Origin of the sequence: Ructibacterium gallinarum (assembly GCF_014982785.1) — a bacterium.
GTDB classification, from domain to species: domain Bacteria; phylum Bacillota; class Clostridia; order Monoglobales; family Monoglobaceae; genus Ructibacterium; species Ructibacterium gallinarum.
In genome coordinates this window covers 57,672-100,530 of the sequence record NZ_JADCKB010000011.1, presented here as the reverse complement: position 1 = coordinate 100,530, position 42,859 = coordinate 57,672, and the positions used below count along the sequence as shown (strand labels likewise).

The 42,859-nt window shown below is 39.6% G+C and carries 47 protein-coding genes and 2 pseudogenes (1 of these 49 running past the window's edge); 14 read left to right on the top strand and 35 right to left on the bottom strand.

Annotated elements, in window-relative coordinates; translation table 11 throughout:
- Positions 1–157 precede the first annotated feature (157 nt).
- Positions 158–1,429 carry an HlyC/CorC family transporter gene (locus INF28_RS06795; RefSeq protein WP_226392706.1) on the bottom strand — a complete coding sequence of 424 codons (1,272 nt, stop codon included), beginning with the start codon at positions 1,427–1,429 and terminating at the stop codon, positions 158–160.
- A 101-nt stretch (positions 1,430–1,530) separates the two neighbouring features.
- On the bottom strand, positions 1,531–1,887 hold the full coding sequence (locus INF28_RS06790) for a DUF4186 domain-containing protein (RefSeq protein ID WP_226392712.1): 357 nt from the start codon (positions 1,885–1,887) through the stop codon (positions 1,531–1,533).
- A gap of 401 nt (positions 1,888–2,288) precedes the next feature.
- Between INF28_RS06790 and murA the strand changes: the two genes are divergently transcribed.
- Positions 2,289–3,548, top strand: coding sequence for a UDP-N-acetylglucosamine 1-carboxyvinyltransferase (gene murA, locus INF28_RS06785; protein ID WP_226392705.1), 1,260 nt, complete (start codon positions 2,289–2,291; stop codon positions 3,546–3,548).
- Positions 3,549–3,558: 10 nt separating this feature from the next.
- Here murA and sigE read toward each other — a convergent pair whose 3' ends face one another.
- The 3 genes and pseudogenes from sigE to INF28_RS06770 all read right to left on the bottom strand — a co-directional run bounded on the left by sigE (position 3,559) and on the right by INF28_RS06770 (position 6,006).
- The gene (gene sigE / locus INF28_RS06780; RefSeq protein WP_264175715.1) at positions 3,559–4,299 is read right to left on the bottom strand and encodes an RNA polymerase sporulation sigma factor SigE; all 741 of its coding nucleotides are present in this window, start codon (positions 4,297–4,299) and stop codon (positions 3,559–3,561) included.
- A 49-nt stretch (positions 4,300–4,348) separates the two neighbouring features.
- Positions 4,349–5,143: pseudogene (locus INF28_RS06775) on the bottom strand (sigma-E processing peptidase SpoIIGA); the annotation flags it as partial.
- 104 nt (positions 5,144–5,247) lie between these two features.
- Positions 5,248–6,006, bottom strand: a complete 759-nt coding sequence (locus INF28_RS06770; protein ID WP_226392704.1) for a DeoR/GlpR family DNA-binding transcription regulator — start codon at positions 6,004–6,006, stop codon at positions 5,248–5,250.
- A gap of 142 nt (positions 6,007–6,148) precedes the next feature.
- Between INF28_RS06770 and rhaD the strand changes: the two genes are divergently transcribed.
- Entirely contained in the window at positions 6,149–6,961 is an 813-nt protein-coding gene (rhaD, locus tag INF28_RS06765; protein WP_226392703.1) for a rhamnulose-1-phosphate aldolase, read from the top strand.
- 134 nt (positions 6,962–7,095) lie between these two features.
- Here rhaD and INF28_RS06760 read toward each other — a convergent pair whose 3' ends face one another.
- The 5 genes from INF28_RS06760 to INF28_RS06740 are packed head-to-tail and all read right to left on the bottom strand — an operon-like array spanning position 7,096 to position 14,236.
- Entirely contained in the window at positions 7,096–9,012 is a 1,917-nt protein-coding gene (locus INF28_RS06760; RefSeq protein ID WP_226392702.1) for a hypothetical protein, read from the bottom strand.
- Positions 8,957–10,861, bottom strand: a complete 1,905-nt coding sequence (locus tag INF28_RS06755; RefSeq protein ID WP_226392701.1) for a glycosyltransferase family 2 protein — start codon at positions 10,859–10,861, stop codon at positions 8,957–8,959. The genes INF28_RS06760 and INF28_RS06755 overlap by 56 nt, the downstream gene beginning before the upstream one ends.
- Positions 10,858–11,937 carry a glycosyltransferase gene (locus INF28_RS06750; RefSeq protein ID WP_226392700.1) on the bottom strand — a complete coding sequence of 360 codons (1,080 nt, stop codon included), beginning with the start codon at positions 11,935–11,937 and terminating at the stop codon, positions 10,858–10,860. Before INF28_RS06750 ends, INF28_RS06755 begins: the two co-directional genes overlap by 4 nt.
- Before the next feature lie 3 nt (positions 11,938–11,940).
- Positions 11,941–13,470: a GGDEF domain-containing protein gene (locus INF28_RS06745; protein ID WP_226392699.1), complete on the bottom strand. Its 1,530-nt coding sequence runs from the start codon at positions 13,468–13,470 to the stop codon at positions 11,941–11,943.
- Between the two features lie 16 nt (positions 13,471–13,486).
- Positions 13,487–14,236: an EAL domain-containing protein gene (locus tag INF28_RS06740; RefSeq protein ID WP_226392698.1), complete on the bottom strand. Its 750-nt coding sequence runs from the start codon at positions 14,234–14,236 to the stop codon at positions 13,487–13,489.
- A gap of 142 nt (positions 14,237–14,378) precedes the next feature.
- On the opposite strand from INF28_RS06740, the gene INF28_RS06735 reads away from it, so the two are divergent.
- Positions 14,379–14,834 (top strand): MarR family winged helix-turn-helix transcriptional regulator, encoded by a 456-nt coding sequence (locus INF28_RS06735; RefSeq protein WP_226392697.1) that lies wholly within the window; start codon positions 14,379–14,381, stop codon positions 14,832–14,834.
- A 73-nt stretch (positions 14,835–14,907) separates the two neighbouring features.
- Positions 14,908–16,206, top strand: coding sequence for an MATE family efflux transporter (locus INF28_RS06730; RefSeq protein WP_404815152.1), 1,299 nt, complete (start codon positions 14,908–14,910; stop codon positions 16,204–16,206).
- Here INF28_RS06730 and INF28_RS06725 read toward each other — a convergent pair.
- From INF28_RS06725 to INF28_RS06715, 3 genes are all read right to left on the bottom strand, one after another.
- The gene (locus INF28_RS06725) at positions 16,197–16,766 is read right to left on the bottom strand and encodes a biotin transporter BioY (RefSeq protein WP_226392695.1); all 570 of its coding nucleotides are present in this window, start codon (positions 16,764–16,766) and stop codon (positions 16,197–16,199) included. The two genes, INF28_RS06730 and INF28_RS06725, sit on opposite strands and share 10 nt — an antisense overlap.
- Before the next feature lie 263 nt (positions 16,767–17,029).
- A complete protein-coding gene (locus INF28_RS06720) occupies positions 17,030–18,532 on the bottom strand; it encodes a DUF1846 domain-containing protein (protein WP_226392694.1) in 1,503 nt (500 codons plus the stop codon).
- Positions 18,533–18,651: 119 nt separating this feature from the next.
- Positions 18,652–18,993 carry a helix-turn-helix transcriptional regulator gene (locus INF28_RS06715; RefSeq protein WP_226392693.1) on the bottom strand — a complete coding sequence of 114 codons (342 nt, stop codon included), beginning with the start codon at positions 18,991–18,993 and terminating at the stop codon, positions 18,652–18,654.
- Positions 18,994–19,051: 58 nt separating this feature from the next.
- Between INF28_RS06715 and INF28_RS06710 the strand changes: the two genes are divergently transcribed.
- Positions 19,052–19,486 (top strand): UxaA family hydrolase, encoded by a 435-nt coding sequence (locus INF28_RS06710; RefSeq protein ID WP_226392710.1) that lies wholly within the window; start codon positions 19,052–19,054, stop codon positions 19,484–19,486.
- On the opposite strand, the gene INF28_RS06705 is transcribed toward INF28_RS06710, so the two are convergent.
- From INF28_RS06705 to INF28_RS06690, 4 genes and pseudogenes are all read right to left on the bottom strand, one after another.
- Positions 19,481–21,550 carry a vWA domain-containing protein gene (locus tag INF28_RS06705; RefSeq protein ID WP_226392692.1) on the bottom strand — a complete coding sequence of 690 codons (2,070 nt, stop codon included), beginning with the start codon at positions 21,548–21,550 and terminating at the stop codon, positions 19,481–19,483. The genes INF28_RS06710 and INF28_RS06705 overlap by 6 nt on opposite strands.
- An 82-nt stretch (positions 21,551–21,632) precedes the next feature.
- Entirely contained in the window at positions 21,633–21,989 is a 357-nt protein-coding gene (locus INF28_RS06700) for a sigma-70 family RNA polymerase sigma factor (RefSeq protein WP_226392709.1), read from the bottom strand.
- Between the two features lie 7 nt (positions 21,990–21,996).
- Positions 21,997–23,706, bottom strand: coding sequence for a recombinase family protein (locus INF28_RS06695; RefSeq protein WP_226392691.1), 1,710 nt, complete (start codon positions 23,704–23,706; stop codon positions 21,997–21,999).
- A gap of 212 nt (positions 23,707–23,918) precedes the next feature.
- Positions 23,919–24,344, bottom strand: a pseudogene (locus INF28_RS06690) (cupin domain-containing protein); the annotation flags it as partial.
- A 152-nt stretch (positions 24,345–24,496) separates the two neighbouring features.
- Here INF28_RS06690 and INF28_RS06685 point away from each other — a divergent pair.
- Positions 24,497–25,042 carry a DUF6512 family protein gene (locus INF28_RS06685; RefSeq protein ID WP_226392690.1) on the top strand — a complete coding sequence of 182 codons (546 nt, stop codon included), beginning with the start codon at positions 24,497–24,499 and terminating at the stop codon, positions 25,040–25,042.
- 93 nt (positions 25,043–25,135) lie between these two features.
- Here INF28_RS06685 and INF28_RS06680 read toward each other — a convergent pair whose 3' ends face one another.
- The 5 genes from INF28_RS06680 to INF28_RS06660 all read right to left on the bottom strand — a co-directional run bounded on the left by INF28_RS06680 (position 25,136) and on the right by INF28_RS06660 (position 27,529).
- Complete coding sequence (locus INF28_RS06680) at positions 25,136–25,336, bottom strand: hypothetical protein (protein ID WP_226392689.1); 201 nt, start codon at positions 25,334–25,336, stop codon at positions 25,136–25,138.
- Complete coding sequence (locus INF28_RS06675; protein ID WP_226392688.1) at positions 25,320–25,577, bottom strand: hypothetical protein; 258 nt, start codon at positions 25,575–25,577, stop codon at positions 25,320–25,322. The genes INF28_RS06680 and INF28_RS06675 overlap by 17 nt, the downstream gene beginning before the upstream one ends.
- A 112-nt stretch (positions 25,578–25,689) precedes the next feature.
- Positions 25,690–26,652, bottom strand: a complete 963-nt coding sequence (locus INF28_RS06670; protein WP_226392687.1) for a hypothetical protein — start codon at positions 26,650–26,652, stop codon at positions 25,690–25,692.
- Between the two features lie 20 nt (positions 26,653–26,672).
- Complete coding sequence (locus INF28_RS06665; RefSeq protein ID WP_226392686.1) at positions 26,673–27,218, bottom strand: hypothetical protein; 546 nt, start codon at positions 27,216–27,218, stop codon at positions 26,673–26,675.
- Positions 27,215–27,529 carry a hypothetical protein gene (locus tag INF28_RS06660; RefSeq protein WP_226392685.1) on the bottom strand — a complete coding sequence of 105 codons (315 nt, stop codon included), beginning with the start codon at positions 27,527–27,529 and terminating at the stop codon, positions 27,215–27,217. The genes INF28_RS06665 and INF28_RS06660 overlap by 4 nt, the downstream gene beginning before the upstream one ends.
- 204 nt (positions 27,530–27,733) lie before the next feature.
- On the opposite strand from INF28_RS06660, the gene INF28_RS06655 reads away from it, so the two are divergent.
- Positions 27,734–28,045 carry a helix-turn-helix domain-containing protein gene (locus INF28_RS06655; protein ID WP_226392684.1) on the top strand — a complete coding sequence of 104 codons (312 nt, stop codon included), beginning with the start codon at positions 27,734–27,736 and terminating at the stop codon, positions 28,043–28,045.
- Between the two features lie 147 nt (positions 28,046–28,192).
- Here INF28_RS06655 and INF28_RS06650 read toward each other — a convergent pair whose 3' ends face one another.
- Together INF28_RS06650 and INF28_RS06645 are read right to left on the bottom strand one after the other, a co-directional pair.
- Positions 28,193–28,624, bottom strand: a complete 432-nt coding sequence (locus tag INF28_RS06650) for a hypothetical protein (protein WP_226392683.1) — start codon at positions 28,622–28,624, stop codon at positions 28,193–28,195.
- A gap of 141 nt (positions 28,625–28,765) precedes the next feature.
- Positions 28,766–29,098 (bottom strand): HEPN domain-containing protein, encoded by a 333-nt coding sequence (locus INF28_RS06645; RefSeq protein WP_226392682.1) that lies wholly within the window; start codon positions 29,096–29,098, stop codon positions 28,766–28,768.
- 239 nt (positions 29,099–29,337) lie between these two features.
- Here INF28_RS06645 and INF28_RS06640 point away from each other — a divergent pair, with 239 nt between their 5' ends.
- Both INF28_RS06640 and INF28_RS06635 read left to right on the top strand, forming a co-directional pair.
- On the top strand, positions 29,338–30,219 hold the full coding sequence (locus INF28_RS06640) for a rolling circle replication-associated protein (RefSeq protein WP_226392681.1): 882 nt from the start codon (positions 29,338–29,340) through the stop codon (positions 30,217–30,219).
- A gap of 59 nt (positions 30,220–30,278) precedes the next feature.
- Positions 30,279–30,467: a hypothetical protein gene (locus INF28_RS06635; protein WP_226392680.1), complete on the top strand. Its 189-nt coding sequence runs from the start codon at positions 30,279–30,281 to the stop codon at positions 30,465–30,467.
- 16 nt (positions 30,468–30,483) lie between these two features.
- Here INF28_RS06635 and INF28_RS06630 read toward each other — a convergent pair whose 3' ends face one another.
- The 8 genes from INF28_RS06630 to INF28_RS06595 all read right to left on the bottom strand — a co-directional run bounded on the left by INF28_RS06630 (position 30,484) and on the right by INF28_RS06595 (position 35,921).
- Positions 30,484–30,993 carry a hypothetical protein gene (locus tag INF28_RS06630; RefSeq protein WP_226392679.1) on the bottom strand — a complete coding sequence of 170 codons (510 nt, stop codon included), beginning with the start codon at positions 30,991–30,993 and terminating at the stop codon, positions 30,484–30,486.
- The gene (locus INF28_RS06625) at positions 30,980–31,870 is read right to left on the bottom strand and encodes a hypothetical protein (RefSeq protein WP_226392678.1); all 891 of its coding nucleotides are present in this window, start codon (positions 31,868–31,870) and stop codon (positions 30,980–30,982) included. Before INF28_RS06625 ends, INF28_RS06630 begins: the two co-directional genes overlap by 14 nt.
- An 11-nt stretch (positions 31,871–31,881) precedes the next feature.
- Positions 31,882–32,283, bottom strand: coding sequence for a hypothetical protein (locus INF28_RS06620; RefSeq protein ID WP_226392677.1), 402 nt, complete (start codon positions 32,281–32,283; stop codon positions 31,882–31,884).
- A 35-nt stretch (positions 32,284–32,318) separates the two neighbouring features.
- Positions 32,319–32,804, bottom strand: a complete 486-nt coding sequence (locus tag INF28_RS06615; protein ID WP_226392676.1) for a helix-turn-helix domain-containing protein — start codon at positions 32,802–32,804, stop codon at positions 32,319–32,321.
- A gap of 32 nt (positions 32,805–32,836) precedes the next feature.
- Positions 32,837–33,268: a sigma-70 family RNA polymerase sigma factor gene (locus tag INF28_RS06610; protein ID WP_404815151.1), complete on the bottom strand. Its 432-nt coding sequence runs from the start codon at positions 33,266–33,268 to the stop codon at positions 32,837–32,839.
- A 205-nt stretch (positions 33,269–33,473) separates the two neighbouring features.
- The gene (locus tag INF28_RS06605) at positions 33,474–33,977 is read right to left on the bottom strand and encodes an ECF transporter S component (RefSeq protein WP_226392675.1); all 504 of its coding nucleotides are present in this window, start codon (positions 33,975–33,977) and stop codon (positions 33,474–33,476) included.
- An 84-nt stretch (positions 33,978–34,061) separates the two neighbouring features.
- Entirely contained in the window at positions 34,062–35,411 is a 1,350-nt protein-coding gene (locus INF28_RS06600) for a peptidoglycan-binding protein (protein ID WP_226392674.1), read from the bottom strand.
- 15 nt (positions 35,412–35,426) lie between these two features.
- Positions 35,427–35,921: a hypothetical protein gene (locus INF28_RS06595; protein ID WP_226392673.1), complete on the bottom strand. Its 495-nt coding sequence runs from the start codon at positions 35,919–35,921 to the stop codon at positions 35,427–35,429.
- A 115-nt stretch (positions 35,922–36,036) separates the two neighbouring features.
- Here INF28_RS06595 and INF28_RS06590 point away from each other — a divergent pair, with 115 nt between their 5' ends.
- The 5 genes from INF28_RS06590 (at position 36,037) to INF28_RS06570 (ending at position 39,380) form a co-directional block, all read left to right on the top strand.
- On the top strand, positions 36,037–36,177 hold the full coding sequence (locus INF28_RS06590; protein WP_226392672.1) for a hypothetical protein: 141 nt from the start codon (positions 36,037–36,039) through the stop codon (positions 36,175–36,177).
- Positions 36,178–36,203: 26 nt separating this feature from the next.
- Complete coding sequence (locus INF28_RS06585) at positions 36,204–36,425, top strand: hypothetical protein (RefSeq protein ID WP_226392671.1); 222 nt, start codon at positions 36,204–36,206, stop codon at positions 36,423–36,425.
- A 146-nt stretch (positions 36,426–36,571) separates the two neighbouring features.
- A complete protein-coding gene (locus INF28_RS06580; protein WP_226392670.1) occupies positions 36,572–36,814 on the top strand; it encodes a DUF6514 family protein in 243 nt (80 codons plus the stop codon).
- Positions 36,815–36,920: 106 nt separating this feature from the next.
- Entirely contained in the window at positions 36,921–38,327 is a 1,407-nt protein-coding gene (gene uxaC, locus INF28_RS06575) for a glucuronate isomerase (protein ID WP_226392669.1), read from the top strand.
- Positions 38,328–38,351: 24 nt separating this feature from the next.
- On the top strand, positions 38,352–39,380 hold the full coding sequence (locus INF28_RS06570) for a sugar kinase (RefSeq protein WP_226392668.1): 1,029 nt from the start codon (positions 38,352–38,354) through the stop codon (positions 39,378–39,380).
- A 57-nt stretch (positions 39,381–39,437) separates the two neighbouring features.
- On the opposite strand, the gene INF28_RS06565 is transcribed toward INF28_RS06570, so the two are convergent.
- The 3 genes in view from INF28_RS06565 to INF28_RS06555 are tightly spaced (each overlapping or abutting the next) and all read right to left on the bottom strand, a layout consistent with a single transcriptional unit that may run on beyond the window.
- Positions 39,438–40,100: a V-type ATP synthase subunit D gene (locus tag INF28_RS06565; protein WP_226392667.1), complete on the bottom strand. Its 663-nt coding sequence runs from the start codon at positions 40,098–40,100 to the stop codon at positions 39,438–39,440.
- Positions 40,081–41,475: a V-type ATP synthase subunit B gene (locus tag INF28_RS06560; RefSeq protein ID WP_226392666.1), complete on the bottom strand. Its 1,395-nt coding sequence runs from the start codon at positions 41,473–41,475 to the stop codon at positions 40,081–40,083. The genes INF28_RS06565 and INF28_RS06560 overlap by 20 nt, the downstream gene beginning before the upstream one ends.
- On the bottom strand, positions 41,475–42,859 hold the 3' portion of the coding sequence (locus INF28_RS06555; RefSeq protein WP_226392665.1) for a V-type ATP synthase subunit A. 382 nt of this gene lie beyond the right edge of the window; only the last 1,385 of its 1,767 coding nucleotides appear in the window; the start codon falls outside the window, past its right edge; the stop codon is at positions 41,475–41,477. The genes INF28_RS06560 and INF28_RS06555 overlap by 1 nt, the downstream gene beginning before the upstream one ends.

Sequence of the window (42,859 nt, the reverse complement as noted above, 5' to 3'; positions counted from 1 at the left end):
CATAGGTGGAACAGAACTGATAAATCAACATATCTTTTCGCCTTTACGCAAATTTTTAGAAATTTATTCTCATTAACAAAAGCAGCCCCTGCTTTCTGAGCGAAAACAGGGGTTTTTCTACAGGCTGAGGGAAGCATTTTCATGCTCCCCTTCCTTCTTATTTATCATCCTCATCAGAGCTGGCGTCATCTTCGAGAGGAATAAAATGAATTAACACCTTGCCAATCCTGCGGCCGTCCAATTCCTTAACCGTAACCTGAAGGTTATGGTCAATAAAACTATCACCAACCTCCGGAAGTTTTTCCAACCGATCCATCGCCCAACCATTCACGGTATTTTGTTCCACATCACATTTGAGCCCGAAAAGTTCAAAGACTTCTTCAACGTCGGCACCGCCCAAAACCATATATTCGTTTTCGCCCAATTTTTCAATATCCTGAATAACATCATCATGTTCATCCCAGATTTCTCCAACCAGTTCTTCCAGAATATCTTCCATGGTAACAATCCCCATAGTTCCGCCATATTCATCAGTGACTACTGCCATGTGAGCCTGAGATTTTTGAAGATGCTTGATCAACCTAGAAATTTTAATGGATTCAGAAACAAAAATAACTGGCTTAATAATATCCGTAAGTTTTTGTCCACGGGTGCGAAGCATAATAAAGAAATCCCGCTGATGCACCACGCCAACTATATTATCAATGGTATCTTTATAAACCGGGATTCTTGAAAAGTTACTTTCCATAAAAATCCGGTACAGCGCCTGAGGGTCTTCGTCAATATCAATTGCCGTCAAATCTACTCTTGGTGTCAGAATATCCCCGGTTTCCAAATCATTAAATTCGATCGCACTCTTAATCAAGTCACCTTCCTGTGCATCAATTCCACCTTCGTTTTGTGCTTCTTCCACCATGGTCAAAAGTTCCTGCTCTGTAATGCCCCGGTCGTCTTTTGTTTTAAAAATTTTATTCAAAAGGATCTTCCACTGACCAAACAGCCAGTTAAACGGCAGTAAAATTGTCATTATGACCCGCAGAATGGGTGCAGAAAACATTGCGAAAGATTCCGGTCTTTCTTTCGCAAGACTTTTCGGTGAAATCTCACCAAAAATCAACACCAAAACCGTCATAACAACAGTGGAAATGGTAACACCATAAGCAGGAAAAAACTTCAAAAACACAACCGTTGCTACAGAAGATGCCGCAATATTCACCACATTATTACCAATTAATATACTGGATAATAATTTATCATACTGCTCCGACATCCGTAAAGTAAGCGCGGCCCTTTTATTCCCCTCATGCATCAAATTCTTCAGGCGTATTTTATTTAACGAAGAAAACGCCGTTTCTGTTGCAGAAAAATACGCCGAACAAAGGATAAGTACTACGAGCCAAATAATAATTAGCCCCGTGCTACTGTCCATAAATAAATAATTCCCCCTAATGATATAAATTTGTCTTATTATATCACAGTTATTATTGAAAGGCAATACTTTCCTAGAGATTTTCAGTTAAAAACAAATGCTTATGCCTCCATTTCTTTTTCAATCCATTTCATTAATAAATTTACAATTTTTTTCTGCTGAAGCGGAGTAAGGGGTACACCTTTAGGAACATGATACCATTTTTCCAAACATCCCCGGCAGCAGCATGCAGTTGCGTGCTGTGCTAGAAAAGCGGGATGCCCCCGCATTGGCGTTTGCTTTCCATCATTATTTAAATTTGCCGGTGCCAACCGGTTTTTCACAAAATCCTCTGCATGACGGCAAATCGTTTCCATCCCTTTCGCGCGGACATAAGCCTTGTCCTGTTCAGAAAGATGGAATCCACTGCGAAATTTTGATTTTTCCAATTTTTTCAGTGCCTGTTCCACGGTCTGCATTCTGCTCACAACCTTTATCCCTAATTCTCCTTTTAATGAAACCATTCACCCTTTTAGTCATTTATATCATAACTCCCATAGATTTTGCAACATATATTTTCAATAATTTTTGAAAACTATCTTTGTAAGAAAAATAAAAAAGGGAGGTACAATAATAATGAATGATTTTTTTAGTTCACTGGAGGAATTGCTGACTGGCCGAGCCTATCTTCCCATATACGCTTTTTTGAGTCAGGAACAGCCTGTAATAGCGCCAGTTTTATTTTTTAACTCTTGGGTATAAGCAGATATGTTTATCTTACCTTGTTTTCTGCCATTTATACAAAAATGGCAGTACATATTTTTTCAGAAATTGGTTCATAATGTAAAAAGACGCATAAATAAAGAAAGGACGAAACGTCATGGCACAATACTTGATTTCCCCTCCCCAGCATATGAAAGGAACGATTGCCATTAGCGGTTCCAAGAACGCCTCTCTGCCAATCCTGGCCGCAGGACTCCTGTGTGAATCCCCCTCGTTTTTTGAAAATATTCCCTGCCTTTCGGATACACAGAGAATGGAACAGCTTTTGACCTGTGCAGGAGGCATATGCCAAAGAGAGTCTTTCGGCACTGTTTCCGTCTGCCTTCCTGATGGGAGCAAAAGAAAATCTGCACCTTTAGAACTTGTTAGCAAACTCAGAGCTTCATTTTTAGTAATGGGTCCTCTGCTTGCCCGTACCGGCAAAATACGGATCCCTCTGCCGGGAGGCTGTCAGATCGGTGCACGTCCCATTGATCTACATCTGAAAGGTTTTGCCGCGCTTGGTGCAAAAATTCGACAGGGACACGGTTATGTAGAAGCAAAATGTGACCACTTAACCGGTACCGGAATTTATCTAGATTTTCCCAGTGTTGGCGCAACAGAAAACCTGATGCTGGCGGCTAGTTTGGCGGACGGAACCACAGTCATCGAAAACGCGGCCGCCGAACCGGAAATTGTTGATCTGGCCGAATGCCTAATCAAAATGGGGGCTGATGTTACAGGTGCCGGAACCGATACGATTACCATTATCGGGAAAAAAGTACTTTCTCCTTGCCGACATAAAGTCATTCCAGACAGAATCGAAGCCGGGACTTTTTTGGCCATGGCGGCAGCCGCACGAGGGGATGTGACTTTAACCAATGTCCGTCCTTCCCATGTCAAACCGGTCATTGCCAAATTGGAGGAAATGGGATTTGATATGGAAGCAGGGGAGGATATGCTCCATATCCTCCCCTGTGAAAAATTCAAAGCAGTAGACATAAAAACCCTTCCATATCCAGGATTTCCAACAGACATGCAGTCCCAGTTCATGGCCTTAATGAGTGTTGCCGATGGGACCGGTGTCATTGTAGAAACCATCTTCGAAAACCGTTTTATGCAAGTCCCCGAACTATTGCGCATGGGAGCCAAAATTAAAATTGACGGCAGAACAGCCGTAATAGATGGCGCCCGCCGTCTCAGCGGCGCACAGGTTAAAGCAACCGATCTTCGGGCCGGCGCTTCCTTAGTAATCGCCGCACTGGCAGCACAAGGCGATACCATTATCAATGACATTGAACACATGGAACGCGGCTACGAAAATTTTGTAGAAAAACTGACTACACTGAACATTAACATTCAGCGGTGCGAAAACTAAGCTTCTTTTCTCAGCCATTGATCATTTTACTGATGTCCCGACGCAGGCGTACAATAATCCGTTTTTCCAGCCGAGAAATATAGGACTGGGAAATTCCCAGCATATCAGCAACTTCTTTCTGGGTTTTTTCCTTTCCTTCGCCGCAAAGGCCAAAGCGCAGCTCCATAATACTCCGCTCTCGCTGGGACAGTTTCTCAAGTGCCAGATGAAGTAACTGCTTATCCACCTCATCCTCCAACGCTCTTTGGGTAATATCTTCATCTGTTCCAAGAACATCAGAAAGCAGCAATTCGTTGCCGTCCCAGTCCACATTTAACGGCTCATCAATAGACACTTCCGCCTTTGCACCATTGTTTTTTCGCAAATACATGAGAATTTCATTTTCAATGCAGCGCGAAGCATAGGTAGCCAGTTTAATTTTTTTATCTGTCTTAAATGTATTAATCGCTTTAATCAGCCCTATTGTTCCAATGGAAATTAAATCTTCTACACCGATACCGGTATTTTCAAATTTTCTCGCTATGTAAACCACCAAACGAAGATTTCTTTCAATCAGGATCTGGCGCGCATTCTGCCGGGCTTCCGGAACATTCAGCTGCAAAAGAAGCTCCTCCTCTTCTTCCCGGCTCAGTGGCGGCGGCAGTGTATCGCTTCCTCCGATATAAAAGATCTGCCCGGGTAAAATTCCACCCCATTTTTTCCTTACTTTTTCCAGCAACTGCGCCAGATACATTCTGAATTTTCTTTTCATGTCCCCTGCCTCCATTTATATTGTTTTCCCGCAGTACATCGGGGTTCATCACTGCCTGATATAAACTGTCTCCCGCAAACTCCCGTTCAATGACACCCACAGCCGCATTTCCATTGATTTCAAATCGGGAATCACAACAGACAATCCGGTCAGGATAAAAAACTGGAATCATATTTTCTCCATTTATGGTTCCAGCAGAAATCCAAATGGCATCTTCCGGTATTCCATTTTTCAGCAACCGACGAGGGATCAATATCACGCCATCACCCGATCCAGGCACAGTTAATTCGCATCCTGTATCAATCAGACCGGTGACATAAAAACTTTGATTTTTCAAACAAATACAAAGCTTTATCAGGATTTTCTCCCGGGTAAAATTTCGTGTACATATTTTTTTAAACACAATCATTAGCAAATAGGAAAGGAAAATTCCCACCACTAATGCCACCGGGTGTATATTCAGATACAACGTCCCATTTACCAGCACTGCCTGCAAATCACTTCCCATGTCGGTTTTCATTGCTAAGGCAGCCGTCACTCCACCCACAAGAACTGACACCGTCCAAAAAATACTGTATACCTTTAAAAAGTCAATCCATCTACCGTGTTTTTTCAGCAAAAAAATCGCACCAGCAGAAACGGCAATTCGCCCGGGCAATGAATACCAGAGTGCAAGTTCAGGATAAAACATTACAGTTCCATACAGTGCCAGCAGACCTCCCGCCGCAGTAACGCGCAAAACACTAAGTTTTAGCCTGCTAAGGAGCACGGTAAGAAACAGAATATTTAAATCCATAAAAAAATTCAGGGCAAACAGAATATCAGCATAAACTTCAATTTCCATTCCGCTCCCCCTCTCCGGCTTTATTATAGCGCAGAAGGGACAAAAAATCCTGTCAAAACATGGAGGACAAATTTTATTTTAAGGCACAATTTTCGACTGTGTTTTCAGTATACAATTTCACATCCTTGCGCTTCTGCCGCCCTGCGATATTCTTCCGGTGGCGACGTATCGGTAATCAAATAATCAATATCTTTAAAATCTGCCGTATGACAGATATAAGACGTAGAAAATTTATTACTTGTACACAGCAATATTCTGGTATTAGCATTTTTCAGCATAATACTCTTGATGCGACTCTGGGCTATCGAAGCATCCGTAATCCCGCGCTGGATATCCACACCACTGCAGGATATCATAACAGTATCTGCAAACCGGCGTCCGATATATTCCTCCGCATCTCCATCCAAAGCCGCATTGGAACGGCCGTTGATATGTCCGCCTGTCATATATACCTCTACATCTGTTTCCTGGGAAAGACGCATTGCGTTTTTCAAACCGTTGGTGATGACCGTCAAAAACCGATACTGTTTTAAAAGCCCGATGACCTCTCCCACTGTACTGCTGGAATCCAGGAACAGGGTATTGCCTGAAGTTATAAAATCCGCCGCCTTATCCGCAATCATCTGCTTTGCTCGAATGTTTTCCTGTTCACGGACCAAAAAAGCTGGATCCTCCTGGATGCCCTCAAGCAATACAGCCCCTCCATGCGATCTCCGCAGCATACCGCTTTGTTCCATCCGGCTCAGATCCCGACGTACCGTTGCTTCGCTGACATATAGTTTTTTGCTCAGTTCCCGCACGGTGACTGCCTTCTTCATCCGTAGAATTTCTAAAATTTCCGTTTCTCTTTCCTGGGCAAACATGCAATACCCCCTCTTGCTCGTTTATGCTTATTTATGTTTAAATTATAACACATATTTGCACAACACGCAAGCATATGAACATATATAGACAAAATGTACACTTTTTTGTATAATAAATAAAAAAGAAAAAGGAGTGTTATTTATGTATGCAGTAAAGGACGCAAGATTCATACAAGAAATTCAAAAATTAGCCGCCAACATGTATCGTATGGGCTGGGATGAGCGCAACGGAGGAAATATTAGCTATCTGGTTCCGGAAGAAGAAGTGCGCTATTATATCGACTCCAGCGCCGTACGCCGGCATTTCAGTATGGATTTTGACGCATCGCCTGTGGCTGGAAAATACTTTGTGGTAACTGGAACCACAAAATATTTTAAAAATATAGAAGAATATCCAGAAGTGAATTTAGGGCTGCTGCGCATCAGTGATGACGGAAAAGGTTATGACCTGCTTTGGGGTTACGAAGACGGAGGTCGTCCCACCAGCGAATTCCCCAGCCATTTAATGAGTCATATTGCCCGGCTTAAGATTGATCCCAAACACCGGATTGTCATGCACACCCATCCCATCAACACCATTGCCATGACCTTTGTACATGAACTTAGCGACCGCGCTTTCACCCGGACGCTTTGGCAAATGATTACAGAATGTATCGTTGTTTTTCCGGAAGGTGTTGGCGTTCTGCCCTGGATGGTATGCGGAAATACTGAGATTGGTGAAGCAACTGCTGCAAAAATGAAACAATACCGTTCTGTCATTTGGGCACAACATGGTATTTTCGGCACCGGACAAGATCCTGATGAAGCCTTTGGATTGATCGAAACTATTGAAAAAGCAGCTGAAATTTACATGAAAATAGCACATCTTCCGATCCTGCAAAATATTAAAGACGAAGAACTGAAAGAACTTGCAAAAGCTTTTCAACTGGATTACCGCAAGGATTTTCTGGACTAATCCAAATCCAAAAACAAGCTTATGTAAGTGGAATAAAGGCGCTGCTTCTGCGAAACTTACTAGGAGTAGTGCCTTCTATTTTTTATATTATCAATGCGGATTGCACCAAATATGATGCAATCCGTATCTTATTACTAAGACTCCGAAAGCGCGGACACAGAATAAATTCCCGTTTTTTTCAATATTGTTTTCTGCGAATCTTTTTCCTCCAAATTCACTGCCTCCTCATCCAATACAACAAGATAATCATATCGTTCTGGAAGTTCCGACAGCATTTCAGAAGTAAGCTGATCCGTAACCTCCACTTGCGGCGCATATAAAAAATACCGAGCCACATACCGCACTTCATCACTTGCCACCTGGCCGTCCCGGTCTTGCGCTGCAATCAAATATCGATTGGGGTCTTCCTTCCCATCCTCAGGCCAACGATCGGTTGTAATATGCTCTATTTTGCCAGGCAAAGACCGATGATATTCTTGCCTGATACTAATCAATCCATTGATTTCCGAATACAGAAAATTAACCGCTATCATAAAAGTAAACAAAACGCCATATTGATACATCCGTTTTGAGGCCGGCGAAGCAAAAGCGCGATACGCCCCACGTTCATCAATCTCCACCGCAAACGATTCTTCTATATCCACTGTAATTCCCATAATGAAACATCCAGCAAACAGTACCATAATGCTGCACGCGTATCGTTCAAATCCAGCCAGCCGCAAAGCTTCTTCTTCCGGCATGGAATATAAATACAAAAATAAAATACCAATATAGTATAAAACCGTCATCAAGTCAATTGGAATAAGAAGCTTCCAAATATTTTGGCATTTAAAATGATAGTATTTTCCTATCAGAACAGCGGCTGCCGCCAATATATTTCCCAGGAAAAAAATCTGCGCGGCCCTATCTGACGGATTCAACGACATTTTTATAAAATCATGAATAATTTGTCGATGATATTGCGGCGCCGCCGCCAAATATTGTTCTGTATTCTGCCCGACATCAAAATCAAATTTACTTTCAAAGCCAGATAGATCCACTTTCATATGATACCGCCACATCAAAAAAGGGAGTAATATACCAATTGTTGTCAATAATGCAATAAAAAATTTGGAGGAAAGTGCTTTCTTGTTTTCTTTGATATGGAATAGATTCCAAAAATAATACGCCAAGCCTATTCCCGCAAAAATTATCCCTGTGTTTTTTACAATTCCAGTAAATCCTAACACCAAAATAGAAAACACAGCAACCGTTCCAGGCCGCCGCCGATACCGGTACGCCATTGCCATAGATGCCATTACAAGCAAAGGAAGGAGAAAATCCACCAGAAGATTGTTACTTCGGATGGTCAAGTTTAAATAGGAAAGCACAGCACATCCCATACCCAAAATAGAATACAGCAAAAAACGCCGTTTTTCCTTTACAATACCAAAAACGGCATAAAAACAGGAAAAAATGATACTATTCTGTGCCAAAAGCATAATTCCCTGCGATCTTCCAAGAAATTTGCAGACATAATACAAAAACACTGCCGTCCCCGGAGGATAATCCAAAAATACCACCATATTTGTGTTGAGATCTGGAAAATGTTCTTCTATTAGTAAATATTTAACAATTAATGCCCAATGAGAAAAATTATCATAATGCAGTAATTTCAAATGATAAATTACGATACCAAAAAGGGCTGTACCTGCTAACAGACACATTTCAGCAATGTTCCATTTGGGCACAGCAATTTTCTTTTGAAAAGCAAGAACCATAAAATACAAAGCGCCAAGCAATCCACCCGCAAATGTCAGGTATGCGCTTAGGACGAGCCGGTTTAGAAGTCCACCGATATATAAAAATAGGCTAATTCCCGCGATGATCAAGATTGGCACAAAATATAAGGAAATTTTTACTTTTCGGGATACAAAAAACAAATATCCACCAAAAGAAATCAAAAAAGCAAATATCTTTACCCCCTGCAGCATTACATTTCCCTCCTTGCCCTCTTTAAGTTCTCCTTTTAGGGCTCCAGCGCATTTTAATATTACGATAAATTTCATCATACACCGTCATCCATGGATCAATTTCCTTGGGCAGGGAGTGTTCTCTGTCGTGTATGATTTGAAACCACTGCCGCTTGTCCCATTCGGTTTCCGGCTTGACCCTGGCTGTATAAAACCATTTTTTATTCTCCTGCCTGCTGTATACTGCCTCTGCGTCCAGCGCCGTGCAATAGTATTCCGAGGTCACAACAATGTGGAATTTCTCCCCCGGAACGAATGAGGCCTTCTCATTTAAATAAAACGAAATACCTTCCTCAGATACATCAAATGTAACCCCGCTATAATGCTTGTTATGCATTTGAGCCATCATATGTTCTTCCGCCTGAATCCGTTCAAACTTCCGCTTGGACTCCCTGCCGAGCATGAAAAAAACAGCATAAATTAGTGTGGTTAAATTATAAAACAACCAAAACAGAATGACACTGCTGTAAATCAGGGCCATGCCATACTTTCCCCCAGCAAACCTTATAATTGCCGCTATGGTAAGCAAAATCAAAAAGCTATGCGGAAGAACATATCGAAAAGACGCGGTTTTTCCTTTTTTTTTCTTTTTATCCGTAACCTTAAATTTCTGCTGATGCACTCCAATCGATTCAAGAAATACAGGGAAAATCAAATAGGGCGCCAAAATGGTATCTATGATCTGACTCCACCGCATATTCCGCACATTGGTACTCAGGTATCTTACCGAGATACTATAACATAGATGAGAAGGAAGCCAGAATAAAAGCAATTCCCAAAATTGACATTCCACAAGCTGAAAACCAAAAAGCGCAAACAAGATAGGTGAAAGGATAAAAATCATACGACATAAAAAAGACCACCAATAAAGATAGGCATTTAGGTACGAAAGTCTCCCTGCCAAAGGCAGATCTTTGGTAAATATCGCATTGGTGTTTTGAATACTCTGGATCACTCCTCTGGCCCACCGAATCCTTTGTCCGATCATACTTTGTACAGTAGAAGCCGAAAGTCCTGACGCCAAGGTCTCTGTGGTAGCATAGGTGATATACCCCGCCTTCTGAAGACGCAAACTAGTTTCAAAATCTTCGGTAATGGTACCGTAAGGAAAACCTCCGATTTCTTCCATGGCTTTGCGCAAAATTACTGTATTGCTCCCCGTATATGCCGCCGAATTTGACGCATTACGCATTACATTAATTTCCCGGGAAAAGAAATCCTGCTCGTTTGGAATATCCTTTTCAGAAAACAGATTAAACTGAAACAAATCCTGATTGTAAAAACTCTGTGGCGTTTGAATCAAACCGATTTTGATATCCGGATTCAAAAAATATGGTACGGTTTTCAAAAGAAATTTTCTTCTGGGAATCATATCTGAGTCAAACGTTGCAATCAACGGTGAAGATGTGTGGGCAAGGGCATTGTTATAATTTCCAGATTTCGCATGACAATTATCTTTTAACCCCAAATATCCCACTCCAAGATGTGCCGCCAATTCTGAAATTTCGCGGCGATTTCCATCGTCACACACAAAGATATGCACTTTACTCTTATCCGGATATTCCAAAAAAGTACAGGCGTTGATGGTTTTATACAAAAGCTCCGCCGGCTCGTTATGAGTTGCAATCAATACATCTACATCCGGATATTTTTCAGATGATACTTCAGGCATCTCTAAATACTTTTTCATACCTTTCATTCTGCTGATCATCAGTTCAAACATACCAAGAGTAGTATTCAATTCCGCCAAAGCCAGCAAAACACCCGCCAAGGACTGCCAAATCCCCAGATGCCATGGAATCGTAAAAAAAATTCTCCAAGTGAGGTATATACCACAACAAAATATGGTCAGTATAAAACACAGATTTCTTTTCTTTTCAAAACTCATTTGTCTTTCCTCTTTGTATGAAATACCCAGTTTTTCTGTAATCTATAAGAAAGAAAAAACAAAACCGTATCACACAGAATTTTGCTTATGGCAGGGCTCAAATGCAGCAATGTATTTACAGCCGTAACAGAAGCGGCCGATGCCGCTGCTAACCCGGCACATAAAAGGCTATAGCGCAGAACAGAAATCTTTTGACGGCCTGCACAGAATACATAGCTGCGGTTTAGTACATAATTGGCTGAAGCCGAAATGACTCTAGAAGCTATTGTTGCAATGGCTATCTGCCAAAAATAAATCCTCTCTGTTCCCCATACTGCTAAACGGGAAAACATCCAAAACAGCCAAACATCTAAAACAGCGCACAGCAAAGAGGATAAGCCAAACCGAACAAAATTAGATAGCAACGGTCTTAAAACAAGGATGCTGTCCCAGACAGGACGAAAATGAGAACCCTCATTGCCATTTCGATAAATCGTCTGAATGGTCACGCCTATAATAGGGATATCTTTTTTGACACATTTTAAAAGAACATTCATTTCATATTCAAAACGATCACCAGCGGTTTCCAAAACAATCGGCATTAAACTACTGTCAAAGGCGCGAAGCCCTGTCTGCGTATCTGTCAGCCATGTACCACAAGCCAAATAGAACAGTGCTGACGCTGCATGGTTACCGAAACGAGAACGAAGTGGTGTACGTTCAGAAGAAAAATCTCTTTCCCCCAACACCATTGATCCTGGTTGATTCTGAAGCGTTTTTAGAACCCGCATAATATCCTTCTGAGAATGCTGCCCGTCGCAGTCAGCACACAGAAAACAACTGTTATTTGAAGCTTTTTTCCAAGCATATGCTAATCCCGTCTTTAACGCTCGGTCTTTCCCCAAATTTGTAGAATGGCGTAGAACCGTGCAACGATCTATACGGCCAATTTCCTCAAAAATGGTTTTATAATCCGGGCCAGAACCGTCATCCACGATTATTGCCTCAGCAGGAATATCAGCCAAAAGAATATGAAGATACGTACAAAATTCCCTCTCCGGTTCCAGAGCCGGAATAATGATCCAGATATTTTTCATAGCTTACACACTCTTTTCGCGATTCTGTTTTTCCTTTCGGATATTTGTTTTGGATTTTGCCTGTGCATAAGGAATCTCACCGTGATTAATATAATACTGATTTTTCCCCATATATTTTGCCGCATACAAAGCAGCATCAGCACATTGATACAATCCTGCATAAGTTTTGATGGTTCCATCTACTGGAACAGCTCCAATGCTAACTGATGTGTCATATTTTTCATAATACCCATTGAGCATTTTTCTAACCTCATATAAAACATTCTCCAATTTTTCTACTAAAATTTCTTCAGGAATCAAATTGGGGATCAAAACAACAAATTCATCTCCGCCCAAACGTCCAATGCAATCGCTTTTCCTAAAGCACGCATTCAAGCATTGTGCAAATTTCTTTAAAATTTGATCTCCTTCCGGATGTCCCTCAAAATCATTGATTTTTTTGAAATTGTCCAAATCAAATAAAATAAGAGCACCAGCTGTTTGATCCTGAGTTAAAAATTGTTCCGCATACTGCTCAAATCCATTCCGATTATACAGGCCTGTCAGCTTATCATATCTGGCTTCCGCCTTTGCAAGAGATAATTCCTTTTGCATTCTAATAATATGATAATGTACCAAAAGGCCAGTCAATAAACTGATAATACATATTCCAAATAATCCTTCCAGTAAAGTTTGAGCCATGTTTCCAAACACTTTATCCATAGAAGAAGATGCAATTAAATAAATATCTTCGTATCGGCAAATCACACTTTGCCAGTATTGATCATTAATTTTTAGGAGAACAGGCTCTCTTGTCGGCATGGAATCCAAAAATTGCAGCATATCCTGCTGCGACTGGGTTCCCTCCATATGGAACTCCTGATGATTGTTTTCTGTAATGCCTAAAATTCGTCCACTTTCCTGATCTACGGCAAGCATGCTGGTATCATACTCGGTGGTTGCCTGTCTAAGAGTATACTGTATCAGTTCCTCACGGCTCATCAATCCAAGCCGGGATACATCAGCGTCAATCCGAATTGCGGCATAGTACGGTGAATTTGATTTCACCAATACATAAAAATATGCCGGCCGCTGAGAAAATTGTGGACGATCTACACAGAAAACATAAGCCTTATCTTCTTCACTGTGAAGAACAGTCTGCAATTCTTCCTGATTTTCATATAACTTGCCTGTTGAATCATCTGTACATAAACTAATCGTTCCAGAATAATCAATTACCGAAATATTACTGACTTCCATTAACTCCTTTAATAAGACAAGTCCATTGCTTCGGGAAATATTTTTAAAATCATGAGAAACAATGTATTCTACTCCCCATGCACGATTAAGGTAATCTTCTTTAAGAATTTCTTCCCTTTCCTTCTGATCTGCCACCGTATTTTCAATATTGGTAATTTCACTCTCTAAAAGCTGATTAAGGTAATGATTACTTTCCGCTTTGCTTCTTCCATACAAGCTAATGGTAAACAAAATTGCAATAAACAGTGTAGAAAGCGCCAAGGTTACTGCCAATCTTCGATATAATTTTTTCATAAGCCAATTTCCTTTCTTAAGACAGCAGTTGTTTCAAATACTCAGATTGAGGCATTGGTTTAAAAAAATAATATCCTTGTCCTGTAAAACAGCTATTTTCCAACAAAAAACGTATTTGCGTCGTATTTTCTACTCCCTCAGCAATTACATTGATCCCCAGCTTCCGTGCCAAATCGACTGTAGCACTTAAAATAATTTCTATACGGGGATCTCCAATCCTGCTTACAAAATACCGATCCAGTTTTAAAATATGAAAAGGAATATCTGCCAATAACTTTAAGGCCGAAAAACCAATACCAAAATCATCCAATGATATTTGAAATCCCCATTGTGACAGTTTTCCCATAAATTGTTCTAAATCTTCCTTATCATCGCGGCATACAGCCGTTTCTGTAAGTTCAAAAACAATATCTTCTTTTTCCGCTCCATTTTCTTCTGTGATTTTAATCAATTCTTCAGCTGCATCACATTGCCCCATATGCCTTCTTGACAAATTCACAGAAATCGGTCCCAGACAAGCACCCCTCCGCTTTGCCTCACGAATATCGCGGCATACCACCCGAAGCACCTCCCGATCCAGTTCAACAATTTGCCCGCTTTCTTCCAATGCAGGAATAAAATTAAGCGGCGAAATCTGCCTTCCATTCTTCTGCCGCCGAACCAAAGCCTCTGCACCACATATTTTGCCTGTCTGCATATCTACCTGTGGCTCATACCATACGCATAATTCCTGATTTGCAAACGCATGTTTAAAATTTATTTCCATGTCTTTTTCTTCCTTAAGCCATAGTTTCTATGTATAGCATTTCCATAACCATTTATCCTATGCACAAATACACTTGACAAAAGTCCGAAATCAGACTATAATATTAAAAGTTCAGTTTTTTTACCAAAAGGAGGTACTTTGCTTGCAAAAGACCAGAGAAAGAAATTTTTTAATTGTATATAATAGTATCTATAAAGAAAATGATCAGTTATACCATCATCTGGCCCGACATTTCGGGTTGTCAGACTGTGCATTTTGGATTTTATATATTTTAAGAGAAACTGAAAAAATATATACGCAAAAAGAAATCTGTAATTTGCTTTTCTTAAGCAAACAAACCGTAAACTCTGCTTTGAAAAAATTAGAAAAAAACGGTTATATTGTTCTTTCATCCAATGAAAACAATAAGAAAAACAAACAAATTCTTTTAACACAAACTGGTGAAAAACTGATGCAGAATACTATAGATCCAATATTAAAAATAGAGGAAAAAGCCTTCGCGCGGTTTTCAGAAAAAGAATGTAACTTGTTTTTGAACATGTATCATCAGTATTTGGAATTTTTAAAAGAAGAAGCTGGAGAACTTTTATGCTCATGACTTTGTTCTCCTAAATAATGAAAGAAAGCGAAAGATATATATGCGAATTCAACTATCCGACCACTTCACCTTTATGAGATTAATAAAATTTGTTTTTCCCTCTGTGATGATGATGCTTTTCACTTCTATCTATGGTGTTATAGACGGACTGTTTGTATCAAATTTTGCCGGGAAAACCCCATTTGCCGCCATTAATCTTATCATGCCCTTATTAATGGGGCTTGGAACAATAGGCTTTATGATCGGCACTGGTGGCAGTGCTATCGTATCCAAAACTTTAGGAAAAGGAGACCGAAACAAAGCAAATCGCTATTTTTCTGCCTTAGTCTGGAGCACCATCATTATTGGTCTGCTTCTTACCATACCCGGGCTTATCTGGCTGCGTCCCATTGCGGCCGCTTTAGGTGCAGAAGAACAGATGATGAATGATTGTATCATTTATGGGAGTATTCTTTTGTCATTTCAAACTGCATTTATGCTACAAAATGTTTTTCAAAGCTTTTTTATTACTGCAGAAAAACCTACCTTAGGCCTTGGTATTACCGTTACAGCCGGGTGCACCAATATTGTACTTGACGCACTGTTTGTAGCAGTCTTCCACTGGGGCACAGCAGGGGCAGCAGCTGCAACGGTTATCAGCCAATGTGTGGGAGGCATCCTCCCTCTTTTTTACTTCGCACGGAAAAATGATAGTCTACTGCAAATTGTAAAACCTGCCTTTGAATTAAATATGCTTATCAAAGTATGCACTAACGGTTCTTCAGAACTCATGACCAACCTATCATTGTCACTGGTAAACATTCTGTATAATTTTCAGTTGATAAAAATGGCAGGAGAAAACGGTATCGCCGCTTACGGAGTAATCATGTACGTCAATTTCATTTTTTTGGCCGTCTTTATCGGTTATTCCATCGGCATTGCACCAGTAATCGGATTTCATTACGGGGAAGAAAATCATAACGAATTGAAAAATTTGCTGCGGAAAAGCATGGTTCTAATCGGCGCAGCCGGCATCTTTCTGACCTGTTTTGCTGAGCTTTTGGCAAAACCGCTTTCTCTTATTTTTGTCAGCTATGACAAAACACTATTGATCATGACCTGTCGCGGCTTTCAGATATACTCCATATCTTTTTTGATTACTGGCTTTAATATTTTTGGCTCCGCTTTCTTTACCGCGCTCAACAACGGCTTTGTTTCTGCCGCCATCTCTTTTTTACGAACATTGCTGTTTCAGGTCATCTGTATTCTTTTTCTTCCAGTACTATGGGGCATAGACGGCATTTGGCTTGCGATTACCTTTGCCGAGATTTCAGCCGCAGCAGTCACCTTTTTCTTTCTGGTAAACAAAAGAAAGGTTTACAGCTACAACTGAACCCTATACCGGCGCACCCACGGTAAAAGGCGTCTTGCCAGAAACGCAGCAGCCAAAGCACTGACAATATCGGTTGGCAAAGTCATAAATACACAACTGACCAATAACGGCCAGACAGCAACCGTTTTTCCCATATAATAAACTGCGAGAAAATAATAGTATACTGTTCCCAACAGATAAATAACTGCCAAACCTGCAAAAGAAGCCATTAACATGCGTAAGTAAGAAGGCTGCTGTACTCGATAATAAGCTACTGCCCCGATGATCCAGGCACTTATAACGAATCCGATCAAATACCCAAAAGTTGGCTTGAAAATATATCCAAAACCACCTCCCTGCGTAAAAATAGGTACTCCTATCATACCCAAAATAAAATACGCTCCACAACTTATTAAAGCGCCACGCCTTCCAAGGAGCAGTCCTGCCAGCATAATGAACAATGTTTGTAAAGTAAACGGAATCACCGGCAATGGTATACGAATAAAGGCTCCAACAGCAATCAGAGCCGTAAACAATGCACACATACATAATGCTTGTGGCGTTAAAACTAAACGTTTCATAATGATCACCCTTCCTTTTGACTTTAGGCATTATATCATATATTTATTTAAATGTAAACTAATTATTTTTATATAGTTTACATTTTGCAATATTATTTTAAAAAAACATTGCAAATAAAAACAGATATTTACAGAAACAAAATTGCCACAACACCATCTAAAATTCTAAGCACAAAAAATAACGGTCACTGCAGATTTCAGGACCGTTATTGATCAGTTTCTTATTAAATGATTTCACTTGTGTCAAAACATTTTTCTTTTATTTAAACAGAGGCAAAATCCTTGCTATCATTATCGTTCATCGTCTGATATGCTGGTTCACAGGTAAGATTTACGCCAAGCCGCCGAAACACCTTTTCGTCGACGGCAGACAAAATCACTGAAGAATGGACTTCACAGCCGCGGAGCTTGTAAAGCTGTTCCATAGCCAGCTCGGCAGTGGGATCCGTAGCTGCACAAATGGATAGTGCAATCAAAGCCTCATCGGTATGAAGCCGCGGATTTCTATTACCCAAATGATCCACTTTTAAATGCTGAATCGGTTCAATAATAACTGGAGAAATCAAATGTATTTCATCCTTAATTCCAGCAAGCGTTTTCAAAGTATTCAAAAGCAACGCCGAAGAAGCTCCCAACAAATCCGAAGTTTTCCCAGTTATGATCGTTCCATCATGAAGCTGCAATGCCGCGGCCGGAGATCCCGTCAAAGCTGCCTTCTGAAGGGCCGGTGCAATAACCGCCCTATCATGCACAGTAATTCCGGCTTTCTTCATCAAAAGCTCCAGTTTAAAAATCATTTCTTCATCAGCCAAACCCTTGCGCTGATCACACAACGCTGTGTAATAACGTCTTAGAATTTCCTGACAGGAGGCCTGACGCACAACCTCATCATCAATAATACAGTTGCCCGCCATGTTGACACCCATATCCGTGGGAGATTTATACGGGCATTTTCCCGTAATCTTTTCAAACATAGCTGTTACAACCGGAAAAATTTCAACATCCCGATTATAATTTACAGTCGTTTCTCCGTAGGCTTCCAAATGAAATGGGTCAATCATATTAACATCATTCAAATCCACAGTAGCTGCTTCATATGCCAGATTTACTGGATGCTTCAAAGGTAAATTCCAAATTGGAAAGGTTTCAAACTTGGCATATCCCGCCTGAATATTCCTCTTATAATCATGATATAATTGAGATAAACAGGTGGCCATTTTTCCACTTCCCGGTCCCGGCGCAGTCACCACAACCAATTCCCGGCTGGTTTCAATATATTCATTTTTCCCATACCCTTCATCGCTGACAATTTTAGCAATATCAGAAGGATATCCATCTATTGGATAATGCCGATATACACGCACGCCCAAAGATTCCAGACGCTTTTGAAACGCCTCTGCAACAGCCTGTCCCTGAAATTGTGTCATCACCACACTGCCCACATACAATCCAATGGTGCGGAAACAGTCAATCAGACGGATCACATCTAAATCATAAGTGATTCCCAAATCCCCACGAAGTTTATTCTTTTCTATATCAGCTGCATTAATCGCAATCACGATCTCCACACGGTCTTTTAACTGCAGCAACATCCGCAGCTTGCTATCCGGCTGAAAACCCGGAAGTACACGAGAAGCATGAAAGTCATCAAACAGCTTTCCGCCAAATTCAAGATATAGCTTACCGCCAAACTGCGCGATACGATCCCGGATATGTTCGGACTGCATCCGAAGATACTTTTCATTATCAAACCCAATCTTGCACATCGTCTGACACCTCTCCCTGCATATTCTTATCCAATGAAATATTATACAAAAAAATTTAGAAAGTTGCAAGCCCTCGCTGAAAAAGATTTATTATTTTTCACGTATTGATATACGATATTTCAAAGCAATGCTCCGGTAATCTGAAGGAACATCTTACAAAAGTGATTATCCGAATGGAACCCAGTTTTTTGTACAATTTCTGTTACCCTCATTTTCGTATGATTTAATAAATGAATGTCCTGTCTGATACGCACCCGAATCAAATATTCCGAATAGGTCATCCCCATAACTTTACGAAAGGTTCGACTTAGATATGTACTGCTCATATAAAACTGATCTGACAGCTTTAGCAGGGTAATATCCTCCATGTAATGCGTATTGATATAACGAACCATCTTCTGCACCTTTTCTTTTCTTCCGCTTTCTTGTCTCGCTGGTTCCAGCTTACCCCAGCGTCTCAAACAAAAAGAGAACCGCTTCTTCCTGCCTCCATGCTAAAAGTCGGCTTAAAATGGGGGCATTTCAACCTTAGAAGAAAAATCACTTGGTTGCGTCCAAAAGGACGGCCGTTCTACTGTAGTTAATGTTTTAGATTATGGGAAAATCCTTACCGTGCCCGGGCTACATCTGCTCAACGGGCCGGGCAACGATATGGTGGTTGTTATCAATCTAACTGCCGCCGGAGCACATATGATACTGTTTACCACCGGCCGGGGGACTCCATTAGGCAATCCAATCCCCACGGTAAAAATTTCTACAAATTCTACTCTCGCCAAGCATAAAAGCCGGTGGATTGATTTTGACGCCGGAATTTTGATATCCGGGGCAGATCCAACCGAAACCGCCAATACTCTATTTCAGTCCTGTATGGAAATTGCCAGCGGCAAAAAAACCAAAAACGAACAATACGGATACCGCGAAATCTCTATTTTTAAAGACGGCGTAACCTTATAAAAAACATTGAAGAAGCAAGCAGGCAGCAGCTTCAGCATCGTTTGGGCAATTTTTAAGTCGTCGCCAAAGTTCATGAACAGCCGGAAGCATTCGATGAATCTCTTTACGATGCAGGTATAGTTTCTGTTTCATATCTTCTTTTTCATCTAATAAAAATCCTGCGATTCCCTTCGGGGGATTGCTTTTTAAATACGCTTCTGCATCCGCGTACACTTGTTTTAAAACTGCTTTATATTTTCCTTCCGCTTCTGCAATGCAGAAAGAAAGCGCAAGACAGGAATATGCTGTCTGCAGACCTCGTTTTTCTCTTCCGTATACATATGGAGCCGCAATGGATCCGTCACTACAAATCCCTTGCAATATAATTTGTTGACAATACGAAATCAGTATTTTTTTCTTTCCGGGCTGTAAACAAAGTCCAGATTCCTCTTCACCGAAAATAGACGGCCGATTCTGGTATTCCTCCATTCCCTCAGATATACTAGAATAAAATACAATGGGAACCGCATTTATTTTCTCCCCATAATCAATAGCAAAAACCGTTTCGCTATTTATCATTCGAAAACGCAGGCCAGTTTCCAACATTTCCTGTTTAATTCTCCTGTGAGATGAAACTTCTGTTTTGTTCAGCAATGTTTTCAAATGCTCTGTTTTATACATTCCAAAAAGGGCATCTGCTGCAGGTAAATTTCGAAAAACTGGACTATGGATTGCACTGCAAACTTCTTTTTTCTTTCCATCTACCCACAATGCGAAACGCATTGGAGCCCGCCCAGTATATCGCACGGCTACATCCACATACCCATCCATACCCAAAGTCGCATCAGGCAAAGTCAGCATTTCTTCTGTCACTCCATCTTCTGCCGTAACCAAAGGAACAATAGATGGATAAAGCAAGCGATTTATAATATCAGGGAGCCTATACTGAGGCGCTTCTTGTTCATAAAAATGTACATGAACACATTTTTCTCCACCTTGTCCATTTTTCCAGCGATGCACAAACTCTGTATTTGCCACTGCACCAGTTGTCATCAAGTGTACAGCAGGCAGTTTTTTTTTCATTTTTAATGCGGCTTCTGGCTGTGCCGGAGATCCTCCCGTAAACAATAGAACCAAATCACCGCTTTGCAAGTCTTTACATGTCGAAAGATTCAAAAACATTTCTGCGAGGCTACCTTTTCCATTGTCCGTTTTTTCTAGAACAGAAAATATCTGATCCTCTGACTGCGCCATCCGAAATCCATGAAACACCGGAAGCTTTTCCGAAGTACACCAAATATGTATCAAAATGTCCTCTGGCAAAGACTCTACGGCTCGATACAAAAGTTCCTTCACTGCATTGGTTTTTTCCTCGGAATGAATTCCGCTCAGATCAAGCAGCAACCAAACAGAAGATCTACGTTTTTCTAAATATAGATTCTTATTGATGGTACACAGCCGATAGATTCCAATTCCTTCATTCATGTTTTCCCTCAAAAGGCTTACTGGCACCGGATGATCCTGTTTCACATCCAGTGCAAAATCTTTCCCTGCCTCTGTCAAGCAAAAAATCTCCATTTCCCTTTCTTTTCTGTGTATCTGTAACTGATGCGTAGGAGACCATACTGTGTCCGGCGCAGGAGCCAAAGTAAAATCCATTTCCACCGGACAACATTCCATCTTTTGCTGTTCCATTCCCGGAAGTAAAAATCCTAAAGGAAAAACAAATCTGTATCCATTTCCCGCTATCTGAAGCGGCATGACTCCTTGCATCTGAAGTTGAAATTCTTCTCCCGGGGCAACAGAATCCATTTGCAGACAATAAGTCTGCGGAGTAAGTTGAAGTAACTTAACACCAAACTCTTGTAATTCGGGCAAACAGGCCGGCTGAATGGAAGCACGAAGCACTGTTTTTCCTGCTGTCAGTATCTGCAGATCTCGAATCACAATTTCTTCCGGCATGGGAAAGACATAACGCCCCCCTATATGTCCTTTACTATCATTATAAAAGGTATACTGCATTAAAAGGAGCACATAAGCTAGACGAAACTCTCCAGAAATAGTAATTTTTTTTAAAAACTTCATTTGTTCCCCCAAAACAATAAATATTTTTTCCATTGTAAACGATTTTTCCCAAACATGCAAGAACTTCTGTAAAAAGATTAAATTATTTTTTTTCTTCGCAAATTCCCTTTCTCAGTTTTGTCACTGCTTTTTTTTCAATTCTTGATACATAGGACCGGGAAATTTTTAATTGTTTGGCAATTTCCCGTTGCGGCAAACATCGTCCATCAATTAAACCATAGCGCAAAAGTATTACCTGTCGTTCTCGTGGATCCAGCTCCTGACAAATATTGCTGTAAAGCTGTTTTACTTCCATGCTTGTATTAATTTCATCAAATACATCAACATCATCACTGCTCATAACATCAAGGAGCATAACCTGATTTCCCTCTTTATCCGTACCAATTGATTCATTTAGGGATACATCTCCTTGCTCTTTTTTTCTGGAACGTAAAAGCATCAAGATTTCATTTGCTACCCCCTCTTGACGGCTCTGTTTCCGCTTCGTTAGGAAGTTCTATTTCATCTTCATTCGCCCCAAACAAATACACATGAACATTCTCACCGTCCCAAACAATTTTCTTAACGAAATTGCGAATTGCCATCCGTTTTTGTTCTATCGTCATGGTATCAAATGTGGACGCAAACGACGATAGCAATTCCCGGAGAATATCAAATTCTTCGTGGGACAACACATTTTCTTTTGTAAGGCTTTCCAGTTCTTCCATACTCTTTTTGATGGATTCGTTCTTTTCGTGTAATTCGTTTATCTGGTCGGTGATATATCCGTTTGCGGCAGTCCCTTCCGTTTCTGCCAGTTTGGAAACCAAGGCTTTAATTTCTTTTTCATTGTCTGCCAGCGAATTTTTAAAATGTTCCATCCGTCTATCATACTCGCTGGTATTGGCCTTAATGGCTTTCTTGCTTTCCTCCAACTGCTTTACAAATTCGGAACTGTTTTCGGATAATTTTTTAACTTCCTCACAAATCGCCCTGTCGAGCACATTTCCATTAGGATTTTTCATATTGCATTCCTGCATACGGCTTTTCTCTTTCATCTCGCATAGATACGAATAGCGTTTTTCGCCCTCTGCATATTCGGTGTTATATACCTTGGGGCGCATATAACTTCCGCAATGTCCACAATAGAGCAAGCCTGACAATAGAGCCATTGTACTTTTTGGCTTTCGATACGCTTTTGATGCGTTTTGTTCTAAATAATTCTGCACCGTTACCCACTCCTTTCCTGAAATCACGCCTTCGTGTTTCCCGACTGCGATAATCCACTCGTCCATGTTGCGGAACTGATTTGCCTTTCCCGCTTGCTGAATGGTTTTGTTATAGGCCATGATTCCATGTCTGCCATCAAACTCTGTTTTATCCGCATATAGCTCTACGCCTAATTTTTCATAATAATTCCATGCGTCCATATCCGCTATCATATAAACGGGATTTTGTAAAATCGCTTTAATGGAAAATCGGGTGAAATCCTTTCCCATTTTCGTTTTCATATGGTTTTGTATCAAGTAGGTTTCTACCTTTGTCAGACTGTTCATTTCCAGGAATCGGCTGTAAATCGTTTTAACAAGCTCCATTTCGTCCTGCACAATGTCTAATTTGTAGGCGCTCCGCTTTTTCCCGTCAACCGTTACTTTTTGTACCTGGGTTGATTGATAGCCCGTTGGCGTATTCCCTCCGAGCCAGCGTCCAGTTTTTGCAAGTTCGTGCATATTATCCCGGATACGTTCCGCTATGGTTTCCCGTTCCAACTGGGAAAATACCGAAGCAATATACATCATAGCACGTCCCAAAGAAGAATCAGTATCAAATTTTTCTTTGATGGATTCAAACGAAATTTTGAGGGCTTTAAACTCGTCAATCAGTTTCGCAAAATCGCCGATGTTACGGCTGATACGGTCTAACCGGTAACAAATGATAACGCTAAACTTCTTTTTCCTTGCGTCCTCCATCATCTTTTGAAACTGCGGACGTTCCGTGTTTCCACCAGAAAACCCTTCGTCCTCATAGATAAATATATTTTCCTCCGGTGTGTTGGGATAGTTTACGTCAATATATTTTTTGCATAATTCAATCTGATTCTCGATACTTTCGCCCTTTCCTGTGAAGCGGGATTTTCTGGAGTATATGGCGATACATGGATTTTGTTTCTCATTCATTGGATATTCCCTCACCTTATGTTATGCTTTTATTTCTAACCACACATAATGGCTCTATTTATATTATAGCAAAAACCAACCGAAAAAGCAAAAACTTTTTTGCGAATTCGCATAAAAAAATGCCATGAGAACGGTAAGGCTTCTCATGGCAATCTTTTTTACAATTTGTTTTAAATAAGTACTTAGGGAAAATCGATCTCCCAAAACGCCAATTACTTTTGCTTTTCTGCTAATTCTGCCGCTTCTTTGGTTTTATGAACCGTTCCAAACGGATGTTGCGGCGGCGCATAAATGGAATACAACTTAAGCGGCATACGGCCAATATTGATAATATTATGCCATGTACCTGCTGGAACAAGAACTGCATAGTTACTGTTCACTCTTTGCTGGTCATTTAAAACGTCCGGGTCTTTTCCCATTTGAACCAGCGCATATCCATTTTCAATCCGTATGAACTGGTCAAGATTGTCATGCATCTCCAGGCCGATATCTCCGCCAACCGGAATACTCATCAATGTCACCTGTAAATGTTCTCCGGTCCATAATGCTGTCCGGTAGTTGTTGTTCATTTTCGCAAAGCTGTCAATGTTTACAATCAGTGGTTCCGGACCATAATCCTTTATTTCCGGAACACGGTTATGGTATCTGTTTTGATTCACCTTCCTCACCTCCTACTGAACATAATATGTGGGTATACAGAAAATCGTTCGTATACAACAACTGTGTCATATTGTGGCTGTTTGAAACATAAACTGATACGAAACATATCATAAGGAGGCGAATGATCAAAATGAAAGCTTTATCGAAACCTGAAAAATGGGTTTTAATCGGAATCCCTATCCTGTTTTTAATTGGCGCTATCCTGCATTTTGCATACAACATCTTAGGGGAAAGCCCGATTGTGGGATTATTTGCGCCTGTCAACGAAAGCATTTGGGAGCATACCAAAATGGTACTTTGGCCAGTCATTCTTTGGTGGTCGCTCTACTATTGTTTCCGAGGCAAACAGTACGATCTTGACAAAAACAAGTGGTTTGGAGGCGCTTTGGCCGCATTGCTGACATCACTGTTTACGATGCCTATGCTTTACTATTTTTATACCGAAGCCTTCGGTGTGGAACTTTTGTGGGTGGATATCCTAATATTGTTATTGTCTCTCATCTTTGGGCAATTTTTGGGGCTACATATCTATCAAAATAGCAAAGGAATCCATGCGAAATTTGTGATTGCCGTTTTCATTGCACTTGTACTGCTGTTTATGCTGTTTACATTTTTCCCTCCGCACATTCCCTTATTTCAGGATGGTTTAACCGGCAGTTATGGAATCCAATTTTAAGTTATAATATCATACGGTTTCTTTTGTCTTACAACATTGATCAAGGCATAGCGGCAATTCAAAATTTAAAAACAACTTGCAAATAAGATGGATTTATAGCACCTGTTTTCTAATTTTTGCAATCTTTCTACGACATGATTCTAACTCAAAAGCAATAACATCATCTTCTGAATTGGGCTGAAAAAACTGTCGGAGCGTTGCCAGCCCGTCAGCAACCATAGCAAGATTTGCCGCTATGACTTCATCAGCAGACAGAGCCTTATTGCATTCTGACTTTTCAATTATTTTTACCATAATATTCACCATCCTCTTTTATTTTTGGATTTGAATTGATAAGAATGTTCATTTTCTTTATACAATCATCTAATACATCTGTCATGACACTTTCACCATGAAGCTCCATAACAAGATTCTTTGCTTCCATCATGCAATTCAATACAATTTGAAAATTTAATAATATAATATCGGTGGTATCCTCTACATTAGCCGATACTTTCACCTCAACATTTTCAAGCTTTTCAACAATCGGTATCATTTTATCATCTCCTTCCGTTCATAACTTCATTTATTCAGGCAGAGGATGTATACATTTTATTGAGATAATAAATAAGTGCCCTGCAACTTGGCAAGGCACCTATCATAAATTATTATAATGCACCATTGTTGACAGGTATTATCATATAAGAATAAGATAAATCATCAACATCTGATTTCGTATTTCTGTCAATTATATATTGTGCTTGTGTTGACATAGATTTCCCTTTATTATTGGACTTATTGGCTGCGTAGTATTCACACATTTCTTCAGCCTCATTTATCTTAAACAAGGCTGTTTCATAAGATTCGTTATTGAATAAAGCCATCGTTATGATAACAAATAATGATTCAACTAATTTATGCCATTCATCATTACTGATATATTTTGAATGACAATAAATTTTTGTCCACTCTATATTTTCAATTTCATCTGTACTAATAACTAAACGAATATCATACCCTGTTAGATTTTTTATATAAACCTTTTCTGCATTTGATTTCTTCAAGACGGATTTTGCCCATACTTCTTCATCCCAAATTTCTTTATACTCAAAATCACTTAAAGAATATATTCTAATACTAGCGAAAAAATTGGAAAATTCCCTATTTTCCATTATACTTTTCATTTTAGGTAAATTGATAGCCATATCTAAGGCTTTATTAAAACGATCTATAAATTCCTTGATTCCATAAGTAAAACTATATCCAAACTTTGCAGATAAACTGCTTCGTATAACTATGCTGTTTTTTCTATCAATTTCAGCTTTTTGTTCTGCCTCAGCAGCTTGTTTCTGTAAATTTTCCGTTTGTTGCCGCAATATTTCAGCTTGTTTTTCCGCCTCTTCTCTGCGGCGTTTTTCTTGCTCGGCATATTGGGTATATTTCTGTTTTAAATTTTCTGTTTTATCTTTTGTAAATTCTTTAAATTGATGAAACTTTCCTTTATAATCATAATTTTTTATTTTTTCAGCTACTTTTGAAAGCCCTGCATCGATACTGATAAAACCGCATTTCTCGCATTTAGAGCTATTTTCTTTTAGTTTATTTCCGCATTTGGTACAAAATCTATCCATTTTATAAACTCCATATCATGTTAAATTTTAACCGTTTCAGATTCTTCTCTTGTGCCTATATATCCACACTTATTACACTTATATGTTATCCTGTAGTGCCTTTCTACAGCAGGGGCATCTACTTCCATTTCATAAGTTTCTGGATAACCACCTACAACCCGTCCGCCCTCATGTCTTGTCCGTTCAATTTTTCGTCTTTCTCTAATGGTTGTTTGAAATTCACCTATTAAATCCCTGCTAATATCTTCTAAACATTTTTTTCTTTGACATGCGGGACAAAATGAAGTGTTTTTAAAAAAACCTATAAGAAAATAAATTGCTCCGAAGACAATTAAACATATGGCTACAACAAATAAAGGAGAAATGATAATACCTACAAAAAGGCCAATAATCCCTATAATAACCATTAAACTGCCTATAGCCAAATGTCTGTCATGTTCGCTTTTTACCATTTCATTTCTTTGGCTGCGTTCTTCTATCGTCATCAATTCGTCATCAAGGGATTTAAGGCATTTGTTACATAATGTACCATCTTTTATCTCTTTTTTACAAATACGACAGTTCATAATTCAATCCCCTTTCTTAAAAGATTTCTCATATCTTCCATATCTCTATACTCCTGCCGAACTACCGTTTCCCCACACCGTTTGCATAGGAAGGTTACTTCATAATAAGTGCGGACAACGGGAATACCTTTACCATATCCACGTTTTAGCATTCTCCGTTTTTTCATCGTCAAATTACAACTCCCTGTTTCCTCTCGTTTGACTTCCGACAGAGAACACCACGACCTACAAAGAGGACATTCAATATCAAAAATCTTTGGTACAGCATGTAGCGCAGCAAGACCGAGTATGGCTATAGTGCTTGATTTCATGCGAATTCACCTCCTTCAAGAAATGAATTCGGCTGGTAATTACAATTTCCTGCTTTTTTCAAATGTTATTTTATAGGATAAAACCATGTAACCATAATATCATTATAATGTAATTCTATATAATTGTCAAGTTATAACATCTAAATGATAAAGAAACATCATTTTGACTATAATAAAATTATTGTATAGAGATGAGGTGATGTCATGGCAAAGGAATTGTTTTTGTTATCCGAAAAAATTAAAACCATTCGTGAACAACTTGGAATGACTCAAGCAGAACTTGCTCGAAAACTGGGGCTGACCCGCTCCAGTATTAACGGTTGGGAAATGGGCTTGTCTGTTCCGTCTACTCAATACATTGTTGAACTGGCAAAGCTATTCAATGTTTCAACCGATTATCTGCTCGGCATGGAACATGGAGCAGTATTAAATATAGATGATTTGTCGGAAAAGGAAGTGTCTGTTTTAATTGATGTAGCTAATTGCTTTCGTGGAAAACAGACGAATGATGAATAATCCTTAATTTGTCCTCTAAACCGTCTGTTACTCACATGCGGCAACCTGTCCGCTGAAATAAAATAAAAAGTCCTATAAGTCATTTGTACGCTTACAGGACTGTATAGACACAAAATGCACCCCACTGTATAGTAGAGTGCATTTTAATTATTTATAATCTTTTGGGAAACCAGCCATTTCTCTTATTTTTTCAGCAATTTCTTCGTTGTATTCAGGATATAGTGTACAACTATACACATTATATCGCAAATATCTGGGTTCCATTTTTATGACTGGCAAATTGTCTTCTGGCTTCTTGAGCCAATTTACACTGAAACACTGGTCGTTTAAATTTTCTATATTTAATAACTTTTTATCGGTTATGATCCCAATGGCCTTGATTCTTAACTCTCGTTTTTTCATAACATAAGATTTTATGTATATAATATCTCCCTTTTCCATTTCTTGTACCATATTATATAATGCAGGCGCATTTTCTTTCGTCCAACCAATAGAAGCAACTTGATTTTTAATAAAATCCTCTATCTTATTTTTGGGTTCAGAATCATTCCAATAACTGCCCATTCCCCAAACTCTCATAGTAAATCCTCCAAATACTTTTTTATCTGCTAAATAAAATAGTCAACATTTTTTATCTGTTCTTCCACTTCAGCCTTGCTTACTACATAATAATCATCATAATCACTTTCTGTCCGTATCTGAAAAACGTCTGTGATGATATCAGACAGGACAACATCTAAATTTGCCCGTTTTAATGTACTCTTTTCTAAAATATGTAAGCAGCCCGGAGTGTTTATTGAAATTTAACTCTTCCAAAGCGAGTATGCTTCTCATGCAATGAAATACACAGTCGTAGAAACGGTTGGCATCGCCTTTACAATCAAATATTTTTGCAGATTTTAGGTGTTGTTCCGCCTGCTCTAACCAATATCGGGATGAATCCTTCTTAGCTTCCATAGACGAACACCCCATCATTGCCACATTGCGATAAAACGGCAATCTCTTTCGATGGTTGTCAAAAAACTGCTTATCTTTTGGAGCAATTGTATTCATGATACATGAGTCAATCCAATTCTGCTCCCAATACGGTTAACCTGCTTCCAATAGTTTCCCATTTCGTTCTCCGGAATATTTGTATTATATCATCATTTGTCAATATTTTCAATCCCATCTTTATTTATATTTAGTTTTAGGGTTTAACACAAAAAATGAAATCTTTTTTGACGGAATTCATATGTCAATCCGTTATATCCCTCTGTAACCTAAAAACATTTTTAGAGAGGGGATATGACATGAATGTTTATGATGAGAAAACTTTTATAGAGAGAGGAGAGTTAGTAGAACTTCACAGTCAGACACCTGCAACGGTTTATATGAATGGAAATATTGTAGAGATTGTTACCAAACGGTCTGATTCCAATAAACTCATTTATTGCCATAGACAAACTGGAAACCGTTATTACAATTCAAAAACCGGAACGTATGGTTCTTACAACAAGTACGACAAACGAATGGATTCTACTGATGGTATTCGTAAGTCTTTAACAACCCTTAGACGGATTATCAATCTTAACTTTAGCGGTGATGATTCCGAACTGTTTTTAACCCTTACTTATGCAACATGGATGAATGACACTACTAGGCTTTATGAGGATTTCAACCGTTTCAAAACCGCTTTACGCTATTATTACTCTTTTGAATATGTCTGCATTGCTGAACCGCAGGGAACCGGCTCATGGCATATGCACATTCTATTGAAACAATCGGATGGGAACGAACTATACATTCCAAAATCAATATTAGACAAATTGTGGCCGCATGGATTTGCTTTTGTGAAACGGCTTCCCTTTGTAGATAACTTCGGTGCTTACTTCTATGCCCGGCTTGCTGACGCAGACACCATAACCCCTGTTGATGATGGTCCTGTAACAAAGAGTGAGATCAAGGGGAGTAGACTACGTTTCTATCCTGCCCATTTCAGAATTTACCGTTGTTCCAGAGGAATCAAACGTCCAAAACCTGTAAAAATGAAGTATTGCGAAGCTCGGAAACTGGTACGGGACTACGAGGAAGTTGTCGGATATTCCAAGAAAATTATCCATCAGGACAGTTCAGGCGAACAAACTGTCCTAAATGTCATCAATTATGAACAATACAAAAAACCACGCTGTTAGCCATATCGTACAGGCAGTCTATCATATATTGAATTGATGGTGTGATGGGAGGTTTGTTGATGAATGTGATTATGCACTATTCTAAGGATATGTCAGATATAGAGGAATTGAAAAAACGGGTTGCTTCCGTACATATTGAGGCGGTGAACAATTACCTCAATCGTCAGAATTACCCAATGGAGCGGAAAATGGAATTGATAGAATCCTTGAAAAACTCAATAGACAAACAAAGCGGCCAGATTACCTGACCGCTTTTGTGTTTAATCATTTTTTTCGGAATGTGGCTAATTTCATAATATTTGTGAGGGTGAAGAAACTGTCTATTGTGGCGACTAATATATTAATCATTATCCAAACTTTTAATATTATATTCACACAGTCCTTACTTAATATTTTAAATGGCCAATGAATATATGGAAAATCAATATTAAATATTATTATAAACACAATTAGCAATAGATAAGCAATGAAAACAAATTTGACATCTTCTATTAATTCATTAAATGCTGACAATAGTAAATTATTAACTTTTGTTGATTTTTCAATATCTTTCTTTCCATATAGTTTATCAATAAAACTTTGGATGGTACTTAAGGAAGAGTATATAAAAGTCAAAATAGTGATTTCAATCCCTAGGATAACTCCTAAAAATGTAATACTAAATTCATCTTCGACTATTAATATATCGCTAGGTAAAACTAACGACAAAGCAACTGAAATTAAAAAAGATATAGCAACAATTACAATTACCATTATTCTTTTATTTATCTTCATTTTGCTTTCTCCTAATTAAAATTGTCTCAACGGATTCTAATGAATCAATAATTTCTTTATTAATAGAATTTTTATCGTTTGATTCTTCTAAATGTTTAATGCTTACTTTCTTAACATTGTGTTTACTACGAAATGTTCTCTTTCCATTCTTCGTCTCTGCGGTCAAGGTCCATTCGCCACCTCCACCTGACACATATTTAATTGCATTAGCCAATTTTTTGTTATCTTTATTAACGTTTTGAATTTGTGGTTTTTTATTTGTTATACCAATAGAGGTTCCTGTATTGTTATATTCTTGATTAATTTCTCTCAACATTTCATTTGTATCTATGTAGCCGCCAAATAAATTAGGCGAATTCATTTTTAATGTCAATCCATATATGCCGGTTGCCCCATCTACATAATTCCAAAAACCATCTTCATCAGAAATTTCTTCTAATTTTACTTCAAACCCCGATATTGCAAATACATCGTTAATACATTTTTCAAGTTTATTTTTAGCGGCCTCTATAGATGAAAACACATTGGTTTTAATTTCCATTAAAATAATTTGCCGCTCTGTATCAATGATAAGAAAAATGAATGGAAAGTTCGGCTCTAAAAAATCTTCAATATCTTCTTCGCCTTCTTGATATCTAGTCTCAAAACTTTCACGACTAAATTTACATATTAATATATTTTTATTAACCATCCGATTATAAAATAAAATATGTTTGCGTTTTTCTAAAGTAAAAGTTAATTTTTTCTCGCTCTCTAAACGCTTAAAAAACTTATTGACACTTTCTTTCCTTTTTTCTTCAACTATATCAAATAATGAAATTTGTTCCATCGGAATTATGAAATATCTATAACTAGCAAACGATATATTTCCTCTCATTTTATTACCCCCTATTTCAAGCTTAAGATAATCTCATCTATTAGAGTAATCAATGCTGAAATTTTATCAGTTATTTCTAAATCTTTAGGTGAACTAACCAACAAATTAACGGTACATGCTTCATTTAATTCTTTTTTGGTTTGGCTTAGTATCTTTAAAATACGTGGTAAAATCTGACTATCACCCATATTAATAGACTCAAGCTCATACCATCCTCTTTTCTTACAAACCACTTTGTCGTTATTATCAACGAGTGATTTTAGCGCACCGGTAAGCATACCTTGAGTATAGTTCTTTCCAGACGTTTTTAATACATAATTAAATATTTCTGTTCTGGAATGAGAGCCATTTGTATTGGATAAAAATTCCATTATATAATGCCGTATTTCCTCTGCATTACTTGAAAAATTCATGTAATCATCTCCTTTGAATTATAATACCAAATAATTCAAATGTTGTCAACTTTTAATTCAATTAAACTTTCAAATATTTTCTTAAATATCCTTACTTTTCCCTGTTCCCATCGTTTTACCATACCGGTTTGAACGCCCATTCTTTGAGCAAACTGGGCTTGGGTAAGATGCAGGGACTTACGGATTTTCTTCACTTGCTGTCCCTGTCCGTTGTATAAAAACAAATTATAATCGTCAAGCAATTCGGTAACAGGAACGCCGAACAGCTTGGCGATTTTTTGCATGTTTTCTATCGGGTAGTAGTCCCGTCCATATTCTTCATAACTGGAATAGGTTGCCCTATCCATCCCGACATATTCTGCAACGTCTGACTGAAACAAATTATTCTGATAGCGATAATAACGGAGCTTGTCCGACACATGCGTACAACTTTCAGGATCGGGGTGTAATAAATTGAACCGCTGGGCTTCTGTAACAGTATGGGGCGTAACGAATCGGAAGGAATGTATATACAACGGCATAATCTTTGTTCCCTTTGCTGTCCGTTTCAACATCAGATACAAATTCTGAAATTGATATAGCAACCGCCATTTTTCTGAAAAAGGAGCAAATCTTTCCCCTTCAGCCTCAAAAAGAGCCAACTTGATAGGGTCGGTTTATCTACACATCTTGCTGCATAGGTTGCAAGGCGAGTGCCTTTACTAGGATCAAAACTGGAAATTCCTTTTATCAGCCCAATGGTACCAACAGAAAGAATATCTTCATGATCTCGAACGCTACCTGTATATTTTTTTGCAATATGCGCCACAAGACGTAAATTATGCTCAATTAATTTATTTCTCGCTTCTATATCTCCCTGCTGACAACGCAGCAAACATTCCCGTTCTTCCTCCGCCGTCAACGGTTTGGGGAAAGAATGGTTTCCAGAAAGGTAAGACAGCAAAAGCGTAATCGACTGCAGGCATTGAAATAAAAACCCAAACATAAACTGCACCTCCTAAAAATTATCTTCATTCATTTTTATGCAAATTTCATCTAATTTTGCAAGTCCCAATTAAGTTTTTGCTATGCTTTTCAAGTTTGCTCTTGCTTATTTGTCTTTCTTACTGTATAATGTTATGGAATGATACATTATTTTTTCAAAGAAAAAAACGCTTTCCATAAAGAAAAGCGTCTACTTTGTATCACCACTATTTTAGTCCAATTTGATGGCTGATCTTTTGCACTATCGGAATGAAAAATGCAGATGCCACAATACTCATAAGCCACTGCACAGGTGATGAAATAAAAACAACCACAGCTGCTGCAATGCCATACATCGGCCATTCAGCCAAAAAATAACCAAAAGTTACGATTCCTAAAGCAGCTAATGCAGCCATGATCATTCTTTTGGGCTGCAATTTTCCAGAAACAATTTTACCGACCGTATAACCGATACAGCCTTTAATCACAAATGTAGGAAAAGCAAATATAGCGTATCCGCTCATCAAATCGGCTATACTATGTCCAATTGCGCCCACAGCAGCTCCGGCCCAAGGTCCCATAAAAACCGCTGCCAAATAAATGATACTATCTCCGAAGTGTACATACCCTCCAGTGCCTGTTGGAATTTGCGGAAACATTGTAAGTACAGCAGCTAAAGCCGTTAACATAGCAATACGTACAAATTTTTTTAAGCTCAATACCTGTTTCATAAGAACATCTCCTCACGCTGACACTCTCCAGTATCATTAAGGAGCTATTATAGCACCTGCCACAGGTCTTGTCAATCCCAAATACTATAATGCATCATACTGCTTTGCAATAGCATTCCATGTATTAAGACCCACAATCCCCCGGGCTGGTATACCATATTTTTTTTGAAACGCTAAAACCGCTTTTTCCGTTTCTTCGCCGAAATAGCCTGTAACTGGTATTTTAGGGATATCCGAATCGGTGTCTGCTATTTTTGTTAGATAAGACTGTAGCAACCGGATATTTTCTCCGCTCATGCCTCGGCGAAGAATTTCGCCTGGATAGACAACCGCACCGCCGACTCTATAATCGGGTGGCAATCCTTGTATTACCGTATTATAATTTTCAAGCAACGCGTTCCAGGTGGTCTCATCAACCACACCAGTTTCAGGCAACCCAGCTGATTGCTGAAAGGCTTTTACTGCATTCTGTGTAGCTGGACCAAATATTCCATCAATATTAATCGCTGGTATGTAATCATTAAATTCTGCAATAACATTTAAAAAATACTGTATTAATCTTACCCCTTCACCCCGGTCACCGAATGTTAGCGCATTTTTATACTGCCGACTTACGCTTTCCAATGTAATTCCTTCTGAATCCAATTCCGCTAATCGCTTTACCGTAGTAAAAATATAAAATATCTTATACCATGTTGCTTTACCGACAATACCATCCTGCGTTAAATTAAATATACGCTGAAACTCCTTGACCGCCGCCTCTGTTTCCAAATCAAATACACCATCAGGATACTCAATTTTAGGAATAGCCGGATAATTTTTTGCAATCCGGTTCAAATAAATTTGAATTCGGTTCACTGCTTCCCCATAACTTCCCAACCGCAGCGGAGTACCCGGATAACTCTCCGGCATATCGGCGACTGGGGCATCCGTAATGATATTGATATCCTCACCAAAATAATAAGACAAAATTTCATAAGGGGTATATCCCTGCTTTGCCAGTTCTACGGTTCCCCATTGAGAAAGACCACCAGGGCATACCGAAGTTGTCCCATTGCAATACCGCGCAAACAATGGATCAATTTTGCCCTGCCGTACAATATAATCATTAAAAATATCATCTACAATTTGACTGATATTTTCAAAAATATCCCGTCCATGAATATAAGCCTGATCATATTGGGTCGAATTTGTTATATCAAAATTATATCCGCGCGAACGATAATGTTCAGTAAAAATACGATTGAGCGCATAACTGATCTGTGCATAAATATTGGCTCGGATTGCACTTTCCGGCCACGTCGGATATATTTCACTGGAAGCAACATTTTTAATATACTGAACAAATGGAACCGTCACATTAGGTGCAGATGTATCATCAGGTGCTCCCAAATGAACCGTGATATTCTGCGGGACATAAAATGTAGCAGCCATATGTGTCCTCCTTTTCTATAAATTCGGCGTCTGTGCTTCATTGACAATGATCTTTTCCTCTGGATCAGTGCCATCAGGTAACGGTTCTAACGGTATCGGTTGAATTGAATTTACCTTGTCAAAAATTGGTACGTTTACAGCATCCTCTACATAGTATCCGGGATAAGCAACCTGAATATTATAAATGCTGTACGGTCTAACAGTACCGCCCGGATTTTGTGAATATTCAGCAGAAGGGGCAGGCAAAGGGATTTGTTCCGTCCGCCCGCTTTGATCTGTAATTGCCCTCGCAACAACGTTTCCACTGCTGTCTGTCACGGTAACTTTAGCCCCTTCTATCGGAATAGCCGCCTTGGCTAATGTAACTTGTACTAACAAATTGCCTTGACCCATATTCTCAGCTATATCCGAAAATACGGAAACACTGTCCTGGTTTTCAAAAGAAAGTTCGGGTGTTGGATTTAACTTTTGCATCAGCATCTCATTAAACTGATGATACTGTTCGTTCATATGCACCACCTCCCATAATTTATGATATGCCGCAAGCAATGCGGTGTGCCTGGACATATTAAAACGAAAGGAACAATGTTTATGAAAGAACTAAAACGTGTACGCGGCTTACATTTTGGAAAAACCGGTATTGGATCTGTTCATTGCAGTGAATGCGGACAATTATTATGTTACATCTATCAGGAACACTGTACTGACATATATTTGCACCTCATTTGCAAATGCGGGCACAGCGGTTATCTATCTTACGGAATGAATTTATTCGAAAAGAAATGTAGTGCTATGGCAGATCTTATTAACAATAATATTTACTGTGACGAATGCCACAGATTGTTGTTTTATGTCACTGATCAAGTCAGCAGTTTTGCGTTCCGAGCCCAATGCGGATGTGGGCGCTATTTTGACCGTATGTATCGCAGAAAACGGAAACTATATGATGCTCAAAAAATTTTACAAGAAAGTTTACATAATTCTTCTAAAAATACCATAAAAGAAGAGAGCTAAGCTATTTTTATTTATTTTTTGGCTTTTAATACTATGTCGAATTTTGCGTTCGATCAGGACTTGAAATTTATGGTAAATTATGCGAAAATAAGAGTGCACCGAACATGGTTAACGGTTAAAAATAAATACAAAAGGGAGTTATACAAATGAAAACAACTTATGAAGTAACAGACACGGAGGGAATACAATACACCGTTAAACTGGAAATGATACATGATGGTAACGAGTTTTATCCTTATGGTATACGGGCTTCCATTTTTCAAAACGACAGTTTAACGGAAAGCGCAGAAGCAAAAGCGCGTTTCTTGACACCAGACGAAGCACAAGCAGCAATGGAAATGCTTTGCCGGTTTCAGGTTACACCTTGTACACTTTGTGATGTTATTTAAAGGTGTTTTACCCCTGCAGCAGAAAAAAGTGTTAAATTATCATTGCTATTCCAATCATTTTGTTTTATAATATAAAACAAGTATTTAATATTTGGAGGTTATGATAATGAAACAGTTCATGGACGAAAATTTTATGCTGCAAACAGAAATGGCCGTAAAACTTTATCATGACTTTGCGGCCGATATGCCTATTTTTGATTATCATTGTCATTTAAACCCGCAGGAAATGTATGAAGACCAGCCTTTTAAAAATATTACACAGCTTTTTCTAGGTGGCGATCACTATAAATGGCGTTATATGCGCTCCTGTGGCATTGATGAAGAATATATTACGGGAAATCAGCCGGATAAGGAAAAATTCCGGGCCTTCTGTACTGCTCTACAATACGGAATCGGAAATCCTCTGTATCACTGGACACACCTGGAACTTAAGAGGTATTTTAATATTGATACTATTATACGCGAGGATACCGCAGATCAGATTTGGCAAAATGCAAACGCCAAAATACAAAATTCTTCCATGCGGCCTTCTTCTTTCATAAATGAATCTAATGTTGCGGTTATCTGCACCACAGATGATCCGATCGACTCACTCATCTGGCATAAAAAAATTCGCGAAAAAGGACATATGAAAGCGTCCGTCTTACCTGCTTTCCGGCCGGATAAAATTCTACAGCTTGAAAAACCGGATTTTCCGGTATACATTACTCATCTGGGAGAAAGCGCTGGCATCTCTATTTCCTGCTTTGAAGAGTTGATTCAAGCGATCTATTCAAGAATGGAATATTTTCATCAAATGGGCTGTCGCGTGTCCGATCACGGTCTAGAAGACATTCCTTTTGCACAAGGGGAGGCCGAGGAGATTGATACCATTTTCCAAAAAGCTTTATCTGGCGAACCGCTTAGTCCTTATCAGCAAATGCAATATAAAACGGCCATACTGACTGCATTGGGCCGTAAATACCATGAATTAGGCTGGGTAATGCAACTGCATTACGGTGCGATTCGCAACAACAATACCCGTATGTTCGAAAAGCTTGGAGCAGATACCGGATATGATTCTGTAGGAGACGCTGTCGTTGCAAAGCCTCTTTCTCGTTTACTGGATTCTCTGGAACAAGAGGGAATGCTTCCCAAGACCATTTTATATACCTTAAATCCCAAAGACAACTATGTATTAGGAACAATGCTTGGTAATTTTCAAAGCAGTGAAACTGCCGGCAAAATACAGTTTGGTTCAGGCTGGTGGTTTAATGATCAAAGGGATGGTATGGAAACGCAAATGAAAACGTTGGCCAACCTTGGGGCTTTATGTAAATTTGTAGGTATGCTAACTGATTCCCGCAGTTTTCTTTCGTATACACGACATGAATATTTCCGACGGATTCTTTGTAATCTTCTTGGAACTTGGGTAGAAAACGGTGAATTCCCAGCAGATATGGACACATTGGGAAAAATCGTCCAAGATATTTGCTTCAATAATGCTAAAAACTATTTTGGAATTAACTGCTAAGTAAACTGCGGAAGGAGAAACAAAATGAATTTTATTCAAAAGGGCAAAGAGTATGATATGATCGGATTAGGAGAAGTCATGCTCAGGCTTTCACCGCAGCGAACAGATAAGATATCCCAATCACATATTTTTGAAAAAAATGCAGGCGGTTCGGAATTTAATGTAATGTCCGGAGCGGCCATGCTTGGAATCCGAACGGCTTTAATCACCAAACTTCCAGAAAATAAGTTGGGACATTATATCCGTAACATGATTCGATACGGTGATGTTAGTGACGACCATATCGTCTACGATACTTCTCCCAAGGCTCGCCTTGGTGTCTATTATTATGAGCAAGGCGCTTATCCTCGAAAAGCATCGGTGATATATGATCGGGCAGGCTCCTCTATGACAACTTTATCCATTGACGAAATTGCACCTGATATTTATGAAAAAACATCTGTTTTTCATGTCAGCAGTATTTCTCTAGCTTTGAATGAACATTTAAAAAGCACCATACAGGAATTAATTTTACGGTTTAAAAATGCAGGGGTTTGTATTTCCTTTGATGTTAATTACCGGGCAAATCTTTGGGATGAAGAAACCGCACGTAAATGTATCGAAGGTATTTTCCCCTATGTGGATATTTTATTTGTCTCTGAAGAAACTTCGCGGAGGATGCTGCAGCGCAAAGGATCTTTGGATGAGATCATGAAGGGCTATACTTCAGAATACGGATGCAAAGTTGTAGCTACAACACAGCGCGAAGTAATCAGCCCAAGAATCCATAACTTTGGATCAAGAATTTATTATAATGGCGAATTTTATCAAGAGCCAGCTTATAAGGGCATTGAAGTAATTGATAGAATTGGCAGTGGTGATGCTTATCTTTCCGGCGCCTTATTCGGTATGATTCGTTATGACGATATGCAGAAGGCGGTGGAAATCGGCAATGCTATGGCAGCAGTTAAAAATACCGTCAGCGGTGATATGTCGGTCAGCAGCCTTCAGGAAATCGAAAGCATAATAAAAGCACATCACGCCACTGGCCGTCAAGATGAAATGAATCGATGAAAAAAAAGGCATGTTTTCGTTTGTAATGAAAACATGCCTTTTTCATTATTAAAATTTTTATGCTTGGGCTCTGCTCTGCTCGATCCGTTCCTTGATCATCATATCCTTAACCTTCATCAAACGAATCTGCGTGCTTCTTTCATTTTCATCTAATTTCATAGTAATATATTTGATTTTTTCCTGATAATCCGGAATCATTACATGTTCCAAGGCATTAACACGCCGGCGAGTTTTTTCGATTTCTGCAGCCATCATCTGGCATGCCTTTTCTTTTTCCGCTAACTCTAGCATCTGTGGAAAAATTTCTGCCAAACTTTTTACCGCATCATCAAGATCCGCGGAAGTAAAACCATATCCATATGAATAAATGTCATGTGGATTAGACGTACGGGTGTGATAGCTAAACTGTGGAATTTCTACACTCATCACATTTTTATAAGCGATATCCAGAGTAACTGACTGCTTTGGTGCCATCAGTGCAGTTTGCAGAGCAGGCTCATTCATCACAGCACTGGCAAGTACAAAATTTTGATTGGCCGCTCGGATTCCTTCCTCCACCTGCTGTCTCAACGTCATATTTTCCCGCACCATGTCCAAAAACTGCCGCATTAATTCATCTCTCTTATCTTTCAGCAATTTATGGCCCTTTAATGCAGTTACCAACTTGCGTTTTAAGCGTGTCAATTCCATTCGAGTGGGATTAACCTGCGTTGTTGCCATAGGCCCCCTCCTTATAATAACGGTCCAAATACACGTCCTTAATACGTTTTAGCTCACTTCGGGGAAGAATGGACAACAACCTCCATCCAATATCCAGGGTCTCCTCAATATCCCGGTCTGTATTATACCCTTGGGAAACGTACTCTTTTTCAAAAGCATCCGCAAATAAAGCATATTTTTTATCCATTTCGGTTAAAGCTGCTTCACCCAAAATCACCATTAATTCCTTTGCATCCTTACCTCTTGCATAAGCAGCAAACAGCTGATTTAAGGTATCTGCATGATCTTCCCGCGTTTTTCCCTGTCCTATTCCTTTATCCTTCAAACGCGACAATGACGGCAGTACATCAATCGGCGGCATAATATTTTTGCGGTAAAGTTCACGGGAAAGAATAATCTGACCTTCTGTAATATATCCGGTCAAATCAGGAATCGGGTGTGTTTTATCATCTTCCGGCATAGTCAAAATAGGAATCAGCGTGATACTTCCGTCTTTTCCCTTCTGACGTCCGGCGCGCTCATACAGCGTAGCTAAGTCTGTATACATATATCCCGGGTATCCCCGACGTCCTGGGACCTCTTTACGAGCCGCAGAAACTTCACGCAGGGCATCTGCGTAGTTGGTGATATCTGTCAAAATAACCAACACATGCATATCCTTTTCAAAGGCCAGATATTCAGCTGCGGTCAAGGCCATACGCGGTGTAGAAATACGTTCTACGGCTGGATCATTTGCCAAATTAATGAACAAAACGGTTCGATCAATGGCGCCTGTTTCCTTAAAACTGTCAATAAAATAGTTTGCCTCTTCAAACGTAATCCCCATGGCCGCAAAAACAACTGCAAAGGACTCATTGGTTCCCCGCACCTTTGCCTGACGGGCAATCTGCGCCGCCAGCTGTGCATGTGGCAAACCGCTTGCTGAAAAAATCGGCAGCTTTTGGCCGCGCACCAACGTGTTCAATCCATCAATTGCAGAAACACCAGTCTGAATAAATTCCTGCGGATAGTTTCTTGCCGTCGGATTCATTGGCAATCCATTAATATCCATCCGTTTGTCCGGCAGAATTTCTGGGCCGCCATCGGTACAGCGGCCAATTCCGTCAAAAACCCTACCCAGCATATCCTCAGATACGGCAAGCTCCATACTCCTGCCCAGAAAGCGAACCTTACTGCTTTCCGGATTAATACCGGTTGCGCTTTCAAACAGCTGCACCAAGGCATTTTCTCCATCAATTTCAAGAACTTTGCATCGGCGTTTTTCACCATTTTCAAGCTCAATTTCACCCAAATCATTATAATTTACATCTTCTACACCCCGTACCAGCATTAAAGGACCGGCAACTTCTTCAATGGTTCTGTATTCTCTTGGCATCAGTACCCCTCCTTTGGCTGTAGGTTTCCAATTTCAGTGTGAAGCTGTTTCATAATTTCTTCAAATTCTTCACGTACATTTTCTTTTTCCACATATTTAAAACGTCCGATCCGCTCTCGCACCGGAAGCGCAACCAATGCTTCTGCATCCGCGCCCTGTTTCAGTGCATCACAGCATAGATCGTAATACCCCAAAATCACCTTCATCATCAGGTACTGTTTAAACAGTGGAGTATATGTGTCTGTTTCATGAAAAGCATTCTGATGCAGAAAATCTTCCCGAATAGACCGCGCCGCTTCTAGTTTTAATCGGTCAGGAGCTGACAAAGCATCCATACCAACCAACTTGACGATTTCCTCTAACTCGGCTTCTTCCTGCAAAAGGCGCATCAATTCAGTACGCAACGCCATCCAATCTCCTTCCACATTTTGATTAAACCACGGTTCTAAGCTATCAAGATACAAAGAGTAACTATTCAGCCAGTTAATTGCTGGAAAATGTCGTTTATATGCCAAGGCGGAGTCCAAACCCCAAAACACCTTTACAATTCGTAAAGTTGCCTGTGAGACTGGTTCAGAAATATCTCCTCCAGGAGGTGAAACCGCTCCAATCACCGAAAGTGCGCCTTCACGCTGGGAGCTGCCAAGAGACATTACTCTTCCGGCACGTTCATAAAACTGTGCCAGCCGGCTTCCCAAATATGCAGGATACCCTTCTTCACCGGGCATCTCCTCTAAACGCCCGGACATTTCACGCAGTGCTTCTGCCCACCTGGAAGTAGAATCCGCCATCAATGCAACTGAATATCCCATATCCCGAAAATATTCCGCAATGGTAATTCCGGTATAAATCGAAGCTTCCCGCGCCGCAACCGGCATATCAGAGGTATTGGCGATCAAAACTGTCCGTTCCATCAGCGATTTTCCAGTTTTCGGATCTACCAACTCCGGGAATTCATTCAAAACATCTGTCATTTCATTACCGCGCTCTCCGCAGCCGATATAAACCACAATATCCGCTTCGGCCCACTTTGCAAGCTGATGCTGCACCACCGTTTTTCCACTTCCGAACGGTCCTGGAACAGCGGCAACTCCGCCTTTGGCAATAGGGAACAACGTATCAATAACTCGCTGACCGGTAACTAGCGGCATGTCCGGCGCCAATTTTCTGGCATATGGGCGGCCCACACGCACGGGCCATTTTTGTGCCAAGGTAAGCTTTACTTCTCCATTTGGCCCATCCAAAACAGCCACCGTATCATCTACGGTAAATTCACCGCTTTCAATATTTCTCACTGTACCGCAAACGCCAGGAGGAACCATGATTTTCTGTACCACAATCTCTGTTTCCTGTACAGTTCCCAGCACATCTCCCGGTTGTACTT

Bases quoted from the DNA above. Each gene is read 5' to 3' on its own strand.
- INF28_RS06795 (WP_226392706.1), bottom strand. From the start codon at position 1,429: ATGGACAGTAGCACGGGGCTAATTATTATTTGGCTCGTAGTACTTATC.
- INF28_RS06790 (WP_226392712.1), bottom strand. From the start codon at position 1,887: ATGCAGACCGTGGAACAGGCACTGAAAAAATTGGAAAAATCAAAATTT.
- murA (WP_226392705.1), top strand. From the start codon at position 2,289: ATGGCACAATACTTGATTTCCCCTCCCCAGCATATGAAAGGAACGATT.
- sigE (WP_264175715.1), bottom strand. From the start codon at position 4,299: ATGAAAAGAAAATTCAGAATGTATCTGGCGCAGTTGCTGGAAAAAGTA.
- INF28_RS06770 (WP_226392704.1), bottom strand. From the start codon at position 6,006: ATGTTTGCCCAGGAAAGAGAAACGGAAATTTTAGAAATTCTACGGATG.
- rhaD (WP_226392703.1), top strand. From the start codon at position 6,149: ATGTATGCAGTAAAGGACGCAAGATTCATACAAGAAATTCAAAAATTA.
- INF28_RS06760 (WP_226392702.1), bottom strand. From the start codon at position 9,012: ATGATGAAATTTATCGTAATATTAAAATGCGCTGGAGCCCTAAAAGGA.
- INF28_RS06755 (WP_226392701.1), bottom strand. From the start codon at position 10,861: ATGAGTTTTGAAAAGAAAAGAAATCTGTGTTTTATACTGACCATATTT.
- INF28_RS06750 (WP_226392700.1), bottom strand. From the start codon at position 11,937: ATGAAAAATATCTGGATCATTATTCCGGCTCTGGAACCGGAGAGGGAA.
- INF28_RS06745 (WP_226392699.1), bottom strand. From the start codon at position 13,470: ATGAAAAAATTATATCGAAGATTGGCAGTAACCTTGGCGCTTTCTACA.
- INF28_RS06740 (WP_226392698.1), bottom strand. From the start codon at position 14,236: ATGGAAATAAATTTTAAACATGCGTTTGCAAATCAGGAATTATGCGTA.
- INF28_RS06730 (WP_404815152.1), top strand. From the start codon at position 14,908: ATGAGATTAATAAAATTTGTTTTTCCCTCTGTGATGATGATGCTTTTC.
- INF28_RS06725 (WP_226392695.1), bottom strand. From the start codon at position 16,766: ATGAAACGTTTAGTTTTAACGCCACAAGCATTATGTATGTGTGCATTG.
- INF28_RS06720 (WP_226392694.1), bottom strand. From the start codon at position 18,532: ATGTGCAAGATTGGGTTTGATAATGAAAAGTATCTTCGGATGCAGTCC.
- INF28_RS06705 (WP_226392692.1), bottom strand. From the start codon at position 21,550: ATGAAGTTTTTAAAAAAAATTACTATTTCTGGAGAGTTTCGTCTAGCT.
- INF28_RS06700 (WP_226392709.1), bottom strand. From the start codon at position 21,989: ATGCTTTTACGTTCCAGAAAAAAAGAGCAAGGAGATGTATCCCTAAAT.
- INF28_RS06695 (WP_226392691.1), bottom strand. From the start codon at position 23,706: ATGAATGAGAAACAAAATCCATGTATCGCCATATACTCCAGAAAATCC.
- INF28_RS06685 (WP_226392690.1), top strand. From the start codon at position 24,497: ATGAAAGCTTTATCGAAACCTGAAAAATGGGTTTTAATCGGAATCCCT.
- INF28_RS06680 (WP_226392689.1), bottom strand. From the start codon at position 25,336: ATGGTAAAAATAATTGAAAAGTCAGAATGCAATAAGGCTCTGTCTGCT.
- INF28_RS06675 (WP_226392688.1), bottom strand. From the start codon at position 25,577: ATGATACCGATTGTTGAAAAGCTTGAAAATGTTGAGGTGAAAGTATCG.
- INF28_RS06670 (WP_226392687.1), bottom strand. From the start codon at position 26,652: ATGGATAGATTTTGTACCAAATGCGGAAATAAACTAAAAGAAAATAGC.
- INF28_RS06665 (WP_226392686.1), bottom strand. From the start codon at position 27,218: ATGAACTGTCGTATTTGTAAAAAAGAGATAAAAGATGGTACATTATGT.
- INF28_RS06660 (WP_226392685.1), bottom strand. From the start codon at position 27,529: ATGAAATCAAGCACTATAGCCATACTCGGTCTTGCTGCGCTACATGCT.
- INF28_RS06655 (WP_226392684.1), top strand. From the start codon at position 27,734: ATGGCAAAGGAATTGTTTTTGTTATCCGAAAAAATTAAAACCATTCGT.
- INF28_RS06650 (WP_226392683.1), bottom strand. From the start codon at position 28,624: ATGAGAGTTTGGGGAATGGGCAGTTATTGGAATGATTCTGAACCCAAA.
- INF28_RS06645 (WP_226392682.1), bottom strand. From the start codon at position 29,098: ATGAATACAATTGCTCCAAAAGATAAGCAGTTTTTTGACAACCATCGA.
- INF28_RS06640 (WP_226392681.1), top strand. From the start codon at position 29,338: ATGAATGTTTATGATGAGAAAACTTTTATAGAGAGAGGAGAGTTAGTA.
- INF28_RS06635 (WP_226392680.1), top strand. From the start codon at position 30,279: ATGAATGTGATTATGCACTATTCTAAGGATATGTCAGATATAGAGGAA.
- INF28_RS06630 (WP_226392679.1), bottom strand. From the start codon at position 30,993: ATGAAGATAAATAAAAGAATAATGGTAATTGTAATTGTTGCTATATCT.
- INF28_RS06625 (WP_226392678.1), bottom strand. From the start codon at position 31,870: ATGAGAGGAAATATATCGTTTGCTAGTTATAGATATTTCATAATTCCG.
- INF28_RS06620 (WP_226392677.1), bottom strand. From the start codon at position 32,283: ATGAATTTTTCAAGTAATGCAGAGGAAATACGGCATTATATAATGGAA.
- INF28_RS06615 (WP_226392676.1), bottom strand. From the start codon at position 32,804: ATGCCGTTGTATATACATTCCTTCCGATTCGTTACGCCCCATACTGTT.
- INF28_RS06610 (WP_404815151.1), bottom strand. From the start codon at position 33,268: ATGTTTGGGTTTTTATTTCAATGCCTGCAGTCGATTACGCTTTTGCTG.
- INF28_RS06605 (WP_226392675.1), bottom strand. From the start codon at position 33,977: ATGAAACAGGTATTGAGCTTAAAAAAATTTGTACGTATTGCTATGTTA.
- INF28_RS06600 (WP_226392674.1), bottom strand. From the start codon at position 35,411: ATGGCTGCTACATTTTATGTCCCGCAGAATATCACGGTTCATTTGGGA.
- INF28_RS06595 (WP_226392673.1), bottom strand. From the start codon at position 35,921: ATGAACGAACAGTATCATCAGTTTAATGAGATGCTGATGCAAAAGTTA.
- INF28_RS06585 (WP_226392671.1), top strand. From the start codon at position 36,204: ATGGCAGATCTTATTAACAATAATATTTACTGTGACGAATGCCACAGA.
- INF28_RS06580 (WP_226392670.1), top strand. From the start codon at position 36,572: ATGAAAACAACTTATGAAGTAACAGACACGGAGGGAATACAATACACC.
- uxaC (WP_226392669.1), top strand. From the start codon at position 36,921: ATGAAACAGTTCATGGACGAAAATTTTATGCTGCAAACAGAAATGGCC.
- INF28_RS06570 (WP_226392668.1), top strand. From the start codon at position 38,352: ATGAATTTTATTCAAAAGGGCAAAGAGTATGATATGATCGGATTAGGA.
- INF28_RS06565 (WP_226392667.1), bottom strand. From the start codon at position 40,100: ATGGCAACAACGCAGGTTAATCCCACTCGAATGGAATTGACACGCTTA.
- INF28_RS06560 (WP_226392666.1), bottom strand. From the start codon at position 41,475: ATGCCAAGAGAATACAGAACCATTGAAGAAGTTGCCGGTCCTTTAATG.